Source organism: Rhodovulum kholense, assembly GCF_003053725.1.
In the GTDB taxonomy this organism is placed as follows: domain Bacteria; phylum Pseudomonadota; class Alphaproteobacteria; order Rhodobacterales; family Rhodobacteraceae; genus Rhodovulum; species Rhodovulum kholense.
Genome location: NZ_QAYC01000001.1, coordinates 57,043 through 112,985, shown reverse-complemented (window position 1 = coordinate 112,985; position 55,943 = coordinate 57,043). Strand labels below are relative to the sequence as shown.

Below are 55,943 nucleotides of genomic sequence, written 5' to 3'. Positions count from 1 at the left end.
ACGCCAAGGGGGGGGGAATCGCTCGCTTTCTGCGGAATGGACCGCGCCATCGAACCAGGGGATCCAACAGCTGGTGCGACGCGGCCGATCCCCGCGTCAGGGCCAAACCAGCGCCTCCGGACACCAAAGACAGAGCGACTTTCCGGCGCGGGGCGGCCGAAGTGCTGCCCCGGACAGACCGATGGCACAGGAGGCCGAGAGCCTTCGCAACCAAAGCGGTCCATGGGCCAATGCCGGCGGTCCGAGGACGTGCGGGCCAGCGCGCAGCCCGCCGCGGGCCGGACTGCAGGCCCGCCCCCCCCGGGCTCAGGCCTCGCGCGGCTGCGGACGCGACGGGATCTCTTTCAGAAGCCCGCCCACCGCCATGTCGGCAATGGCGGCAGCATCGACCTCGATGCCGCAAGCCACCCGCTCCAGCACCCAGTCGGCCCCGTTCAGCGCGGGCGAGCGGGCACAGCCCGGCAGCCCGATCACCGGCCGCCCGCCCTGCGCGCCCAGAAACAAGAGGTTGCCCGGATCGACCGGCATGCCGAACCGTTCGACCGTCCCGCCCGCAAGCCGCACCGCCTCGGGCCCCACGTCGCGCGGGTCCGAGGTGGCAGAGCCGGTCAGGATCAACCCGATCTCGCCCGGCAGATCGGCCAGCGCCGCCGCCATCGCCCCGGCCTCGTGCGGCACGACCCGCACCGCACCGAGAGAAATCCCCAGTGCCTTCAGCCGGGTTTCGACCGCAGCCTCGCCCTTGGCGGTCAGGCCCGGCTTTTGCCCCACCACCTCGGACAGGATCAGTCCCGCCGACCGCCGCCGCACCGGATGCACCCGCAGCGCCGAACGCCCGGCCTCGCAGGCCCGGGCAAGCGCCGCGCCGGGAACGGCATAGGGCAGGATCTTGACGGTGCCGACCAGCATGCCGGGCGCGACCCGGACCAGCGGCGCAAGGGTCGCCAGCGTGATGCCGGAGTGGACCCGATTGATCGCCTTGACCGCCGCGGCGTCGAGCCCGACGACCCCGGGGCCGACCGCGTGCAGGTTCACCCGCCCCCGCGCCGCCGCCCCGATCCGGAGCGCCGCGGCCAAGGGGTCCGGAACCAGCGCCGCCGCCAGCCGCGCCGCCGCAACGTCCTCGGTCACGTCGTCCGGATCGGGGCGCGCGACCGTGACCGAGGCGATCCCCGCCGCGGCCAGCGCCGCGCCATCCTCGGCCGTCAGCACGCGGCCTTTCTGCAGCCGCCGCCCCGCCAGCGTCAGCGAATGCGCCAGGATCGCGCCCTCGGCCTCGGAGGGCGGCACCGGACCGAAACGCATCAGCCCCGCCTCAGCCGCTGGACGATCTCGGCCAGGATCGCGACAGCGATCTCGGCTGGCGATCGGGCTCCGATATCGAGCCCCACCGGCGCGTGGATCGCCGCGATCCGGTCGGGCGTCAGCCCGGCCGCCTGCAACCGCTCGACCCGCCTGGCATGGGTGCGGGGCGAGCCGAGGCAGCCCAGATAGAACGCCTCGGACTGAAGCGCGGCCAGAATCGCCGGATCGTCGAGCTTGGGATCATGGGTCAGGGTCACGACCGCGGTGCGGGCGTCGAGGCCGAGGCCCGCCAGCGCCTCGTCCGGCCAGGCGTCGATCAGGGTCTCGCCGGGAAACCGCGCCTCGGACCCGAAGGCCGGGCGCGGGTCGATCACCACCGGGGCAAAGCCCGCCAGCCGCGCCATCCGCACCAGCGGCTGGGCGATATGGACGGCCCCGACAACGGCAAGCCGCAACGGCGGATTGTGAATCCCGATGAAGGCCGCCCCCTCGAAGCCCGAGCGGTCGGCGCGCATCCGGTCGGCCAGAACCGGCCCGAGCCCCGGATCGCCGGGCTCCGCAAGGCGCCGCGCCCAGCTGTCGGTTTCGACCACATAGGCCACCGCCCGGCGCGCGGCCCGGGCCGCGACCAGATCGGCCAGAAGCGCCTCGGGCAGCGCCGCCCCCACCGGCTCGACAAGCACACGAATGCGGCCGCCGCAGGCGAGCCCCACGGCAAAGGCATCCTCGTCGCTGACCCCGAAGTCAAGCAGGCGCGGGCGGCCGTCGCCCAGCGCCTCGAGCGCCTCGGCGATCACCGCGCCCTCGACGCAGCCGCCCGAAACCGACCCCGCCATGCCGCCCGCGCCCGAAACCGCAAGCTGGCTGCCGACCGGGCGCGGCGCGCTGCCCCAGGTCTCGACCACGGTGGCCAGCGCCGCACCCTGCCCCGTCCGGTGCCATTCCAGCGCGGTCTCGGGGATCGCGTCATGGTCTGCGATCTGCATGGATGGTGCCCTCCCTCGGCCCGGATATTGGGGGGCCAGGCCGCCGGGGGGAATAGGCAAAAGGTGGCGACCCCGCCCGCCAGAGGTCCGGCGGGCGGGGGCCGAGGCCGATCATTCGGCGGGCGCGGCCTTCGCGGCTTCGGCCGCCGCGGCGCGGGCGGCCTTGCGTCCGACGATCCGGCGCGGCAGCAGGATCGCGATCAGGATGAAGGCAGCCCCCATCACGATGCCCGCAAGATCGCCTTGCAGCGCCGGAATCGCGGCCGGGTAATCGGCCCCCGGGATGGCGCCCAGCGTCCATTTCTCGCCGTTCAGAAATCCGATCGAGTCCCAGAAGGGATAGGTGATCATGAAGCCCGCGGCGCCGACGAGCCCACCCGCCACGAAGAACAGCGCGTCGATCCGGCCGACGGCAAGCCCGCAGAGCCCGGTGCCCGGGCAATAGCCCGCGATGGCCCAGCCGAAGCCGAGGATCGCGCCACCAAGCAACACCCCCACATGGACCGCCTTCACCGACATGTGGCCCACATCGACAAGCCCGTAGATCTGCCCCGCGAAGATCAGGATCGAGGCGGTGCCGATGGCCACGAGGATCGTCTTCATCAGGTTGGTATCGGTCAGCGTCAGCATCTTCGCGATCCAGTTCGGGTTCGTGGCCCCGATCCGGTCGAGCATCGCGCCGAAGGCCGCGCCCAGAAGCCCGGCGATGACAAGGGTCATGGTCATAGCTCAGCCCTCCTTCTTCAGAAGCATCATCGCCGTCGGGAAGGCGGTCAGGAACGCCCCGAAGGCAAAGACATAGCCCGAGACCGAGGTCTGCATCATCCCCGACATCATGTGCCCCGAGGTGCAGCCGCCCGCGAGCCGCGCGCCGTAAAGCACCAGAACGCCGCCCGCGAAGGCCAGGACCCAGCGCAGCGGCCAGAAGCCGCCGGTATTGGCGCGGTACATGGCGGGTACGTTGCGCTCGCCCTTCGGCACGGTCGAGCGGATCAGCGAGGACAGGAACGCTCCCACCATCATCGCCAGCACGAAGACCACCGGATAGGTCAGCGGGTTGCCCGCCTCGTCCGCCAGCGCCCCGCCCGATTTCGCCAGATAGGCGTTGGTCGAGGTGAAGCCCTCGGCGGTTTGCGTGACGATGCCCGCGTCGGGCTGCTGGAGGTTCCACAGGATGGCGTCGAGCACCACGAACTGGGTCGAGACGCCGATCGGCTTGGCCAGAAGCACGGCCAGGAAGAACACGATCCCAAGGAGCGGACCGCCAATCTTCCAGTTGAGTGGCATGGGTTTCACCGGATTTCACTCCCCTCATTATATTCTCTGTTTGGAATATAATGACAGCGCCCGACGAGTCGGATCAAGACGGATCGCCTGTGACAAAAACGGGAACGGAAAACGCGAAAAACGCCGTGGGAGGGAGGGCCCACGGCGTTTCACTGACCGGCATCCGGGGAGGGAGGACCCCTTTGATGCCGAAATCCTGTGTTGGGAAAGACACAGGGACTCGCTGCAGGCTTGCTGGCGTCGGCTGGGAACGTTCCGACGCCGCCCGCAAACAGTGACTGTCAGATGTATCTTTCGCCGGGCCGTCACTTTGATCTGGATCAAACCGGTCCGGAATGTCGCATGGCGGCCAGCAGGCGGTCGCGTTCGCCGGTGTCGCGGGCCTCGGAGACGGCGTCGGCAAGCTCTTCCAGCGAGCGGACCGAATGGCCCGCGCGAAAGCAATCCACATGGGGCAACATCGCCTGTATTCCCCGGGCCCTGGGCGCGAATCCGTCCCAGCGCAGAAGCGGGTTGATCCAGATGAGACGGCGCGCCGAGAGATGCAGCCGCTCGATCTCTCGCGACAGGATGTCCGCCTCGTCGCGGTCGAGCCCGTCCGTGATCAGCAGCACCACCGCACCGGTCCCGAGAACCCGGCGCGACCAGTCGCGGTTGAAGGCATGCAGCGCGCTGCCGATTCGGGTGCCGCCGTCCCAGTCGGGGGCCTCGGCCCCGGCCGCGCCAAGCGCCGCGTCGACGTCGCGGGTCGCGAGATGGCGGGTTATGTTGGTCAGGCGGGTGCCGAACGTGAAGGCATGCACCCGCGCCCAGCCCGCACCCCTGGCGTTCGAGACGGCGTGCAGGAAGTGCAGCACCATGCGCGAATATTGCGACATCGACCCCGAGATGTCGCAGAGCACCACCAGATTGGGCCAGCGCGGGCGCCGATTTTTCTGCGAAAAATCGCGGACCTCCCCGCCCGCGCGCAGGGAGGCGCGCATCGTGCCGCGCCAGTCCGGCAGCCGCCCGCGCCGCGCGGCCTGGCTGCGGCGCGATACAAGGGGCGCCACCGGCAGGCGCAGCCGGGCCAGCATCCGCTTCGCCTCGGCGGTCTCGGCGGTGCTCATCTGCTCGAAATCCAGGCTCTTCAGCCGTTCGCGTGCCGACTGGGTGCCGGTCGCGTCGATCTTGATTTCCTCTTCCGGCGCCGGGCCGGACGGATCAGGCAGGTCGCGCGGCACGCCGTCCAGCAGCGCTTCGGCCGCGCGCTTTTCGGCCGGCCGCGCCCGGCGCTCTTCCGCGGCGCCCCGCAGCGCGGGCAGCATCAGGCTCATCATGTGTTCGAGAAAGCGCGGGTCGCGCCAGTACAGCCGGAACACCTGGTCGAAGACCGCGCGATGCTCGGGGCGCGACACGAAACAGGCGGCGAGCGTGTGGTGAAAATCGGCCCGGTCGGTGAAGCCAGCCGCCTCGACCGCGCGAATGGCATCGATGGCCCGGCCCGGGCCGACCGGCAGCCCTGCCCTGCGCAGGGCACGCGCGAAATGAAGGATGTTGTGCGAGAGCTTCCCCTCGTCGGGGATGCCGAGGGCGGGATAGTCGGCCATCTTCATCCACTCCGGGGCGCGGCGGGGTCAGGCGGTCGCAAGTTCGGCCCTCACCGCATCCAGAAGGCGCCGCGCCTCGGAGCCTTCGAGCCGCTGAATGTCGTCCTGGTATTTCAGAAGCGCGCCGATGGTGTCGGCGATCACCTCGGGCGAAAGGCCGATCACGTCGAGGGCGAGCAGGCATTTGGCCCAGTCGATGGTCTCGGCCACGCCCGGTTTCTTGAACAGATCCTCGTTGCGAAGCCGCTGCACGAAGGCCACGATCTCGCGGCTGAGGGTTTCGGCCGCCTCGGGCGCGCGGGCCTGCAGGATCTCGAGCTCGCGGGAGAAATCGGGGTAGTCGACCCAATGGTAGAGGCAGCGGCGCTTCAGCGCGTCATGGACCTCGCGGGTGCGGTTCGAGGTCAGGATGACGATCGGCGGCTCGGCCGCGCGGATCGTGCCGAGTTCGGGGATCGTCACCTGGAAATCGCCCAGCGCCTCCAGAAGGAAAGCCTCGAATGGCTCGTCGGTGCGGTCGATTTCATCGATCAGCAGCACGGGTGCGCCACCGGGCTGCGGCCGCATCGCCTGCAGGAGCGGCCGTTCGATCAGGAAGCGTTGATCGAAGAGTTCGGCCTCGAGCCCGGCGCGGTCGGCACCGCCCGCGGCCTCGGCCGTGCGGATCGCGATCATCTGGGCCGCGAAATTCCATTCGCAGACAGCACTTGCCGCATCGAGCCCTTCGTAGCATTGCAGCCGGATCAGCTTGCGGCCAAGCGCGGCGGCGATGGCACGGGCGATCTCGGTCTTGCCGGTGCCGGGCTCGCCCTCGAGAAACAGCGGCCGCCCCAGCCTCAGCGCCAGAAAGGCCACTGTCCCCAGCGCGCGGCCGCAGACATAGTTCTGGCCCGCCAGCATCGCCTGCACCGCGTCGATGGACCCGATCGCTTCTGCCACCCGCCCTGTCCTCCTCTGTGCCGTTCCGTTTTCGCGCCCGTCCGCCCCCTGCGCCGGGACCGGCGATTGCCCCACCCTGCCCCGCAGGCTATGCCTCGTCCATAAGCCTAAAGGAGGAGGAACGGCCTTGGAGAGCCCGCTGAAACCGAAGGATGCGCCAGAGCTTGCGCGGTTCGACTGGGAGGACCCGCTGCGGCTGGAGAACCGGCTGGACGAGGACGAACGGATGCTGCGGGACGCGGCGCGGGCCTTTGCCCGGGACCGGCTGCAGCCGCGCGTGACCGAAGCCTTCCGGAACGAGACGGTCGAACCGGGGCTGTTCCGCGAGATGGGCGAGGCCGGGCTGTTGGGGGTGACGCTGCCCGAGGCCTATGGCGGGCTCGGGGCCTCTTACGTGACCTATGGCCTTGTCGCGCGCGAGATCGAGCGGGTCGATTCGGGCTATCGCTCGATGATGTCGGTGCAGTCCTCGCTGGTGATCTATCCGATCTACGCCTACGGCTCGGAGGCGCAGCGCCAGCGCTATCTGCCGGGGCTGGCGCAGGGTACGCTGATCGGCTGTTTCGGGTTGACCGAGCCCGAGGCCGGGTCGGACCCGGGCAGCATGAAGACCCGGGCCGAGAAGACCGCCACCGGCTATCGGCTGACCGGCACCAAGACCTGGATCTCGAACGCGCCGATGGCCGATGTCTTCGTGGTCTGGGCGAAATCCGAGGCCCATGGCGGCAAGATCCGCGGATTCGTTCTGGAAAAGGGCATGGCGGGGCTTTTGGCCCCGAAGATCGAGGGCAAGCTGTCGCTGCGGGCCTCGCCCACGGGCGAGATCGTCATGGACGGGGTCGAGGTCGGCGAAGAGGCGCTTTTGCCCGGGGTCGAGGGGCTGAAGGGGCCGTTCGGCTGTCTGAACCGGGCGCGCTACGGCATCGCCTGGGGGGTGATGGGCGCGGCCGAGGCCTGCTGGCATGCAGCGCGCGCCTATGGGCTCGACCGCCGTCAGTTCGGCCGCCCGCTGGCCGCGACGCAGCTGTTCCAGAAGAAGCTTGCCGACATGCAGACCGAGATCGCGCTGGGGCTGTCGGCCTGCCTGCAGGTCGGGCGGCTGATGGACGAGGCCCGCGCCGCGCCCGAGGCGATCAGCCTGATCAAGCGCAACAATTGCGGCAAGGCGCTGGAGATCGCCCGCGCGGCCCGCGACATGCATGGCGGAAACGGGATTTCCGACAGCTATCCGGTGATCCGCCACATGGTGAACCTCGAGACGGTGAACACCTACGAGGGCACGCATGACGTGCATGCGCTGATCCTCGGCCGGGCGCAGACCGGGCTGCAGGCCTTTTTCTGAGGCCCCGAGGCCCCGTCTGACGGCCGGGATCTTGCACGCCGGGGGCTCTGCCCCCGGACCCCCGGGGTATTTCAGCCAAGAAGAAGGGACAGGCCCTTCGCCGCGCTGGGTTTCGGGCTGAAACCGGCGTATGTGGAAGCCGTGCCTTTTCGTGCAGGAGTGCCCGCAATGCCCTTGGATCTGTGGTTTGCCTTTGCCGTGGCTTCGGCTCTTCTTTTGATGAGCCCGGGGCCGACGGTCCTGCTTGTGCTGAGCTATGCCCTGAGCCAGGGCCGGCGGGTGGCCGTGGCGATGGCCCTGGGTGTCGCGCTGGGCGATCTGATCGCGATGACCGCCTCACTGGCAGGCCTGGGCGCGCTGGTGCTGGCCTCGGCCACGCTGTTCTCGGTGCTGAAATGGGTGGGGGCGGCCTATCTGGTCTGGCTCGGGGTCAAGCTTTTGCGGAGCCGTCCGGCGGCACTGGAAGAGGAGAGCGGCGGCGTGCCAGAGCAGCGCCCGGCCCGGGCGATTTTCGCCCATGCCGCGCTGGTCACGGCGTTGAACCCGAAATCGATCGCGTTCTTCATCGCGTTCGTTCCGCAATTCCTGCGGCCCGAGGCGCCGCTGGCGCCGCAATTCGCAACGCTGATCGCCACATTCGTCGGGCTCGCCGCGCTGAACGCGCTGAGCTATGCGCTGCTGGCCGACCGGCTCAGGGCGCAGATCCGGCGGCCTTCGGTGCTGCGCTGGATGACCCGGGCCGGGGGGGGCGCGCTGATCGGCATGGGGGCCCTGACCGCGACGGCGGCGCGCAACTGACCGGCCCCGGGGCGATTTTCCGCTGACCGGACGCCGTGCCGCGCAGGTCCGCGAAAAACGCGCCTTTCGGACGCCGCAACTTGGCTTTAGGCTTCCCCACGGTTGTAGAGGTGGGCATGAAGGACCGGTTCGCGAGCGAGAGCGAGACAGGCCGCTGGCACACGTTGCTGGACCGGTCCGGCACGGGGGCGTGGGTCAAGGCGCTTGGCCCCGACCATGCTGCCGTCTGGGCGGCAGGGGGTGGCACGCTTCTGGTCACCTTCGAGCAGGCCCGCGAGATCCTGACCGGAGCGACCGCCGGCCACACACTGGCCGCCCAGCTGGCCGAGCCCGCGGGCTGGTCGCGCCTGACCCTGGTGGCCCATGGCGCGACCTGGTTCCGCGACGCGGCGGTTTACGACTTCTTCGACGAGCGCGTCGATTCCGAGTTCTTCGACGCGTTCGACCGGGTGGTATTTTACGGGGCGGGGATGTGCGGCTATGCGGCCTGCGCCTATTCCGTGGTGGCACCGGGAGCGGCGGTCGTCGCGCTGGCCCCGCAGGCCACGCTGGACCCCGCGCGGCTGGACTGGGACCGGCGTTTTCTGATGGCCCGGCGGCGCGACTTTGCCTCGCGCTATGGCTATGCCCCCGACATGATCGAGGCCGCCTGCTGTGCGGCGATCCTCTACGACCCGGCGCAGACGCTCGACGCGATGCATGCCGCTTTGTTCGACGGGCCGAACGTGATGCGGCTGGCCGCGCCCTATTGCGGCGACGCGCTCGAGGCGCATCTGTCGGCCATGGCGGTCCTGCCGGAACTGATCGACGCGGCCGGCGAGGGTCAGCTGACGGCCGAGGTCTTTTTCCGGCTTTTCAGGGCGCGGCGCCAGCATGCCCCCTATCTTGCGGCCCTTCTGGACCGGCTTGACAAGTCCGGCCGCACCGATCTGGCGCGTGGCGTTCTGCGCCATGCAAGCCATGTTGCCGAGCACGAGCACCTGACCGGCGCACGCACCGATCTGGACCGGCGGCTGCGGCGCCACCGGCCGGATGTGCCGGTCTGAGCGACCGACCGGCCGCAGATCAGAGGTAGAAGCGGTCGCTGAAAATCCGGCGGATCACGTCCTGCCGGGTCAGCCCCCGGGCCGCCAGATCCTCGTCCGAGATGGCGTTAAGCTTTTCCAGCGCACGGGTGCGCGGGTGGTTCTCGACGATGCGGACCATGGCCGCGATGATCGAGGAAACGAGCGAGCCGCGCGGGCCCGCCACATGAGTATTCGCGAGTGCCATTTGGAAACTCCTGTTCGCGTACAGACGTTCCCTCCCATGCCGCCAAGATAGGACAGCATCCGTGACTTTTCCATTGACGGATGGGAAGCCCCGCCTTGCGTCAGGCGCTTGGCTCAGGTGCGGCGCGCGGCGCCCCGAGGCCGCAAGCCGACCGCGATCGGTACTGGAAAGCGCCCGGGCGATTGTGTATCGCCCTGCCCCATGACCCAGAGCCTCACGATCCGCCGCCCCGACGACTGGCACCTGCATCTGCGCGACGGTGCCATGCTGGCGGGCGTGCTGCCCGAATCCGCCCGCGACTTCGCCCGCGCCATCGTCATGCCCAATCTGGTGCCGCCGGTGGTGACCGGGGCCGAGGCCGCCGCCTATCGCGACCGGATCCTTGCGGCCCTGCCCGAGGGCGCGCGCTTTGCCCCGCTGATGACGCTGTACCTCACCGAAAGGACCGATCCCGAGGATGTGGCCCGCGCCCATGCGGCAGGGCTGGTGACGGCGGTCAAGCTCTACCCCGCCGGGGCGACCACCAATTCGGCCTCGGGCGTGACCGATTTCGACAAGGTGCGCGGGGTCCTGGACAGGATGGCCGAGATCGGCTGCCCGCTCTGCGTCCATGGCGAGGTGGTCGACCCCGAAATCGACATCTTCGACCGCGAGGCGGTGTTCATCGACCGGGTGCTCGACCCGATCCGCCGCGCGGTCCCGGGTCTGAAGGTGGTGATGGAGCATATCACGACCGCGGACGGGGTCGATTACGTGCGTTCGGCCGAGGCGGGGCTTGGTGCGACGATCACCACCCATCACCTGATCATCACCCGCAACCATATCCTGGTGGGCGGGATCAAGCCGCATTACTACTGCCTGCCGGTGGCCAAACGCGCGCGCCATCGCGACGCGCTTGTCGCGGCCGCGACTTCAGGCGATGCCCGCTTCTTTCTCGGGACCGACAGCGCGCCCCATGCCGACCCGGCCAAGGAATGCGCCTGCGGCTGCGCGGGCGTCTTTTCGGCCACCAACACGCTGTCCTGCCTCGCCGAGGTCTTCGAGCGGGCGGGCGCGCTCGACCGGCTCGAGGCTTTCACCTCGCTGAACGGCCCCGCCTTCTACGGCCTGCCGCCCAATGACGACCGCATCACCCTGATCCGGGGCGCCGCGCCCGTCGCCTATCCCGCGCGGATCGAGACCGGGGCCGGGCCGGTAACGCTGTTCGATCCGGGTTTCGATCTGCACTGGCGGGTCGCGCGGTGAGCCGCGCATTTTTCGCAGAAAAATCGCCGGGGCGGGTCGCGCCGCTCCGGCAGGACACGGAGACGCTTGCGCCATGATCCCCACCGCCTTCCCCGACAAGTCCGAAATCGCCCGCCTCTCCGCCCGCATGCTGCTGGAGATCGGGGCGGTGCATTTCAACGCCGAAACGCCCTTCACGCTTGCCTCCGGCCTGCCCTCGCCCACCTATATCGACTGCCGCAAGCTGATTTCGTTCCCGCGGATCCGCGCCACGCTGATGGACTTCCTGACCGTCACCGTCCTGCGCGACGCGGGCTTCGAGGCCTTCGACTGCATCGCGGGCGGCGAGACCGCGGGCATCCCCTTCGCGGCCCTCGTGGCCGAGCGGATGGCCCTGCCGATGACCTATGTCCGCAAGAAACCCAAGGGCTACGGCCGCAACGCCCGGATCGAGGGCGTGATGTCCGAAGGCGACCGGGTGCTTCTGATCGAGGACCTGACGACCGATGGCGGCTCGAAGATCAGCTTCGTCGACGCGATCCGCGACACCGGCGCGGTCTGCGGCCATACGGCGGTGATCTTCTATTACGGGATCTTCCCCGAGACCGAAAAGACGCTGGGCGATCACGGCATCCAGCTGCATCATCTCTGCACCTGGTGGGACGTGCTGGCCGAGGCCCGCGCCCAGGGCGCCTTCGACGCCGCGACGCTTGCCGATGTCGAGTCGTTCCTGACCGCGCCCCGCGCCTGGCAGGAGGCGCGACGCGAGGTTTAGGCGCAAACCCGCTTGTCTGACGCCGGAAATCCTTCAGCCATCCGGCGAAAGACCCCGACTGGAAACCATATCTTGACGCAACCCGACCTTGACCCGCAAGATTCGGGTCGGGAAGTTATCCACAGGCAATCCACAGGTTTACCAAGATTGCCGTGGCCGCGGACGAGGGTCTAAAACCCGGCCGCAGGGAGAGAAGCAAAGATGAATCAGGTCAGAACAATTCGCCCCGAAGGCGAAAAAGACGACGACACGACCGGCCTGCCTCACAATATCGAGGCCGAGCAGCAATTGCTTGGCGCGATCCTGACCACGAACGATATCTTCGACCGGATCGCGTCCATCGTCCAGCCGCAGCATTTCTACGATCCGGTCCATTCCCGGATCTTCGAGATCGCCGCCAACCGCATCCAGAAGAACCAGCTGGCCTCGCCGGTCACGCTGAAAGCCTTCCTCGAGGATGACGAGGGGCTGGCCGAACTGGGGGGGCCGGCCTATCTGGCGCGGCTTGCGGGGGCTGCGATCTCGTCCTTCGCGGCGCGCGACTATGCCCAGATGATCTATGATTTCTGGCTGCGCCGCGAGCTGATGAAGCTTGGCGCCGAGATTTCGGACAAGGCGGCCAAGGTCGACATCGCCTCTGAGCCCGCCGCCCAGATCGTCGAGGCCGAACAGGGGCTCTACAAGCTGGCCGAGAAGGGCCAGTCGGAAACCGGCTTCCAGTCCTTCCTGCGCGCCGTCACCGATGCCGTGAAGGTCGCCAACGCTGCCTATCAGCGGGATGGCGGGCTTGCGGGCGTCTCGACCGGGCTGACCGATCTCGACAAGAAGCTCGGCGGGCTGCACCGCTCGGACCTTCTGATCCTCGCCGGGCGGCCCTCGATGGGCAAGACCTCGCTTGCGACCAACATCGCCTTCAACATCGCCCGCGCCTACAAGCGCGGCACCCTGCCCGACGGGTCGGTCGGCGCGGTCAATGGCGGCGTCGTGGGCTTCTACAGCCTCGAGATGAGCGCCGAGCAGCTCGCCGCCCGGGTCCTGTCCGAAGCTTCGGAAGTGCCCAGCGAACAGATCCGCCGCGGCGACATGACCGAGGCCGAGTTCCGCCGCTTCGTCAATGCCGCCAAGGAGCTCGAGGCCTGCCCGCTTTACATCGACGACACCCCGGCCCTGCCGATCAGCCAGCTCGCGGCCCGCGCCCGGCGGCTGAAACGGACCCACGGGCTCGATGCGTTGTTCGTCGACTATCTCCAGCTCGTGCGCCCCGCCACCGCCAAGGACAGCCGGGTGAACGAGGTCTCGGAGATCACCCAGGGCCTGAAGGCCATCGCCAAGGAATTGGACATTCCCGTCGTCGCGCTGTCGCAGCTGTCGCGGCAGGTCGAAAGCCGCGAGGACAAGCGGCCGCAGCTGTCCGACCTGCGGGAATCGGGCTCGATCGAGCAGGATGCCGACGTCGTGATGTTCGTGTTCCGCGAGGAATATTACAAGGAACGCGAGAAACCCAGCGATCATGACCTCGAAGGCATGGCGCGCTGGCAGGAGGCGATGGAAAGCCTGCACGGCAAGGCCGAGGTCATCATCGGCAAGCAGCGTCACGGGCCCATCGGCTCGGTCGAGCTGAGCTTCGAGGGCCGCTTCACCCGCTTTGGCAACCTCGTCAAACCCTGGCAACAGGGACAGGCGGTCGAGGGCTTTTGATCGCCCCGGACGCGGGCGGGCCGAACCGGGGCCATTCGGCTCTTGACGCGGCCCGCGCGCGTGGCACAACAGCGGCCATGGCTACCGGAACACTCACGATCGATCTCGACGCGCTCGCGCGCAACTGGAAGGCGCTCGACCGCGCAAGCGGGGCGGGCGTGGAAACGGGGGCGGTCGTCAAGGCCGACGGCTACGGGCTGGGCGGCGAGCGCGTCGCCCGCGTGCTGGCCCAGGCCGGCGCCCGGCGCTTCTTCGTCGCCGCCGCCGAGGAAGGCGCCCAGATCCGCAACGCGCTGGGACCGGGGCCGCAGATCTGCGTGTTCTCGGGCCATATGCCGGGCGATACCGACATGATCGGCGATCTCGACCTGGTGCCGATGCTGAACTCGGTCGACCAGCTCACCCGCCACATGGAGGGCCTGCCGGGCCGTCCCTTCGGCATCCAGCTCGATTCGGGGATGAACCGGCTGGGTCTTGAACCGGCCGAATGGGCGGCGGTGCGCGACATCGTCCTGGCCGCGGGGCCGGTCCTGATCATGAGCCACCTCGCCTGCGCCGACGAACCCGGGCACCCCGCGAACCTGCAGCAGCTGACCGCCTTCCGCGAGATGACCGACGGCTGCGGCGTGCCGCGGTCGCTTTCGGCGACGGGCGGCGTTCTGCTGGGGCCCAACTATCATTTCGACGTCACCCGCCCGGGCATGGGCGTCTATGGCGGGCTGCCCTTCGCCGAGGCCGAGCCGGTCGTGGGCCTGTCCTTCCCGGTGATCCAGACCCGCGAGGTCCAGCCCGGCGAAAGCATCGGCTACGGCTACACCTACACGGCCGCCGAACGGCGCGTCGTCGCGACCGTCACCGCGGGCTATGCCGACGGCATGCACCGCGCGCTGTCCAATCGTGGCCAGCTCTGGTTCGAGGGCACGCCCTGCCCGATCCTGGGACGGGTGTCGATGGACCTCATCACGGCCGACATCACCCATCTGGGAACGGTCCCGCCCGCGCTTGACCTGCTTTGCCCCGAACAGGGGGTGGACGCGGTCGCCGATACCGCCGGGACCATCGGCTACGAGATCATGACCGCGCTCGGCCGCCGCTATGCCCGCCGCTATGTCGGCGGTGCGGGCACATGATCCTGCTGAACCCCGTCGGCGCGCTCGGGCGTGCCGTGCTGGGCGGGCTCGCGGCCGTCGGGCGCCTCGCGCTCTACCTCGGGGCGACGCTTTACGCGATGGTGCGCCCGCCCTTCTATTTCCGAGAATTCGGCCATGCGGTCTGGGTGATCGGCTATAACAGCCTGCCCGTCGTCGGGCTGACCGCCATCTTCACCGGCGCGGCGCTGGCGCTGCAGATCTACGAGGGCGGCTCGCGCTTCAATGCGGGCCAGGTCGTGCCCTCGATCGTCGCCATCGGCATGGCGCGCGAGCTGGGTCCGGTGATGGCGGGCCTGATGGTGGCCGCGCGGGTCTCGTCCTCGATCGCGGCCGAGATCGGCACGATGAAGGTCACCGAACAGATCGACGCGCTGGTCACGCTCTCGACCGACCCGATGCGCTATCTGACCGTGCCGCGCGTGCTGGCGGCGACGGTCACCGTGCCGGTGCTGGTCGCGGTCGGCGATTCCATCGGCATCTTCGGCGGCTATCTGGTGGGCACCCAAAGCCTCGGGCTGAACGCCGCCGCCTATTTGCGGAACACCGCCGATTACCTGGAAATCTGGGACGTGACCTCGGGTCTGGTGAAGGGCGCGGCCTTCGGCTTCCTGATCGCGCTGGTCGGCTGCTATTTCGGCATGAATTCGGGCCGCGGCGCCCAGGGCGTGGGGGCCGCCACGAAATCGGCCGTGGTCGCAGCCTCGGTGCTGGTGCTGGCCGCCAACTACATTCTCACAACCCTGTTCTTCGCCGCATGATCGAGCTTCGCGACATCCACAAGGCCTTCGGCCGGAACCATGTCCTGAGGGGCGTGACCCTGACCGTCCCGAAGGGCGAGAGCATGGTCATCATCGGCGGGTCGGGCACCGGCAAGTCGGTGCTGCTGAAATGCATCCTCGGGCTGGTGCGGCCCGATGCGGGCCAGATCCTCATCGAGGGCGAGGATGCGTCGCGCGCCGAACGCGAAGCGTTCCTGGCCCGCTTCGGGATGCTCTTTCAGGGCGGCGCGCTGTTCGATTCCCTGCCCGTCTGGCAGAATGTCGCCTTCCGGCTGATGCGCGGCGCCACCAAGCGGCCCAAGGCCGAGGCCCGCGAGATCGCCATCGAAAAGCTGCGCCGGGTCGGGCTGAAACCCGAGGTCGCCGATCTTTTCCCGGCCGAGCTGTCGGGCGGCATGCAGAAACGCGTGGGTCTGGCCCGCGCCATCGCCGCCGACCCCGAGATCATCTTCTTCGACGAACCCACCACCGGGCTCGACCCGATCATGGCGGGCGTCATCAACGAGCTGATCCGCGAGATCGTGGTCGAGATGGGCGCGACCGCCATGACCATCACCCATGACATGAGCTCGGTCCGGGCCATTGCCGACGATGTGGCGATGCTGCATGGGGGCGTGATCCAGTGGACCGGGCCGGTCGCCGACATGGACCACTCGGGCGATCCCTATCTCGACCAGTTCATCCATGGCCGCGCCGAAGGCCCCATCGAGGCGGTGCGGTGACGGTCCGGCCGTGACCCTTCGGCTGCTGCGCCTCGCCAATCTGGCCCTGCTGATCCTCTTCCCCATCGCCTGGGCCGCGCCCTTGCTGCGCGCGGGGCTTCTGCCGCTGTTCGGGATGTCGGAAATCTCGGTGCTGTCGGGGCTTGCCTCGCTTTGGCAGGCCGACATCTTCCTCGCGCTGCTGGTCACGCTGCTGGCGCTGGTCGCCCCCTTCGCCAAGACCGTGGGGCTGGCGCTGATCCAGTACGGACTGGCCTCGCCCCGGCTGCTGCCCGCGATCCATGTCATGGGCAAGCTCGCGATGGCCGATGTGTTCCTGATCGCGATCTATGTCGTGGTCGCGAAAGGGGTGGGCCTCGGCCGGGTCGAGACCGCCTGGGGGCTTTACCTCTTCACCTTCTGCGTGCTGGCCTCGCTGGCATTGTCGAGCCTGACGGCCCGGGTGCTGAACCGGGCCTGACGGCAAGGCGCCACTCCGCGCGGGTTTTCAGGCCGCTGCCGCGTCGCCCCCCTTGCCGGGCGTGTAGTTCAGCACCGGCGCCAGATGGCGTTCGGCCTCGGCGAGCGTAATCCCCTTCCGCGCGGCATAATCGGCGACCTGATCGGCCTCGACCTTGCCGACCCCGAAATAGAAGCTGTCGGGATGGGCGAAATAAAGCCCAGAGACCGACGGCCCCGGCCACATCGCCATGCTTTCGGTCAGCCGGATGCCCACCGCACGTTCCGCATCGAGCAGCCGGAACAGCGTCTTCTTCTCGGTGTGGTCGGGCTGGGCCGGATAGCCCGGCGCGGGCCGGATGCCCTTGTAGGGCTCGGCGATCAGCTCTTCGGGGGTGAAGGCCTCGTCGGGCGCATAGCCCCAGAGGCTGCGGCGCACTTCCGCATGCATCCGCTCGGCGAAGGCCTCGGCGATGCGGTCGGCCAGCGCCTTGACCATGATCGCGCCATAGTCGTCATGCTCGGCCGCCATGCGCTCTGCAATGGCGATTTCCTCGGGGCCCGCCGTCACCGCAAAGCCGCCCAGATAGTCGGGGGCCACCCCTTCGGGCGCCACGAAATCGGACAGCGCCGCATTCGGGACGCCGGGCCGCTTGGCGGTCTGCTGGCGCAGGGTGTGGAAGGTGGCGAGCGTTTCCTGGCGGTCCTCGCCCGTGTAAAGCCGCACATCGTCGCCCACCGCATTGGCGGGCCAGAAGCCCACCACGCCCTTCGGCGCGAACCAGCCGCCCTGCACGATCCGGTCGAGCATCCGCCGCGCGTCGTCGTAAAGCGCGCGCGCCGCCTCGCCCTTGGCCTCGTCCTCGAGGATGCGCGGAAAGACCCCCTTCATGTCCCAGGCATGGAAGAACGGCGTCCAGTCGATATGCGCCGCCAGATCGGCCAGATCCCAGCGGTCATAGACCCTGGTGCCGAGGAAGGAGGGCTTGACCGGGCTGTGGCCCGTCCAGTCGATGGCGATCCGGTTGGCGCGGGCGGCCACGAGCGGCAGGCGCTTCTTGGCGGCCTCGCCTCGGGCGTGTTTCCGGGCGAGATCCTCGTATTCGGCGCGGATGCCCTCGACATAGCCCGCCCTCTGGTTGTCGCTCAGGAGCGACGAGACCACGCCCACCGCGCGGCTGGCATCGGTGACATAGACCGCCTGCCCCGCCGTGTAGTTCGGCGCGATCTTGACCGCCGTATGCACCTTGCTGGTCGTGGCCCCCCCGATCAGCAGCGGGATGTCGAAGCCCTGCCGCTGCATTTCCGAGGCCATGTGCACCATCTCGTCCAGCGAGGGCGTGATCAGCCCCGACAGGCCGATGATGTCGACCGCATGCTCCTTCGCGGCGGCGATGATCTTCTCGGGCGGGACCATGACGCCCAGATCGACGATTTCGTAATTGTTGCAGGCCAGCACGACGCCGACGATGTTCTTGCCGATGTCGTGCACGTCGCCCTTGACGGTGGCCATCAGGACCTTGCCCGCAGCCTCGCGGCGGCCATCCTTCTCGGCCTCCATATGGGGAAGCAGCACGGCCACGGCCTGTTTCATCACGCGGGCCGACTTGACCACCTGCGGCAGGAACATCTTGCCCGCCCCGAAAAGATCGCCCACCACGTTCATCCCCGCCATTAGCGGGCCCTCGATGACATGCAGAGGCCGCGCGGCCGCCAGCCGGGCCTCTTCGGTATCGGCCTCGATGAATTCGGTGATGCCGTTGACCAGCGCATGTTCCAGCCGCTTCCCGACCGGCAGCTCGCGCCAGGACATGTCCTTTTCGCGGCCCTGCGACCCGCCCTGCCCGCGGTATTTTTCGGCGATCTCCAGCATCCGCTCGGTCGCGTCGGCACGGCGGTTCAGGACAACGTCCTCGCAGGCCTCGCGCAGCGCGGGCTCGATCTGGTCGTAGACCGCCAGCTGGCCCGCATTGACGATGCCCATGTCCATGCCGGCCTGGATGGCGTGATACAGGAACACCGCATGCATCGCCTCGCGCACGGGTTCGTTGCCGCGGAAGCTGAAGGACAGGTTCGACACGCCGCCCGAGACATGCACATGCGGGCACTCGGCCGTGATCCGCCGCGTGGCCTCGATGAAATCGACGCCGTAATTGTCATGCTCCTCGATGCCGGTCGCGACGGCGAAGACGTTCGGGTCGAAGATGATGTCCTCGGGCGGGAAGCCGACCTCTTCGGTCAGAAGCCTGTAGGCACGGGCGCAGATCTCGACCTTGCGGTCCTCGGTATCGGCCTGACCCTTCTCGTCGAAGGCCATCACGATCACCGCCGCGCCGTAAGCCCGGCACAGCCGCGCATGGTGCAGGAAGGCCGCCTCGCCCTCCTTCATCGAGATCGAGTTGACGACCGGCTTGCCTTGCACGCATTTCAGGCCCGCCTCGATCACCTCCCACTTGGAACTGTCGATCATCACCGGCACGCGGGCGATGTCGGGCTCGGCCGCGACGAGGTTCAGGAAGTCGATCATCGCCTGTTTCGAATCGATCAGGCCCTCGTCCATGTTGACGTCGATGATCTGGGCGCCGTTCTCGACCTGATCGCGCGCCACATCCAGAGCGGTGGCGTAGTCCTGTTCCTTGATCAGCTTGCGGAACCGGGCCGAGCCGGTGACATTCGTCCGTTCGCCCACGTTCACGAAGGGGATGTCGTCGGTCAGGGTGAAAGGTTCGAGCCCCGAGAGCCGCATCTTCGGCGCGATCTCTGGGATCTTGCGAGGGGCATGGCCCCGAACCGCCTTTGCCACCGCCGCGATATGGTCATAGGTCGACCCGCAGCAGCCGCCGACGATATTGACCAGCCCGTCCTTCGCAAAGCCCGCGACCAGCGCCGCCATCTCGTCGGGTGTCTGGTCGTAGTCGCCCATCTCGTTCGGGAGCCCGGCATTGGGATAGGCACAGATCAGCGTGTCGGCCACGGCCGAAAGCTCGGCCAGGTGCGGGCGCATCGCATCGGCCCCCAGCGCGCAGTTCAGCCCGATGGTCAGCGGCCGGGCATGGCGCACCGAATGCCAGAAGGCCGTGGGCGTCTGGCCCGACAGCGTCCGCCCCGACAGGTCGGTGATGGTGCCCGAGATCATGACGGGCAGGCGTAGGCCCTGTTCGGCAAAGACCTCCTCGCAGGCGAAGATCGCGGCCTTGGCGTTCAAGGTGTCGAAGATCGTCTCGATCAGAACCAGATCGATCCCGCCCGCGATCAGCCCGTGCAGCTGTTCGGCATAGGCGATCCGCAGGTCGTCGAAAGTCACGGCCCGGTAGCCCGGGTTGTTCACGTCGGGGCTGATCGAGGCGGTGCGGTTCGTCGGTCCCAGCGCGCCCGCGACGAAGCGATGCCGCCCGTCCTCGGCCTCGGCCCGGTCCATCGCCTTGCGGGCCAGCCGCGCACCCGCCTCGTTCAGCGCGAAGACCTTGTCTTCCAGCCCGTAATCGGCCTGGGCGATGGCGGTCGAGGAAAAGGTATTGGTCTCGACGATATCGGCACCCACCATCGCATAGCGGTAGTGGATCTCTTCGATCACGTCGGGATTCGTCAGGTTCAGAAGGTCGTTGTTGCCCTTCTGCGGCTTGTCGCCGTGCAGATGACAGGCGCAGCCGCCGCCAGAACCGGTGAAATCGTCCTCGGTCAGGCCGAGCTTCTGGATCTGGGTGCCCATCGCCCCGTCCAGCACCAGGATCCGCTCGGCGGCGGCGGTGCGAAGGGTCTCGAAGACAGGCGAATGGCGGGCGGGGCGGGGCGCGGATTGGGTCATGGACGGCAGATATGGCCTTCGGCCGCGCCTGTCCAATTCATGTTTGTCAGGATCTTTATGAGGCCGGCTCACATTCACGGCCGATATTCTGCGCCATTGACAGCCGCCCGCCCGGCCGGGTAGCGCTTGTGGCGATGGTTCCCGCAGGCCTTGCCGGCCGCGCGGGTGAAAAGGGAACGCGGTCCGCCGGAACCTCCGGCAAATCCGCGGCTGCCCCCGCAACTGTAGGCGGAGAGCCCCCCGAGACGGCCACTGGACCGAACGGTCCGGGAAGGGTCGGGGCGGCGATGACCCGCAAGCCAGGAGACCTGCCATCCAAGCGTGTGAACCCGGGCGGGGTGCCCCGGCAAGGAGATCCGCGATGGATGACATCAGGGGCCGGCGCGGCCCGGTTTTTCGTGACGAGGTTCCGGGCGGGGCCGGTCTGCCGGCGATGCTGGAGATGGTGCTGATGCGGCTTGCCGCCTGCCCCCAGACGGGGCCGCGGGCGCGCGAGCTGGGCCAGCTTGGCTTCATGCAATGGCTGGGCAGCCTGCCCGGCCGGGCCGATCTGCCCGCCGCCGCCCGCGCCGCCGAGGCGCAGGCGGCACCGGGTCCGGCCACAGCCGCGCTGGACGAGTTCCGCCGCCTGCTGGTGCAGATCCGCGCGATGCCGCCCCGGCCGCTGGATCTGGCCCTGCCCCGCCCATGCCGCCGGGGCGGCGCCCGGGCGCGGCGGCTCAGGCTTTAGCCCGGACCCTTCGCGGACAGGGTCAGAATCGGTCCAGCACCCGCAGGTGATCGTGGGTATGCGCCCGTTCGCCATGCAGGTGGAACTCGACCTCGGTCCGGACCGGGATCAGAACGGTCTGGCCGTGCCGCACGCCGCGCTGCAGGAACAGGCTGTTGGCATAGGCCTGGACCGAGCCCACCGTACCCCGCATCACCGCCACCTCGACCGCCGCGTGATGGTCAAGCGGCACCGACAGCGCCGCGATGGCCGCGTCGTGATGCTGCTGGCGGCTTTCGGGCACGAGCCGACCCAGATCGCGCTGCGCGGGGTCCATGGCATAGGTCACGACGCCCACGCATTCGGCGGTCTCGGGCGCGTCCTGGTCGAGCCCCCGGCGGATCAGGTCGCGCAGCGCCTCGGACCGGTTCGACGCGCCAGACCGGTCCATGAAGGCGTCGAGCGCCTCCAGCAGGTCGTCTTCGATGGTGATCGTGATGCGCTGCATGGGCCCCTCCCGCTTTGCGGCGACTTTGCCTCCGGAGCGCGGGGCAAACAAGGCACAGAACCGCGCTTGGCATTCCCGCCACGCCGGGCGTATGAAGATGAAAGGCATAAATCATACCGAGTCCTCATGCGCCCTCTGTCCTTCCTGGCCCTTGCCGTTTCGCTGAGTCTGCCGCTGGCTGTCGAGGCCGCCCCGCCGCTGGTGCTGGCGGTGGGCGGCGAACCCGAGACCGGTTTTGACCCGATCATGGGCTGGGGCCGCTACGGAAATCCGCTGTTTCAGGCGACGCTGCTCAGGCGCGCGGCCGACCTGTCGCTGGCGGGCGATCTGGCGACCGGCTGGTCGCTGTCGGACGACCGTCTGACCTGGACCGTCACGCTCCGCGACGATGCGCGGTTTTCGGACGGAACGCCCCTGACCGCCGAGGACGTGGCCTTCACCTTCAACGCCGCGCGCGACGGCGACGGGCTGACGGATCTCAAGGTGCTGAAGGAGGCCCGCGCCACCGGCCCGCTGACGGTCGAGCTCGAACTCCGCCACCCGCAGATCACCTTCACCGGAGATCTGGCGACACTGGGGATCGTGCCAAAGGCATCCTACGGGCCGGATTACGCCCGCCACCCGGTCGGCGCCGGGCCGTTCCGCCTGGTCGAATGGCGCGAGGGCGAACAGCTGATCGTCGCGCCGAACCCCTACTGGTACGGCCCCGACATCCCGTTTCCGCGCGTGACCTTCGTCTTCGGGGCCGAGGCGGCGGGGCTGGCGCTGGCGCGCACCGGCGCGGCGCAGATCGTCGCCGTACCCCCGGCCGAGGCCGATGCAGCGCCAGAGGGGATGCAGGTGCTGCATGTGCCAAGCGTCGACAATCGCGGGGTGATGTTCCCGATGCGGCCCGCGGGCGGCCGGACCGCCGAGGGCGCGCCCATCGGCAACGATGTCACCGCCGACCGCGCCATCCGGGTGGCGGTCGATCAGGCGGTGGACCGGACCGCGCTGCTGGCGCTGGCGGTCAACGGCCATGGCGCGCCCGCCCATGGCCCGGCCGACGGTTTGCCCTGGGATAACCCAGAGGACCGCCTGACCGAGACCGGCCCCGACGCCGCGCGCGCCACGCTGGCGGCTGCGGGCTGGACCGATGCCGATGGCGACGGGCTGCGCGAAAAGGACGGGCTCGAGGCCGAATTCCGGCTGGTCTACCCGGCCTCCGACTCGGTGCGGCAGGCGCTGGCGCTGGGGGTCGCCGAGGCGCTGAAACCGGTCGGCATCCGGGCGATCCCCGACGGCCGGAGCTGGGACGAGATCGGGCGGCTCATGCATTCCGAGCCGGTGGTCTTCGGCTGGGGCTCGCACGACCCGTCGGAGGTCTTCAACCTCTATGACAGCGGCTTTGCCGGTCGCGGCTGGTACAATCCGGGCTTTTACGAAAACCCGGCGGTCGACGCCCATCTCGCCGCCGCCGAAGCCGCCGAGACCTTCGAGGCCTCGCTGCCCGAATGGCGCGCCGCGCAATGGGACGGGACCACGGGCTTTGGCGCGAAGGGCGACGCGGCCTGGGCCTGGCTGATCAATATCGACCATTCCTACTGGGTCAGCGATTGTCTCGATCTCGGCCCGATCCAGACCGAGCCGCATGGCCATGGCTGGCCGATCACCCAGGGACTGCCCGGCTGGCGCTGGACCTGCGAATGACGGGCTGGCTCGGGCGGCTTCTGGTCGAGCGGCTGATCCGGCTGGCCTGGTTGTTGCCGCTGGCCATGGCGGGGCTCTTCACGCTGGTCTCGCTGGCGCCGGTCGACCCGATCACGGCCTATGTCGGCGCCCGGGTCGCGGATGTCGGCCCCGACCAGCGCGCGGCCATTGCCCAGGCCTGGGGGCTCGATGCGCCCGCGCCCGAACGGTTCGCGCTGTGGCTCGGCCACATCGCGCGCGGCGATCTGGGCAGCTCGATCACCTTCAACGCGCCCGTCGCCGAGGTGCTGGCGGATCGGGCCGGGGCCTCGCTGACGCTGATCGCGCTGGCCTTCGTGATATCCTTCGCGGTGGGGCTGGGCCTCGGGCTGACCGCCGCCGCGACGCGCGGGCGCTGGCCCGACCGCGCGATCCGGGGCTTTGCCGTGGTGCTGACGGCAAGCCCCGGGTTCTGGGTCGCGCTGCTCTTGATCGCGCTTTTCGCCGTCGGGCTGGGCTGGCTGCCCTCCTGTTGCGCGGCCCCGCCCGGTCTGACCGCCGACGAGGCCGATCTGGCTGCGCGGCTCAACCACCTGATCCTGCCCGCCGCGACCCTGTCGGTGGTGGGGACCGGGCCGCTGATCCTGCACAGCCGCGCCCGCGCCGCGGCCTTTCTCGAAAGCCCCGCCGCGCGCCATCTGGCCGCCCACGGCGCGCGCCCGGGCTGGCTGGTCTGGCGGCCGGGTCTGCGCCACGCGCTGGGCCCGGCGCTGGCCGTGCATCTGGCGGGCACGGGCGAGCTGATCGGCGGGTCGGTGCTGGCCGAGACGGTCTTTGCCTGGCCGGGGCTTGGGCAGGCCACGGTGCGCGCGGCGCTGGGCGCCGATGCGCCGCTTTTGCTGGGGATCGCGCTGGCCACGCTGGTGGTGGTCTTTCTGGGCAATCTCGCCGCCGATATCGCGGCGCGGCTGCTCGACCCAAGACTGAGGCAGGCATGATCGCCGCCCTCACCCTCGCCTCGCCGGTGCGCCGCGATCTGCTGATCCGGGGCGGGCTGGCGCTGGGGCTTGTCGCGGTGCTGCTGTTGGCGGCGCTTGCCCTGCCACCCGAAGGCCCGCCCGTCAGCGCGTTGTCGCGCAATCTCGGTCCCTCGCTGGCGCATCCCTTCGGTACCGACAGTCTGGGGCGCGACATGGCGTTGCGCACCGCGCTGGCGCTGGCCACCTCGATCAAGGTCGGGCTGTTCGCGGCGGTGCTGTCGACGGCGGTCGCGGTCGTCTTCGGGCTTGCCGCCGCCTCGCACCGGCTGGCCGACCGGCTTGTGGGGGTCGCGACCGAGCTGGCGCTGGGGCTGCCGCATTTCGTGCTGATCCTGCTGATCGCCTATGCCGCGGGCGGCGGCATGGCGGGCGTGATCCTGGGCGTCGGGCTGACTCACTGGCCCCGGCTGACCCGCGTCCTGCGGCTCGAGGCGCAGACGGTCGCGGCGTCCGACTATGTCGCGGTCTCGCGCGGGCTCGGGCGCGGACCCGTCTGGATCGCCCGCCATCATCTGGCGCCGCATCTTCTTCCGCAGATCGTGGCGGGCTTCGTGCTGATCTTTCCCCATGCCGTGCTGCACGAGGCGGGGCTGTCCTTCGTCGGGCTCGGCATTCCGCCGCATCTGCCCTCGATCGGGGTGATCCTGGCGGACTCGCTGCGGGCACTGATGGCCGGGCATTGGTGGGTCGCGGTCTTCCCGGGCACCGGCCTGATGCTGGTCGCGCTGACGGTGGAACGCTTCGGCGAGGCGCTGCGGCGCGCGGCCGATCCAACGGAGGGCGTCGCCTGATGCTGCGCGTCGAGGATCTGTCGGTCGCCTTCCGCCAGCATGACGGGCGCCTGACCCGCCCGCTTGCGGGCGTCAGCCTGACCGTCGCGTCCGGCGACTGCGCGGGGCTGATCGGCGGCTCGGGGGCCGGGAAAAGCCTGATCGCCGAGGCGCTGACCGGCACCCTGCCCCGCAATGCCGAGCTTTCGGGCCGGATCGGGGTCTCGGGCCGCATCGCCCTGGCCCCGCAGGCGGTGACGGCGCTCGACCCGCTGGCCCGGGCGGGCACGCAGATCGCACGGATGGCCCGGCTTGCAGGGCGGCGCGCCGATCCGGCCGCGCTGATGGCGCGGCTCGGCCTGCCCGAGGCCGCCCTGCGCGCCTATCCGCACGAGCTGTCGGGCGGCATGGCCAAGCGGGTGCTGATCGCAACGGCGCTGGCGACCGGGGCCGGAACCCTGATCGCCGACGAACCGACGCTGGGGCTCGACCCCGGGGCGGCCGACCGGATCATGGCGCTGCTGGCGGGGCTCGCCGCCGAGGGCACCGGCGTTCTGATCATCAGCCACGACCTGCCGCGGCTGGTGGCGACGACGACCCGCGTGACGGTGCTGCGCGAGGGCCGCCCGGTCGAGACCGTTCCGGCCGCCGCCTTCCCCGAGGGGCTGACCCACCCCTTCACGCGCGCGCTTTGGGACGCCCAGACCTGGACCGCAACCGAGTGGGCCGAGGCATGCTGAGCGCCGAAGACATCCGCCACGGCTTCGGCGGCCGCGACGTGCTGCGCGGCGTGTCGCTGCGCCTTGCGCCCGGCGAGGTGCTGGGGATCGGCGGTGCCTCGGGCGCGGGCAAGTCGACGCTGGGCCGCATCCTTGCGGGGCGGACACGACCCGAGGGCGGCCGCGTCCGCTGGCAAGGCTCGGGTCTTCCCGACAGGGGGCCCTGCCCGGTCCAGCACGCGCCCCAGTCGCCCGATGCCGCGACCGACCCGCGCTGGACGGTGGCGAAGATCCTGGCCAATGGTGGCCCGCCCGATGCCGGGGCGCTGGCAGCTTTGGGCATCCGGCCCGACTGGCACCGGCGCCTTCCGGGCGAGCTGTCGGGGGGCGAGCTGGCGCGGGTGTCGCTGGCGCGGATGATCCGGCCCGAGACCCGGGTGCTGATCTGCGACGAGATCACCGCCCAGCTTGACGCGCTGGCGGCGCGCGATCTGTGGCAGGCGCTGATGCCGCTGGCACGGGCGCGCGGCTTGGCGCTGATCGTGATCAGCCACGATGCCGGGCTGCGCCGCGCGCTGGCCGCGCGCGACACGGTGCTGACGGACGGGCGGCTTTGCCCGGCCTGACCGGGACAGCCCTCAGAGGCTGTCGCCGAAATCGGCCTTGAACTGCGCCACAAGCCTTTGCTGCCAGTCCGAGACCGGCGCGAGGCGGCCATAGAAGAAACGCAGGATCTCGGGTTCCTCGACGAAGGTCAGCCCGCCCACCAGCCGACGGTTCTGCCAAAGCCAGTCGATCCGGTCGATGGCGTATTTGACCTGCGACAGGGTGAAGACCCGGCGCGGCATGGCGAGCCGCACCAGCTCCATATTGGCCAGCGGCTCGGTGCCGTCGGGGGCGCGCTGTTCGGACAGGGTGCCGCGCTCCATCCCGCGCACGCCCGAGGCGATGTACAGCGCCGAGGCCAGCGCCCCCGCCGAATACTGCGCCTGCGGCACGTGATCGAGGAAACGCATCACGTCGATATGACAGCCAAGCCCACCCGCCGGCGTGATCACCGGAATGCCGCGGCGGTCGAGTTCGCCCACCATGTAGGCGATGAATTGCGGCCCCTGCGAAATCATGTCCTCGTCCATGGTCTCGTCAAGCCCGACGGTCAGCGCCTCGATCTCGCGCACCGACATGCCGCCATAGGTCAGGAAGCCCTCGTAAAGCGGCACCAGCCCCCGCATCCGGTTGTAAAGCGCCTCGTCGCGGACGCAGATCGCGCCGCCGCGCGCACAACCGAGCTTGCGGGCCGAGAAATAGATCACGTCGCAGAGATCGGCGATCTGGCGGGTGATCTCGCGGATCGACAGATCGCGGCAGGCGGCCTCGCGGGTCTTGAGGAAGTAGAGGTTGTCGGCCATCAGGCTCGCGTCATAGACCAGCGTCAGCCCGTGCCGGTCGCAGACCGCGCGCACCTCGCGAAGGTTGGCCAGCGAGACCGGCTGGCCGCCGATCAGGTTGGTGCCCGCCTCGACCCGGACAAAGGCGATGCGCTCTGCGCCATGCTCGGCCACAAGGCGTTCCAGCGCGGCCACATCCATGTCGCCCTTGAACGGCTCGTCCGAGGTGACCTCGAGGCCCCGGGCATGGATGATCTCCTCGACGCGGCCGCCATTCAGCACGATATGCGCCTTGGTGGTGGTGAAGTGATAGTTCATCGGCACGATCGAGCCCGGCGTCACCAGCACCTGCGCCAGGATGTTCTCGCAGGCGCGGCCCTGGTGGGTCGGCAGGATCCAGTCCATGCCGAAGATCTCGCGCAGCCGGGTTTCCAGCCGGGTATAGGTCGCGGACCCGGCATAGCTGTCATCGGCCACCATCATCGCGGCAACCTGCCGGTCGCTCATGGCGTTGACGCCGCTGTCGGTCAGCATGTCCATGAACACGTCCCTGTTCTGCAGAAGGAACGTGTTGTTGCCCGCCGCGGTGATCGCCGCGAGACGCGTGTCGATATCGGGCAGGGTCAGCTTCTGGACGACGCGGACCTTGTGCATTTCTAGCGGGACGGTCTCGCCGCTGAAAAAACGGACGCTGGGCATGGGGGTCTCCTCCTCGGACCGATGTCACGGCCTCGTGATTGCGCAAGAAAGTTTCTCGCGCAGTCCCGCCCTTGGCACTGCGTCAAACACGCGCGCGGCGCCGGGACGGGGAGGAGAAGACCAAGGGCGCGGATTGCGCCCGGTCAGGCAAAGAGATCGTGGCAGAGTTCCAGCGCCTCGATCAGCGTGTCGACCTCTTCGGTCGTGTTGTACATCGCGAAGGAGGCACGGCAGGTCGCGGTGATGCCCAGATGGTCCATCAGCGGCCCCGCGCAATGATGGCCCGCGCGGACCGCGACGCCCTTCTTGTCAAGCACGGTCGAGATGTCATGGGGATGCGCCGGGCCTTCCAGCGTGAACGAGAAGATCGCGCCGCGATGGTCGGCCTTGCCCTGCACCTGCAGCCAGTTGAGCCCCGTCAGCCGGTCCATGGCATAGGCGGTGATCGCCTTCTCATGGGCCGCAATGGCCTCCATGCCGACGCCCATCATGTAGTCGAGCGCCACGCCCAGCCCGATCTGCTGGACGATGCCGGGGGTGCCCGCCTCGAAGCGCATCGGCGGATCGGCATAGAGGATGCCGTCCTTGTGCACCTCGCGGATCATGTCGCCGCCGCCCATGAAGGGGCGCATCTCGGCCATCCGCTCCTTGCGGATATGGATCGCGCCCGAGGCCGAGGGGCCATAGAGCTTGTGTCCGGTGATGGCGTAGAAATCGGCGCCCAGCGCATCCACGTTGACAGGCTGATGCACCGCACCTTGCGAGCCGTCGACCAGCACCGCCACGCCCTTCTCATGCGCGCCCTTCACGATGGCGGCGACATCGACCACGGTGCCCAGCACGTTCGACATCTGGGTGACGGCGACCAGCTTCGTCCGGGGCCCGATGGCGTCAATCACCGCCTGCGGGTCGAGATTGCCGTTGCCATCGACATCGACCCATTTCAGCACAGCCCCCTGCCGTTCGCGCAGGAAATGCCAGGGCACCACATTGGCGTGATGCTCCATCACCGACAGCACGATCTCGTCGCCGGGTTCGAAGCGCGGCGCGGCCCAGGCATAGGACACGAGGTTGATGCCCTCGGTCGCGCCGGTGGTAAAGACGATCTCGTCCGGATCGGCGGCGCCGAGGAACCGCGCGATGGTGCCGCGCACCGCCTCGTATTTCTCGGTCGCGATGGTCGAAAGCGTGTGCAGCCCGCGATGGACGTTCGCGTATTCCATCGCATAGGCCTGCGTGACCGCGTCGATCACGACCTGGGGTTTCTGCGCCGACGCGCCGTTGTCGAGATAGACCAGCGGCTTGCCGTTCACCTGACGCGAGAGAATGGGAAAATCGGCGCGGATCTTGTGCACGTCATACATCGGGCATGGCTCCGGTCAGGGTGATACCGAGGATCGACAGGATCAGGCTCATCCCGAAGACGATCCCGATCATCGAGAAGACGATCATCGCAAAGGTCTTCAGGACCGAGGGAAAGCCGTGAAGAACGGCAACAAAGTGACTGAGAAGCCAGAAGAAAAGGCCGATGCCGAAAATGCCCACAAGGCCCGCGGCGGGGGGCAGGACGATCAGGAAGACAAGCTGCACCACCTGCAGGCAGGCCATGATGAATTGCAGCCAGACGGTCAGCGCCAGCGCCCCGGCAAGATCGCCGGTGCCTCCGAAGACCCGGCCGATCCCGGCGATGGCATGCACCGTGACAACCAAAAGCAGCCCCTGCACCGCCGCCGCCGCCAGCGGGTAATGCATGAAGACCGGCATCATCGGGTCGATCGGCGCCGGGCTGATCAGCTCGCCCAGTTCGGTCAGCAGGACGCTGAGGATCACGACCAGAACCAGCGCCTCCCACAGCACGGCACGCGGCGGGGCCAGCGACAGGATGCGCACCGCGCTGCCGCGCGGATCGGTGACGGTGTCGCGGGCCAGCGACAGCAAGGAGGGTCTGGGTTCGGTCATGATCGGGCTATCCTGCGTCTCGTCAGGCACGGGCCTACGCCTCGGCCTCGACCAGAGACAAGAGCCAAATCGCGAGAAAGGCAACCGCCAGAACGGTCGAGACCAGCGTCAGCGCGGGGCCTGCGCCGATGAAGCCCGCCACCAGCCCCTGCAAAAGCCAGAGCGGCGAGACGCAGAGCAGCGTCCAGAACAGCGCCAGCCGGGCGGTGAACCAGCTGCCCTTGCCCCCGACCGCGCGCGCCACCAGATGGCTGAGCGCCGCAAGCCCGTAGAAGAACAGCGGCGCCAGCGCCATCCAGCCAAACAGCGCCGCGCCCAGAAGCGCCTCCAGCGGCACCTCGGGCGTCATGTAGGCCTCGCGCGCAAGGCGCGGCCATTGCCCGATGAAGATCAGGAAACAGGCGATCATCAGATAGATCAGCGCGCGATCCTCGCGCGGCCCCATCCGCAACTGCCGCCGCAGCGCGGCGCGCGGTCCGCGCCACGTCGCGACGATTTCGGTGGTGACGGCCATCCTACCTCCGGTGCCGTTCGAGCCAGGCCGCAAGGCTCGCGACGACCTCGTCGCGCACCGCCTGGGACTCGATCTCTTCGATGGCCTCGGCCAGGAAGGACAGGACCATCATGTCCTGCGCCTCGGCCTTCGGCACCCCGCGCGAGCGCAGGTAGAACAGCGCATCCTCGTCGATCGCGCCCGAGGTCGAGCCGTGCGAACAGGCCACGTCGTCGGCATAGATCTCGAGCTCGGGCTTGGCGAGGAAGTTAGCCTCTTCGTCCAGCAGCAGCGATTGCGAGATCTGGTAGCCGTCGGTCTTCTGCGCCCCCTCCTTGACGAGGATCTTGCCCTGGAAGACGCCGGTCGCGCCCTTCCTCAGCACCTTCTTGAACACCTGACGGCTTTCGCAGTTCACCGCGTCATGGGTGATGAAGACGGTGTCGTCATGATGAAAGCTGCCATCGCCCATGCAGGCGCCCGCGACATGGGCCACGCCCTCGTCGCCGGTCAGCTCGATCACCACCTCGTTGCGGGTCATCGCGCCGTTCATGGTCAGGGTGAAGGACTTGAAGATGCTTTCCTCGCCCAGCCGCGCGAAGATATGGGTCGCGGCGCGGCGGTCGTGGTCGCGGCCCTGGCTGCGCACATGGTGGAAGGCGCCGCCATCGGCCACGTCGACCTCCATCACCTTGTTGAACCGCGCCGCCGCCGGGCCGGTTTCCAGCACGGTCAGATCGGCGCCGGGCTCGACCCGGATCAGGTGATGCAGGATCGCATCCGAGGTCTCGTCGCAATGGCGATAGACCAGGTTCACCGGCTTCTCGACCTTGCCGGTGGCGCGGATCAGCACGCCATCGGTGGCAAAGGCGGTGTTCAGCGCGGCCAGCGGACGCGGCACCGGGCTCTGCCCGCGGGACTCGAGCACGCCGTAAAGATCGGCCGCCCAGGGGATGTCCTGTGCCTCGGCCTCGGCCAGACGGGTGATTTCAAGCCCGGCCAGCGCCGGATCGTCGGACGCCTCGGGGTCGAACACCCCGTCGACGAAGACGAGACGCAGCCGGTCGATGTCTTCGAAAGTGGCGTTCTCGGCGGGCGGCAGCACCGCCGCCGGCACCGGCGCGGCCGAGATCAGCTCGTCGGGACGGGTGAAGCGCCAGTATTCGTCGCGCCGCCCGGGCAGGCCCAGGTCCTGCACCCGGGTCAGCGCCGCCTCGCGCAGGGGCCGCGTCCAGCCCGCCTGAACCGGCATCGCGAGCGAGGCCAGCCGCGCCTCGGTCGCGGTCAGTTTCGCCTGCGGCAGCCCCATCACGCGACCTCCGCCAGGATGTCGGCATAGCCGTTCCGTTCGACCTCGAGCGCGAGGTCGGGACCGCCGGTCTTGATGATCTGGCCGCGCGCCATGATGTGCACGACATCGGGCACGATATGGTCCAGCAGGCGCTGATAGTGGGTGATCACCAGAAAGCCCCGGTCGGGCGAGCGCAGCGCGTTGACGCCATCGGCCACCAGCTTCATCGCATCGACATCAAGCCCCGAATCGGTTTCGTCGAGGATGCACATCTTCGGTTCCAGCATCGCCATCTGCAGGATTTCGTTGCGCTTCTTCTCGCCGCCCGAAAAGCCCATGTTGACCGGGCGTTTCAGCATTTCGGCGTCGATCTTCAGGTCCTTGGCCTTCGCGCGCACCTCCTTGAGGAAGGTGGCGGCGTCCATTTCCTCTTCGCCGCGGGCCTTGCGCTGGGCGTTCACGGCCGTCCTGAGGAAAGTCATGTTGCCCACGCCCGGGATCTCGACCGGGTACTGGAAGGCCAGGAAAAGACCGGCGGCGGCGCGTTCCTCGGCCTCCATCGACAGAAGGTCGACACCGGCCAGCGTGGCCGAACCGTCGGTGACCTCATAACCGCCCTTGCCCGACAGCACATAGGACAGCGTCGACTTGCCCGACCCGTTCGGCCCCATGATCGCATGCACCTTGCCCGCCTCGACGGTCAGGTTGACGCCTTTCAGGATCTCCTTGCCCTCTTCTTCCAGCGAAGCGTGCAGGTTCTTGATTTCCAGCATGTCGATATCCCCTAGCTCAACGTGACGGCGGTGCCCGAGGCCGACACCATCAGCATGTTGTTGATGACTTCGTAATCCAGATCGACGCCGACCACGGCATTGCCGCCCATGGCCCGCGCCCGTTGTTCCAGTTCGGCCAGCGCGGTCTCGCGCGCTTCGCCCAGCGAGGCCTCGTAGGCCGAGGACCGGCCGCCGATGATGTCGGTGATGCCCGCGAAGATGTCTCGGAAGACATTGGCCCCCAGGATCGCCTCGCCGACGACGACGCCGTGATAGGCTATGATGCTCCGGCCCTCGACCGAGGGCGTGGTGGTGACGATCATGTCCGGTCCTCCGTGTCGCGACGCTGGGCCGCGAAGACCCGCATCCAGGCAATCATGCAAAGCCCCCAGAGCAGGAACAGCATGAGCCCGAGCAGTCCTTCGGCCAGGGCCGCCTGCCCCTTCGACAGCGGCACCAGGGTTCCCAGCCAGTCGATGGTCTCTTCGTCCTGCAGCGAGGCGTAGAAGATCAGCCCCTGAGCGATGATCAGAAGCCGCATCCGCGTGGTCAGGAACAGCCGCCCGCCATGGCCGGGGATCGACGGAAGCGGCAGCCGCCTCCGGCGCGGGCCGCGCGCCCGGTCGGCCGCCGCGCGCCCGGTCTCGGCGCCGGCGCCGCGGCCCGCGCCGGAGGCGGCCATCGTCTTCGGCCTGTTCACCCGACCGACCCTTCCAGGCTGATCGCCACCAGCTGCTGCGCCTCCATGGCGAATTCCATCGGCAGCGCCTGCAGCACGTCCTTGCAGAACCCGTTGATCACCAGGGCCACGGCTTCCTCCTCGTCCATGCCCCGCGAGCGGCAGTAGAAAAGCTGGTCCTCGTCCACCTTCGAGGTGGTGGCCTCGTGTTCCACCCGCGAGCTGCTGTTTCTCACCTCGATATAGGGGACGGTGTGCGCCCCGCACTTGTCGCCGATAAGCAAACTGTCGCACTGGGTGTAGTTTCGGCTGTTCTTCGCCTTCGGATGCATGCTGACGAGGCCGCGATAGGTGTTCTGGGCGTGGCCCGCCGAGATCCCCTTGGACACGATCCGGGACCGGGTGTTCTTGCCCAGATGCACCATCTTGGTGCCGGTATCGGCCTGCTGCCAGTTGTTGGTGATGGCGATCGAGTAGAATTCGCCCTGGCTGTCATCGCCCCTGAGGATGCAGGAGGGGTATTTCCAGGTCACGGCAGAGCCGGTCTCGACCTGGGTCCACATCACCTTGGACCGCGGGCCCCGGCAATCGGCACGCTTGGTGACGAAATTGTAGATCCCGCCCTTGCCGTCCTCGTCGCCCGGGAACCAGTTCTGCACGGTCGAATATTTCACCTCGGCATCGTCGAGGATCACGATTTCCACCACCGCCGCATGCAGCTGGGCGGTGTCGCGCTGGGGCGCGGTGCAGCCTTCCAGATAGGAGACATAGGCCTCTTTGTCGGCGATGATCAGCGTCCGTTCGAACTGGCCGGTATTCTCGGCATTGATGCGGAAATAGGTCGACAGCTCCATCGGGCAGCGCACGCCCGGCGGCACATACACGAAGGACCCGTCCGAAAAGACCGCCGAATTGAGCGTCGCATAGAAGTTGTCGGACTGCGGCACGACCGAGCCCAGATATTTCTTCACCAGATCGGGGTGGTTGCGGATCGCTTCCGAGATCGAGCAGAAGATGACGCCCGCCGCCTGCAACTCTTTCTGGAAGGTGGTGCCGACCGAGACCGAATCGAACACAGCGTCGACCGCGACCTTGCGGCCCTCGGCGGGCGCGGCCTCGGCGCCCTCGACGCCCGCGAGGATCATCTGTTCCTTCAGCGGAATGCCCAGCTTCTGGTAGGTCTCAAGCAGCTTGGGATCGACCTCGTCGAGCGATTTCGGCTTCTCCGCCATGCTCTTGGGCCGCGCGTAGTAATACTGCGCCTGAAAGTCGATCTCGGGATAGTCGACCATCGCCCAGTCGGGCTCTTCCATCTGCTGCCAGCGGCGGAAGGCCTGCAGACGCCACTCGGTCATCCATTCGGGCTCGTCGTTCTTGGCCGAGATCAGGCGGACGATCTCTTCGGTCAGCCCCATCGGGGCATAGTCCATCTCGATCTCGGTATCCCAGCCGTACTTGTACTTGCCGGCCATCGACTGGACGGCCTCGACCGTCTCCTGGTCGACCCCCTCCTTGACGTTCTTCATGTCGGCCTTGTCCAAAGCAGCCATCCTGGTCTTCCGCCTCTCTGTCTTGGCCCGCCGATCCGCGGAGCCTGTCCGATCCGTCGGCCGGCGCGTCCTCAGCCCGCGCGGGCCCTGAATTTCGCTTCCGCCGCAAGCCAGGCCTCGGCAAAGCGCCTTACATCCTCTTCGGTCGTGCCCGGCCCCATCGAGACCCGGATCGCCGATGCCGCCACGTCCTCGCCCAGCCCCATGGCGGTCAGAACCCGGCTGGGGCGCAGCTTGCCCGACGAACAGGCCGACCCTGCGGAAACCGCGAAGCCGGCCAGATCCATCTGCATCACCTGAGTCTCGCCCTTCCAGCCGGGCGTGGCGAGGCACAAGGTGTTGGGCAGACGCGGCGCCCCTTTCCCGACAAAAATAGTCTTATTTGCGCGCTCTGCAATCGCTAATTCTAGAATGCTTCTAAAATGTTCGATTTCCGCCCAGTTTCCTGCGGCAAGCTCGGCGGCGGCGGCTTCTGCGGCGGCCCCGAAGCCCGCAATGCCGATCACGTTCTCGGTGCCCGCCCGGCGGCCAAGCTCTTGACCGCCGCCGCGAATCTGCGGCTCCATGTCGCAACCGGGGCGCATCACCAATGCCCCGATCCCCTTCGGTCCGCCAATTTTATGGGCAGAGACCAAACCCATCTGGCAGCCCAGCCAGTTGAAGGCGATCGGCAGTTTGCCGAATCCCTGCGTCAGATCGCAGACGGCCAGACCCTCGGGGATCTGCTGGATGACGCCGGTTTCGGAATTGGCCAGCTGAAGCGCGGTCCCGGCCGGATCGCGCACCGTCACCCGCCCCTCGGCATCGACCGGCAGGCAGGGGTCGATCCAGGCCGCCACCGCGTCATGCTCGATCTCGGCGCCCTGCAACCAGCGCCCGGCGCAGGCCAGCGCCGCCGCCTCGCTCGCGCCCGAGGTGAAGACGATCTCGGCCCCCTCGGCCCCCAGCGCCGCGGCCACCTGGGCACGGGCCTTCTCGACCAGCCCGCGCGCGGCCCGGCCCTCGGCATGAACCGAGGACGGGTTGCCCACCACATCCATCGCCGCGATCATCGCGGCCTTCGCCTCGGGCCGCAGCGGCGCCGTGGCGTTCCAGTCGAGATATACCCGCCCGGGCATGGTCTTCCCCTTGTTCCGGCTCTTGTTCTGCCCCTTGTTCCGGGCCCTTTTCCGGCCGCACCGCCGCCGGGCGGTCGACGGCCGCAAGGCGCGCGGGCGGCACCGCGACAGATGGCGGCGTCAGTCCTCGTCCACGACGTGAAAGAGCGCGGGCACCGCCGGACAGGGCGCAAGGCCGTTGCCGATCACATCCGACAGGCGGGCCTGGTGCAGGAACACATAGACATGCGCGCTGAGCCCTTCCCAAAGCCGGTTGGTCAGCGATTGCGCCCGTGTGCCCGAAGTGCCGCCCGAGACGCCCGCACCGGTATGCATCGCGCTGACCGTCTCGTCGACCGCGCCCAGCACGTCCGAGACCCGGATATCCGCGGCCGGGCGTGCCAGCTTGTAGCCGCCGCCGGGGCCGCGCACCGATTCCACCAGCCCCGCCCGGCGCAGCTTGACGAAAAGCTGTTCGAGATAGGGCAGGGAAATGTTCTGGCGCTTGGAAATTTCCGACAGCGAGACCAGACACTCTTCCGGCTGCAAGGCCAGATCGGCGAGGGCGACCATCGCATAGCGCCCCTTGGTGCTGAGTTTCATCGACGCTCCCCCGGCAAACAGTTGACGCAGCCCCGGCGGACCATTACCTCCGGATGCACCCCGACCCGCGCCCGCCGGGTTCGTCCTGTCCTATGGAGCCTGTCCGATTTCGTCAAGAAATCGCGGGCACCGCGAATGAGAAGACACGCATGCCCGAGGTCATCTTTCCCGGACCCGAAGGTCGTCTGGAAGGCCGTTACCACCCGCAGAAAGACCGCGACGCCCCGATTGCCATCGTCCTGCATCCCCACCCGCAATTCGGGGGCACGATGAACAATCGCGTGGTCTACAGCCTGCACTACGCATTCTATAACATGGGCTTCACCGTGCTCCGGTTCAATTTCCGGGGAGTCGGCCGCAGCCAGGGCGAATACGACCAGGGCGTGGGCGAGCTGTCCGACGCCGCCTCGGCGCTCGACTACCTGCAGTCGATGAACCAGAACGCCAAGCATTGCTGGGTCGCGGGCTTCTCCTTCGGGGCCTGGATCGGCATGCAGTTGCTGATGCGGCGGCCCGAGATCACCGGTTTCGTCTCGGTCAGCCCGCCCGCCAACATGTACGATTTCTCGTTCCTGGCCCCCTGCCCGTCCTCGGGCCTGATCATCAACGGCTCCGCCGACCGGGTGGCACCGCCGGCCGATACCCGCGCGCTCGTCGACAAGCTGCACGAGCAGAAGGGCATCACCATCACCCATCAGGAGATCGAGGGGGCGGATCACTTCTTCCAGGAGCCGCACATGGACCCGATGATCGAGAACGTCACCACCTATGTCCGCCGGCGCCTGACCGAAGGCACCCGCTGATCCGCTGCGACGCCCCGTCGCGGCCCTCTGAAAAACGCTTCGTCCCCGTGGGCGGAGCGTTTTTCATTGGCCTCCTGCCGGTCGGCGCGCCCCGCGGCCCCTGCCGACCGCTGCGCCGGGTCGGGGATCGGGACCGGCTTGACGCAAGGGAATGCCGCTTGCGCGCCATTTCGTATACAACCGCATACTATCTTCCCCGCCGTGCCTCTTTGCGGTATCACGCAATCCGAAAGCGCGAATCCCGCACCGAAAAGAGGCGCCCATGACAAAGATCAAAGTCGAAAACCCGGTCGTCGAGCTCGACGGCGACGAGATGACCCGGATCATCTGGGACTTCATCAAGAAGAAGCTGATCCTGCCCTATCTCGACCTCGATCTGCTTTACTACGACCTTGGCGTCGAAGAGCGCGACCGGACCAACGACCAGATCACCGTCGACGCGGCCAACAAGATCAAGGAAATCGGCGTTGGCGTGAAATGCGCCACCATCACCCCCGACGAGGCGCGGGTCGAGGAATTCGGCCTCAAGCAGATGTGGAAATCGCCCAACGGCACGATCCGCAACATCCTCGGCGGCGTGGTCTTCCGCGCGCCGATCATCTGCAAGAACGTGCCGCGCCTGGTGCCGGGCTGGACCCGTCCCATCGTGATCGGCCGTCACGCCTTCGGCGACCAGTACCGCGCGACCGATTTCCGCTTCCCCGGCAAGGGCCAGCTGACGATGAAATTCGTCGGCGAGGACGGCCAGGTGATCGAGAAGGTCGTCTACGACGCCCCCGCCGCCGGGGTCGCCATGGGCATGTACAACCTCGACCAGTCGATCATCGACTTCGCCCGGGCCTCGATGAATTACGGCCTCTCGCTCGGCTGGCCGGTCTATCTCTCGACCAAGAACACCATCCTCAAGGCCTATGACGGCCGCTTCAAGGACCTGTTCCAGAAGGTCTTTGAGGAAGAGTTCGAAGAGCAGTTCAAGAAGGCGGGCATCACCTATGAACACCGCCTGATCGACGACATGGTCGCCTGCGCCATGAAGTGGAACGGCGGCTTCGTCTGGGCCTGCAAGAACTACGACGGCGATGTGCAATCCGATACCGTGGCCCAGGGCTTCGGCTCGCTCGGGCTGATGACCTCGGTGCTGATGACCCCCGACGGCAAGATCGTTGAGGCCGAAGCCGCACACGGTACCGTCACCCGCCACTACCGCCAGCACCAGAAGGGCGAACAGACCTCGACCAACTCGGTCGCCTCGATCTACGCCTGGACCGGCGGTCTGAAGCACCGCGCCAAGCTCGACGGCAACGAGCCCTTGATGCATTTCGCCCAGACGCTGGAACGCGTGGTGGTCGAGACCGTGGAATCGGGCTCGATGACCAAGGACCTGGCGCTGCTGGTCGGCCCCAACCAGAAATGGCTGACCACCATGGGCTTCCTGGAAAAGATCGACGAGAACCTGAACAAGGCGCTGGCCGGCTGAACCGCCCACGCCCTGAGCATCCCGAAGGGGCCGGCCGCCGCGCCGGCCCCTTTTGCCTCGCAAGGCACTGGACAAGTGGCACGCGGCGCGCCATCCCCTAGCCCATGCCGACCGACATGCCCCCCCCGACCGTTCCCCGCCATTCGATTCTGGAGGATGCCCAGGGACTGGTCGTGGGCACGCTGCTGGTCGCGTTGTCGGTGCAGATCCTGAAAAGCGCGGGCCTTGTGACCGGCCAGATCGCCGGGCTGTCGCTGGTCGCAAGCTATGTCAGCGGCTTCGGCTTCGGACCGATCTTCTTCGCGCTGAACCTGCCCTTCTACTGGCTGGCGCTGCGCCGGATGGGGCTGGCCTTCACCGTCAAGACCTTCAGCGCGGTGGCGCTGCTGTCGCTGTTCACCGAACTCCTGCCGCATGTGCTGACGCTGGGCCGGGTACAGCCGCTGGCCGGATCGATGCTGGCCGGGGTCGCGGCGGGCGCAGGGCTGCTGGCGCTGTTCCGCCATGGCGCAAGCCTCGGTGGGGTCGGCATCATGGCCCTTTGGCTGCAGGACAGCCGCGGCATCCGCGCGGGCTGGGTCCAGCTTGGTTTCGACGCCGTGGTCTTCGCCCTGGCCTTCGCGGCCATCCCGCCGCTGACGGTGCTGTGCTCGCTGGCGGGCGCCGCGGTCCTGAACGTGATCATCGCCACCAACCACCGGCGCGACCGCTATATCGCGCGCTAGGTCCGGAGCGTTCCATGCCCAAGCATTACCTCTATCTGCTGCTCGCCGTCGTCACCGAGACCATGGCCACCAGTTCGCTGCAGGCGAGCCAGCAATTCACCCGGCTCTGGCCCTCGGTGCTGGTGGTGCTGGGCTATGCGCTGTCCTTCTATTTCATGGCCCTGACGCTGAAGGTGATGCCGGTCGGCATCGTCTATGCGATCTGGTCCGGGCTTGGGATCGTACTGATCTCGGGGATCGGCTGGGCGGTCTTCGGCCAGCGCATCGACTGGCCCGGCGCCTTGGGGCTTGGGCTGATCATCGCGGGCATTCTGGTCATTCACCTCTTTTCGAAAACCGCCGCGCACTGACCGGCCCCAGACAGAGTTCGACCCGGAGCAGCCCTGCCTTGGCCGCAAGAATGCTGCATTGAGCCCGCTGATCTGCCATCACGTCATCGCCAACACCGGACCCGGCCCGTGAAAACGCGCCGTGGCAATGGAGGCTGGTCTTTGGCCCCCACACAGGGTATGTCCGCCGCAACCCCCATTTCGAGGCATTTTCGATGGACCTTCGCAATATCGCGATCATCGCACACGTGGACCATGGCAAGACGACGCTGGTGGACCAGCTCCTGAAACAATCCGGCGCCTTCCGCGAGAACCAGTCCGTGGCCGAGCGCGCCATGGACTCGAACGACCTGGAACGCGAGCGCGGGATCACCATCCTGGCCAAATGCACCTCGGTCGAATGGGACGGCCACCGGGTGAACATCGTCGACACCCCCGGCCACGCCGATTTCGGCGGCGAGGTGGAACGGATCCTCAGCATGGTCGACGGCGTCGTTCTGCTGGTCGACGCCGCCGAAGGGCCGATGCCCCAGACCAAATTCGTGACCGCGAAGGCGCTGGCGCTGGGGCTCCGGCCCATCGTCGTCCTGAACAAGGTCGACAAGCCCGAGGCCGAACCCGACCGCGCGCTGAACGAGGTCTTCGATCTGTTCGCGAGCCTCGGTGCGAATGACCAGCAGCTCGATTTCCCGCATATGTATGCCTCGGGCCGGTCGGGCTGGGCGGATATGGAGCTGGACGGGCCGCGCAAGGATCTGCATGCGCTCTTCGATCTGATCCTCGAGCATGTCCCGGCGCCCAAGCAACTGGCGCGGACCGACGCGCCCTTCAGCATGCTGGCGACCACGCTTTCGGCCGATCCCTTCATCGGGCGCATCCTGACCGGACGGGTCGAAAGCGGCCGGGTCAAGCCGGGCGATACCGTGAAGGCGCTGTCGCGCACCGGCGAGATGCTGGAAAGCTTCCGGGTGTCGAAGGTGCTGGCCTTCCGCGGCCTGTCGCAGCAGCCGATCGAGGCCGGCGAGGCGGGCGATATCGTGACGCTTGCGGGCATGTCGAAGGCGACCGTGGCGGATACGCTCTGCGCGCCGCAGGTGACCGAGGCGCTGCCCGCCCAGCCCATCGACCCGCCGACGATCAGCGTCAGCTTCGGCATCAACGACAGCCCGCTGGCGGGCCGCGAGGGCAAGAAGGTGCAGTCGCGGGTGATCCGCGAACGCCTGATGCGCGAGGCGGAAATGAACGTCGCGATCCAGGTGACCGACACGCCCGGCGGCGAGGCCTTCGAGGTCGCGGGCCGAGGCGAGCTGCAGATGGGCGTGTTGATCGAGAACATGCGCCGCGAGGGTTTCGAGCTGTCGATCTCGCGCCCGCAGGTGCTGATGCGCGAGGAGAACGGCCAGCGGCTGGAGCCCATCGAGGAAGTCACCATCGACGTCGACGATGAATTCTCGGGCGTGGTGATCGAGAAGCTGACCGGTGTGCGGCGCGGCGATCTGGTCGAGATGCGCCCGGGCGGCACCGGCAAGACCCGGATCATCGCCCATGTGCCCTCGCGCGGGCTGATCGGCTATCAGGGCGAGTTCCTGACCGACACGCGCGGCACCGGCGTGCTGAACCGCGTGTTCCACGACTGGGCCCCTCACAAGGGGCCGATCCCGGGCCGGCGCGCGGGCGTCCTGATCTCGATCGAGGACGGGGTGTCGGTGGCCTATGCGCTGTTCAACCTCGAGGACCGCGGCAAGCTGTTCATCGGCGCGCAGGAGCAGGTCTATCAGGGGATGATCATTGGCGAGCATTCGCGCGACAACGATCTGGAAGTGAACCCGCTGAAGGGCAAGAAGCTGACCAACATCCGCGCCTCGGGCACGGATGAGGCGGTGCGGCTGACGACGCCGGTCAGGATGAGCCTCGAGGAGGCCATCGCCTATATCGACGACGACGAGCTGGTCGAGGTGACGCCGGGGTCGATCCGGCTGCGCAAACGCTATCTCGACCCGCATGAGCGCAAGCGCCAGGCGCGCGCCGCGGGCTGAGCCCGCGATCCTGCGGACGCCCTTCGGGCGACGATTTCAGAGACGGCCCCTGACGGGGCCGTTTTCTTTTTGGGTATTTGCGCCAAGAAGACATGCAAAAGGCCGCGCCCGGGATCGGAGCGCGGCCTTTGTCTTCGGGGGCCCGGAGGGGCGTTATTCGCTGGTTTCGACGACCATCAGCTCGCGTTCCGAGGCGCCGCGCGCGTGGTCGAGCGCGGCCTGGTATTCGGGACTGTTGTAGCAGGCGACCGCGGCCTCGACCGAGGGGAAGCGGGCGACCACGTTGCGCGGTCTTTCGCGCCCCTCAAGCTGGACGAAGCGGCCGCCCCGGGCGATGAACTGGCCGCCATGCGCGGCGATGGCGGGACCGGCCAGTTCCGCATATTTGCCATAGGCTTCGGCATCGGTCACGGTGACATGGGCGATCCAGAGCGCGGGCATCGGATCAGGCCCCCAGAACGGCTTCGGCCGCCTTGATCGCGGCCTCGGCATTGGCGGCGTCCTTGGCGCCGCCCTGGGCCATGTCGGGACGGCCGCCGCCGCCCTTGCCGCCAAGTTCCGCGACCGCCGCCTTGACCAGATCGACCGCCGAGACCTTGTCGGTCAGATCCGGGGTGACGCCTGCCGCAACCGAGGCCTTGCCGTCGGCCTCGGCGATCAGCAGGATCGCGCCCGAGCCGAGCCGCGCCTTGTGTTCGTCGATGATCGGCGGCAGGTCCTTGCCGGAAATGCCGTGCAGGACCTGGGCGAGGAAGGGCACGCCCGCGATTTCGCGGCTTTCGGGGGCTGCGCCAGCAGGACCCGCCAGCGCCAGCTCGCGGCGAAGCTGGGCAACCTCGTGTTCCAGCGCGCGGCGTTCGTCGACCAGGCTGCGGATACGCGCGACCACGTCCGAGGCCGGGGCCTTGACCGCCTCGGCCACCTCGGCGAGGCGTTGTTGCTGCGCGATCAGATGGTCGAGCGCGGCCTGCCCGGTCAGCGCCTCGATCCGGCGCACACCGGCCGAGGAGGCGCTGTCGCCGAGCACGACGCACAGCCCGATATCGCCGGTGCGGGCGACATGGGTGCCGCCGCAGAGCTCGATCGACCAGGTCTGGCCGTCCTGCCCCTTGCCGGTCGCGGCACGGCCCATCGAGACGACCCGCACCTCGTCGCCGTATTTCTCGCCGAAAAGCGCCTGGGCGCCGATGGCGCGGGCATCGTCGGGGGTCATGATCCGGGTCTCGACCGCCGAGTTCTGGCGGATGAAGCCGTTGACCTGGCTTTCGACCGCGGCCAGTTCCTCGCCCGCCATCGCCTTGGCATGGCTGAAATCGAAGCGCAGCCGGTCGGGCGCATTCAGCGAGCCCTTCTGGGCGACATGATCGCCCAGCGTCTGGCGCAGCGCCTCGTGCAGCAGGTGCGTGGCCGAGTGATTGGCCCGGATCGCCGAGCGGCGGGCGTGATCGACGCGCAGCTCGACCGCGTCACCGACCGCCAGCGCGGCCTTGGCGGGCGTCACCTTATGGGCAAACAGCCCGCCCGGCATCTTCTGGGTATCGAGGATCTCGCCCCGGCCCTCGGGCTTGAGATAGGTGCCGGTATCGCCGACCTGGCCGCCCGACTCCCCATAGAACGGGGTCTGGTTGACGATCATCCAGCCGGTGGTGCCCGCGGCCAGCTCCTTGACCTCGGCCCCCTCGGCCACCAGCGCCATCACCTGGCCCTCGGCGGTTTCGGTATCGTAGCCCAGGAATTCGGTCGCGGCGATGCGCTCGGCGATCTCGAACCAGATGGTCGATTCCTTCGTCTCGCCAGATCCCGCCCAGCTGGCGCGGGCCTTGGCACGCTGTTCGGCCATCGCGGCATCGAAGCCCGACACATCGACCTTGCGGCCCTTTTCGCGCAGCGCGTCCTGGGTCAGATCGAGCGGGAAGCCGTAGGTGTCGTACAGCTTGAACGCCGCCTCGCCGGGCAGATCGCCGTCCTCGGGCAAACGGGCCAGTTCCTCGTCCAGCAGCCGCAGGCCGCGGTCCAGCGTCTGGATGAAGCGGGTTTCCTCCAGCTTCAGCGTCTCTTCGATCAGCGACTGGGCGCGGCGGAGTTCCGGATAGGCCGCGCCCATCTGGGTGACGAGCGCGGGCACCAGCCGGTACATGACCGGGTCCTGGCTGCCCAGAAGATGCGCGTGGCGCATCGCGCGGCGCATGATCCGGCGCAGCACATAGCCGCGGCCGTCATTCGAGGGCGACACCCCGTCGGCGATGAGGAAGGAGGTCGAGCGCAGGTGATCGGCGATCACCCGGTGATGGACGTTGCCCGGCCCGTCGGGTTCGGTCGAGGTGGCATGGGCCGAGGCCTCGATCAGATCGCGCATCAGGTCGGTGTCGTAATTGTCGTGCTTGCCCTGCAGAAGCGCGCCGATCCGTTCCAGCCCCATGCCGGTATCGATGGACTGCGCCGCCAGCTCGCGCCGGGTGCCGTCCTCGAACTGTTCGTATTGCATGAAGACGAGGTTCCAGATCTCGATGAACCGGTCGCCATCCTCGTCGGGCGATCCGGGCGGGCCGCCCCAGATGTGATCGCCATGATCGTAGAAGATCTCGGTGCAGGGGCCGCAGGGGCCGGTCGGGCCCATCATCCAGAAATTGTCATTGGTCGGGATGCGGATGATCTTGTCGTCCGAAAGCCCCGCGACCTTCTTCCAGATCGAGGCCGCCTCGTCGTCGGTATGATAGACCGTGACCAGCAGCTTGTCCTTCGGGATGCCGAAATCCTTGGTCAGGAGTTCCCAGGCAAAGGGGATGGCATCGGACTTGAAATAGTCGCCGAAGCTGAAATTCCCCAGCATCTCGAAGAAGGTGTGATGGCGCGCGGTATAGCCGACATTGTCGAGATCGTTATGCTTTCCGCCGGCGCGCACGCATTTCTGCGCGGTGGTGGCGCGGGTATAGTCGCGCTTCTCGACCCCGGTGAAGAGGTTCTTGAACTGCACCATGCCGGAATTCGCGAACATGAGCGTAGGATCGTTGCGGGGAACGAGCGGCGAGCTGTCGACCACCTGGTGGCCGTTCCGTTCGAAATAGCTCAGGAAGGTCGAGCGGATTTCGTTCAGGCTGGGCATCGGTCTGAGACCTTTCGGGGGAGTTTTCCGGTTTGTCGTCCGATGTATCGCCGCGGACGGGGCCTGTCCATGGGGCAGACACGCAAGGCCCGTCCAGAAAGCGGAACACCCGCCACGAAGGGCGGGTGTTCGAACTGTCGAGGCGGCGGGCGCGTCAGTCCTCGATCATCTCGTCGCTGTCGTCGCCGCTCATGTGAAAGTCGAGCCCGTGGGCGGCGCGGATCTTGTCCTCGATCTGCATCGCGATCTCGGTATTCTCGCGCAGGAAGTTCTTGGCGTTCTCGCGCCCCTGCCCGATCCGCTCGTCGCCATAGGAATACCAGGCGCCCGATTTCTCGACCACGCCGGCCTTGACGCCGAGATCGAGCAGCTCGCCTGTCTTCGAGATGCCTTCGCCATACATGATGTCGAATTCGACCTGCTTGAAGGGCGGCGCGACCTTGTTCTTGACGACCTTGACGCGGGTGGCGTTGCCCACAACCTCGTCGCGGTCCTTGATCGACCCGATCCGGCGGATGTCGAGCCGGACCGAGGAATAGAATTTCAGCGCGTTGCCACCCGTCGTGGTCTCGGGGCTGCCGAACATCACGCCGATCTTCATCCGGATCTGGTTGATGAAGATCACCATGCATTTCGAGCGGCTGATGGACCCCGTGAGCTTGCGCATCGCCTGGCTCATCAGCCGGGCATGCACGCCGAGATTGGAATCGCCCATGTCGCCTTCGAGTTCCGCCTTGGGCGTCAGCGCGGCGACCGAGTCGACCACGACCATGCTGACCGCGCCCGAGCGCACCAGCGTGTCGACGATCTCAAGCGCCTGTTCGCCGGTATCGGGCTGGCTGATCAGAAGCTCGTCGAGATTGACGCCCAGCTTCTTGGCGTAGATCGGGTCGAGCGCATGTTCGGCATCGACGAAGGCGCAGACGCCGCCCTTCTTCTGTTCCTCGGCAACGCAATGCAGCGTCAGCGTGGTCTTGCCCGAGCTTTCGGGCCCGTAGATCTCGATGATGCGGCCCTTGGGCAGCCCGCCGATCCCCAGCGCGATGTCGAGACCGAGCGAGCCGGTCGAGGTCGCCTCGATCTCCTGCACGGGGTTGTCGGCCCCGAGCCGCATGATCGAGCCCTTGCCGAACTGCCGTTCGATCTGTGCCAGCGCCGAGTCGAGCGCCTTCTGCTTGTCCGAAGCTTTCTTGTCTGCCATGTCCAGGAGGTTCGCCGTCGCCATGTTTGGTTCCTTATTCCACACCCGGAAGCGGGCGGCAATGACCGCTCTTGTTCGCCTCTTGTTCTCATCCATATGAGATCAAAAGGCGAACATTTCAAGTCAAATTGTTCCCATTCTCAGGATTGACCGAAACAGTTAAGGAAGTGTTCACGCCCGACGAGATCGCGCAGCCGGGCCATGAAGCCGGGCGCGCCGGGCGGTCACGAGACCTCTTCCGGCAGCCGTCCCTCTTCTTCGTCGGGGTGGCCTTCACGCGCGCGGGCCGCGGCGCGCAGCTGGCGCTGGACGGTGGCGGTCAGATCGGCCAGCGAGAAGGGTTTCGGCAGATAGACCGAATTCGGGATCCGCGCCTTGATCTCGCCAAAGCTGTCCTCTGCATAGCCCGAGACGAAGATCACCCGCGTGCCCGGACGGTCGGCCAGAGCCTTGCTGACCCAGCCAGGCCCGTCGAGCCCCGGCATCACCACGTCGCTGACGAAGACATCGACCTTGAGATCGGGATCGGCGAGCTTCTCAAGGGCCTCCTCGCCGCTTTCGGCCTCCAGCACGGTATGGCCGCGCATCCGCATCGCCCGCGCCGCGAACGAGCGCACCGGAGCCTCGTCCTCGACCAACAGCACGACTGCCTGTGCGGGCTGGTCTTCGACCGTGCCCTGCTCGCGCCGGGGCGCGGCCGGGCCGATTTCGCCGGCATAGGCGGGCAGATAGACCGAAAAGCAGCTGCCCTGCCCGACGGTGCTGTCGACGAAGACAAAGCCGCCGGTCTGCTTGACGATGCCATAGACGGTCGAAAGGCCCAGACCCGTGCCCTCGCCGGGGCGCTTGGTGGTGTAGAAGGGCTCGAAGATCTTGGTCAGGCGGTCGGGCGGAATGCCGTGCCCCTCGTCGCGGACGCGGATCATCGCATAGGGGCCGGGCGGCACCACGGCGCGGTCGCGCTGCAATTCGGTGCTCAGCTGCACCGCCTCGGTTTCCAGCCGGATCTCGCCGCCCTCGGGCATCGCGTCGCGGGCATTCACCACGAGGTTCATCACCACCTGTTCCAGCTGACGCTTGTCGGCCCGGATCGGCGGCAGCGCCTCGGCATGGCGCATCCTCAGGCGCACCTTCTCGCCCACCAGCCGGTCCAGCAGATGGGCCAGTTCGCCCATCGTGTCGCGCAGATCCATCACCTCGGGGCTGAGCGTCTGCTTGCGCGAGAACGCCAGAAGCTGGCCCACGAGGCTCGCCGCGCGGTTGGCGTTCTGGTGGATCTGCACCAGATCGCCATAATCGGGATCGCCCGCATCGTGGCGCAACATCAGCAGGTCGCAATGGCCCGAGATCGCGGTCAGCAGGTTGTTGAAGTCATGCGCCACCCCGCCCGCCAGCTGGCCGATCGCCTGCATCTTCTGGCTTTGGGTGAATTGCGCCTCCAAAGTCTTCATCTCGGTCACGTCATGCAGCACGGCGACCAGACCGCCCCCGCCCATCCGCGCCAGCGCGACCTGAACGAACAGCTCGCGGTCGTCGCGGGCGACGCGCAACACCTCGGCGGTGTTGGGGGCGCGGCCCTGGGCGGCATCGGCCAGCCAGTCGCCGACCGACCGGCCCAGACCTTCGAGCCGGTCGCAGAGGTTCAGCGCCTCGCCGGCATCGGCGCCCAGCAGCTTGTTCGCCCGGGCGTTCGACAGCCGCACCGTGCCGTCGATGTCGAGCTGCAAGAGGGCCACCGGCAGCGCGTCGAGAAACCCCTCGGGCGCCTCGGCGCCCCGGGCCCCCGAGGCCTCGGGCAGGATATAGAATTCGCGCCCGCCATCGGCCATGCGAAGCTGCAGCAGGCGGCGGCGGCTTGGCCCTTCGGGGGTTTCGACCATCACCTCTTCGGTCTCGTCCGAAGCCCCGCCCAGCAATGCCGCCACGCTGTCGGGGCTTTGCCCGATCAGCGCGCGCGCGGCGGCGTTGATGACCGCCAGACGCCCGGCCGGATCGAGCCGGACCATCGGCAGCGCGATTTCGGGACCGTCGGCTGCGCAGGATTCGAGCCGCCAGAGAAACAGCCCCGACCCGGCGCGTTCGACCCCGATCCGGAGCGGCCCCGAGGCCAGGCTGCGCTGCGCCGCGGCCGGAAGGCCCCGGGCGGCGGCCGAGATCAGGTCCGAGACCGCATGGTCGGGATCTGCAAAGATCGCCTGCAGCGCGCCCGCGACCGGCTGGCCGCGCACCGCCGCGACCCGGCGTTGCGCCTCGGGGCTTGCGATCAGCACGCAGCCTTCGGCATCGGTGACCAGGGTCGCGCCCGGCGCGCTGGCGCAGAGCCGCCGCAGCCGGTCCGAGGGGATGTCCGACACCGGCCGCCCGAAGAGGCGCAGCAGCAGGGCCAGACAGGCCAGCGTGCTGCCCGCCGTCAGCAATGGCGCAAAAAGCCCGGGCCAGGGCGATGTCAACGCCGCGGCAACCAGCAGAACGCCAAGTGCCAAGGCCACCCAAGCGCGGTCGGCATGGGCCGCCGCGGATCGCCGCACAGTCACCAGAACGGGCACAAAACGCAACAATGAGGCCTCCCGGGCAGAGCGTCTTGCCCACTCTTTCTCCACAGGTGTTAACCGAAGGTTAATGCGGCCCCATCGGGATGACCGAACGGCACAGGATCGCCGACCAACGTAACGTAACGCTTGTCAGCCATCGCCGCGCCGCAGGACCGCCGCATAGAATCCGTCGCCGCCATCAAGCGGGGTCAAGTGTCGCTCGGCGATCCGCATCCAGCCCGGCGTATTGGCAAGAAACCGCGCGATCTGCGCGTCGTTCTCGGCCGACAGGAGCGAGCAGGTGGCATAGCCAAGATGCCCGCCCGGCGCGACCAGAGCGGCCGCCCGGTCGAGAATGCCGGCCTGCAGCGCGGTCAGCCGGGTCAGGTCGTCGGGGGTCGTGCGCCATTTGGCCTCGGGGCTTCGCCGCCAGGCGCCACTGCCCGAACAGGGCACGTCGCAGAGCACCAGATCGAAGGGCGCGGCCTCGTCAAGCTCGGCGCTGGCAAGGCAGGTCACTGCGATTCCCGCCCGGGCGGCCCGGTCGGGCAGGTCGCGCATCCGCTGCGGCGCCGCGTCATGGGCATAATGCCGGGCCGTTCCGCGCGCGGCCATGGCCAGCGTCTTGCCGCCACCGCCCGCGCAAAGATCGAGCACCCGCGCGCCCGGGCCAAGCGGCATCAGATCGGCCACCGCCTGCGAAGCCGCATCCTGCAGTTCGACCACCCCCTCGGCAAAGGCGCGGGACTGCTGGACGCGCCGTGCCCCGGCCGTCACCTCCAGCGCGGTGGGCGAAAGCGCATGCGGCCGGGTCTCGATCCCTTCCCCCGCCAGCAGAGCCGCCGCCTCGTCCCGGCCGCTGCGGCGCAGATTGACCCGCAGGAAGACCGGCGCGCGGTGCCGCAGCAGGTCCATCACCGGGCGGAAAGCCGGGCCGAGGCTGTCGCGAAGCACCTCTTCCAGCGCCTCGGGACAGTCGCAGGCGACCGCCTCGGGCAGATCCGCCAGGTTGGGCAGGGGCGCGGCTTCGGCCTCGGACAGGGGCGCCGGAGCGTGACCCTCGCCGGTGAAGACCGCCCCGGGGTCGATGCCGTCGGCGCGCAGGCGGCCCAGCATCAGGCCGCGCCCCGTCGCCGCCCCGCCCAGCGCGGCGAAGGATCGGGCGCAGCGAATTGCGTCGAAGACATGGTCGCGGATCGCGGCCCGGTCCTTCGACCCGGCAAAGCGGTTCTGCCGCGCCCAGGTGGTCAGCAGCTTCTCGGCCGGAGCGCCCGCGCGCCAGGCATCGAGCAGCTCCGCCGCCGCCGCGATCCGCGCCGCAGGTGTCACGCGCGGCCCCGACCTGCCAGGGCGGGAACCGCCGTCGCATCATACCCTGTCATCGCAAGCCGTCCCTTCATCCGATCCGCCCTTTCGGGGTTTGCCCGTCTTCTGGCAGCCGTGTCACCCGGGCGCAAGCGCCGCCCGAAGCCGGGGCCTTTTCATCCGCGCGCGGACGTGGTTTGGTGACCTTGTGACAGGGGCGTCCGGATCTGCCCGGGCTGAGAAGCACCCTTAGAACCTGAACCAGATCATGCTGGCGGAGGAAGTCGCGTGCCGGGCCCGAAAGCGGGCCGATGCGGCCGTCCGATGCCAGGGGAGGACAGCCATGCCCAGCGCGAAAGAGACCCCGACCGGCGCCCGCAGCACAGAGCGCACGCCCGGCGTCCATCTTGCCGCGATGCGCGAGCGCGCGCCGCTCGTGCAATGCATCACCAATTTCGTCGCCATGAACACGGCCGCGAATGTGCTGCTGGCGGCGGGCGCCTCGCCCGCGATGCTGCATGCGGCCGAGGAAACCCTTGAATTCACGCCGCTGGCGCAGGCGCTCTCGATCAATATCGGCACACCTTCGCCGCATTGGGCCGCCGGCATGAAGGCCGCGGCCGGGGCGGCGCGGGCGGCGGGCCTGCCCTGGGTGCTCGACCCGGTGGCGGTCGGCGCGACCTCGTACCGGCAGGCGCTTTGCGGCGATCTTCTGGCGCTGGAACCGGCGGTGATCCGGGGCAATGCCTCCGAGATCCTGGCGCTGGCCGGGGCCGCCACGCGCGGCAAGGGCGCGGACAGCGCCGACCCGGTCGAGGCGGCCGAGGCGGCGGCGCGGGCCCTTGCCCAGCGCAGCTGGGCGGTGGTCGCGGTCACCGGGCCGGTCGATTACGTCACCGACGGCACCCGCGCCTGGCGTGTCCACAATGGCGATCCGATGATGCCGAAAGTCACCGCGCTGGGCTGTTCATTGACCGCGCTGGTCGCGGCCTTCGTGGCGGTCGAGGCCGCCGACCGGGCCGAGGCGACGGTCGCGGCGCTGGCCTGTTTCGGGCTGGCGGGCGAGATCGCGGCCAGGGGCGCATCCGGTCCCGGCAGCTTTGCGGTCGCGCTGATCGACGCGCTGCACGCCATGACGCCCGAGGCGCTGGACCTCGGCGCACGGGTCGAGCCCTCATGAACCGAAACACCCTCGCCGTCTATTTCGTGACCCCCGACGGCGCCTCGCCGGATCTGGTGATGGCGGCGGTCCGGGGCGGCGCCAGCATGGTGCAGCTGCGCGACAAGCGGGCCAGCGACAGCGATCTGGTCGCGCTCGCCCGGCAGCTGAAACCGGATCTGACCCGGCGCGGCGTGCCGCTGATCGTCAACGACCGGCTGGCGGTTGTGCTGGCCTCAGGGGCCGACGGGCTTCATGTGGGGCAGTCCGATGGCGACCCGCGCGCGCTGCGCAAGGCCCTGGGACCGGGGCGGCTGCTTGGCCTGTCGGTCGAGACCCTGGCCCAGCTCGACGCCATCCCCGCGGGCAGTGTCGACTATCTGGGCGTCGGGCCGGTCCATGCGACCGCCACCAAACCCGATCACGCGGCCCCGCTGGGCGTCGACGGGCTTGGGCGGATCGTGAGCAGCACCGCCCTGCCCTGCGTCGCGATCGGCGGGCTCGGCGTCGCGGACGCGGCCGGTGTCAAGGCGGCGGGCGCCGATGGCATGGCGGTGGTGTCGGCGATTTCCGCCGCGCCCGATCCGGCGGCGGCGGCACGCGCCCTGGCCGAAGCCTGGAGAAGCGCATGATCCCCAATATCCTGTCGATTGCCGGGTCCGACCCCTCGGGCGGGGCCGGGATCCAGGCCGATCTGAAGACCATCGGCGCCAATGGCGGCTATGGCATGGCCGCGATCACGGCGCTGACCGTGCAGAACACCCAGGGGGTGCGGGGGGCAGAGCTGGTGGCGCCCGCCCTGGTTGCCGACCAGATCCGCGCGATCCGCGAGGATATCCGCATCGACGCGGTCAAGATCGGCATGCTGGGCTCGGCCGCCATCGTCGAGGCGGTGGCCGGGGCGCTGGCCGGGCTCGACGCGCCGGTGGTGCTGGACCCGGTGATGGTGGCCAAGGGCGGCGACCGGCTGCTGGCCGAAGAGGCCGTGGCCGCGCTTTCTGTGCATCTGATGCCGATGGCCGCCGCGATCACGCCGAACCTGCCCGAGGCGGCCGATCTTCTGGGCCGTCCCGAGGCGCAGGACCGCGCCGGGATGGCGGCGCAGGCCGAGGCGCTTCTGGCGCTGGGGCCGCGCGCCGTTCTGTTGAAGGGTGGCCATCTGTCCGGCTCGGACAGCCCCGATCTGCTGCTCGAGCCGACCGGGCGGGTCTGGTTCGAGGGGCCGAGGATCGACAGCCCGAACACCCATGGCACCGGCTGCACCCTCTCGTCGGCACTGGCGACCTGGCTGGCCCGGACGGGCGAGATGCGCCCTGCGGCCGAGGCGGCGCGCGCCTATACCCGCGCCGCCATCGCAGGCGCCGCGGCGCTGTCGGTCGGGCACGGGCATGGGCCGACCGACCATTTCTTTGCGCTGAGGGACCTCCCGGACTGACGCAGCCCCCTGGCCGGGGACGCGCTGTCCGGACCGTGGCGCCGGTCAGTCGAAGCGGCGGCTCAGCGGCGTCGCGCCGGTCGGCCAGTCGCCCGCCGCCACGGCGGCCCCGCCCGAAAAGGCCGCATAGCTTTGGCCGGCCTGATAGCGCAGCGCGCCCAGCTCGGAGGCCAGATCCTCGGCCCGGTCGGCCGAGAGAAACCCGATGAGCCGCCCGCCCGGGTCCCGCTCGACCCAGGCGCGGGCGCGGCCGACATCCATGCTCCAGGGCGCAGGTCCGTCCAGATGCGCCATCCGCCAGGCCGCAACCTCGGCCCCCGCACCGACCACGATCAGCGCGGGCGCGGTCTCGGCGGCGGCGGCATCGACCAGCCGCGCCGGGCGCCGCAAGAGCCGCGCGCCCAGCGCCTCGACCGCCACCGTCTCGCCGCCAAGCGCCAGCAGCACCGGTTCGGGTCCGGCGAAGAGATCGCCCAGCATCGGCGGCACCTCGCCCGGGGCCAGCGCGCGGGCCAGATCGAAATCGGGATCGACCGAAACCGCCCGCGCCGGAGCCCGAAGTCTCAGCGTGGCCTCGCCCCGCACGGCATCGAGCAGAACCAGATGGCGTTCGGTCCCCGCCTCGGTCTCGACCACCACGGGCACCGACAGCCGATAGACGGGCCCGGACTGGGCCAGCACCAGATGCAGGGTCGTGCCCTCGGGCTCGGTCGCCTCGAGCCGCAGCGCGGGCAGACCGCTGCGGGTCAGCCACTGATCGAAGAACCAGCCCAGATCGCGCCCCGATGCCTCCTCGAAAGCGGCACGGAGATCGTGCCAGGCGGCGACCCGATCATGCCGCGCGGCATAGAAGCGGCTGAGGCCCTTGTGCCAGTCTGCGGGACCGAGCTCGGCCTTGAGCATGTGAAACAGAAGCGCCGCCTTGCCGTAGCCGACCGCCTGCCGCGCCCCATGGGAGGCCGCGCGGAATTCGGTCAGCGGCCGGTCCTCGTCGGCGGGCAGCGCCGCGAGGTCGCGCAGCCAGCCCAGCCGCATCTCGCGCGCGGCCTCGGGACCGGCATCCTCGGCCAGCGCATGGTCGGCCATGTAGGTCGTCAGCCCCTCGCACCAGTTGCCGCGCCGGTAATCGACGGCGACCGAATTGCCCCACCAGGAATGCAGCACCTCATGGGCCAGCGACCGCCCGCGCATGTAGCCATGGCCCAGGATCGACTGGCTGACATAGGTCAGACCGGGCATCCCCAGCCCGACCGGGATCGGCGCCGACACGACCGAGAAGCCCGCATAGGGATAGGGGCCGATCTCGGCCGAGAAGCGGTCGATATAGCCCGCGACGGCCTCGGTATAGGCGGGCGAATAGGCGGCATCGCGGGGTTCGAAATAGGTGCGCAGCCGCAAGTCGCCATGCCTCGCCTCGCCCACGGTATAGCGCCCGGCAAAGACCCCCATGTCGGCCGCCCGACCGGTGAACACGAACTGGGCGCGCCGCCCCTCGGCGCCGACCGCCTCGGCGCCGAGCCTGCCGGTCGCGGCCGGGCGCCAGCCCGCAGGCACCTCGAGGTTCAGTTCGAACCGGGCGCGGGGCGCGGAATCGACCGGCAGCCAGCCCGAACCCAGAAGATAGCTGGCCGTCTCTGCCCGCGCGGCCTCGCCGATTTCAGGCGATAGCGGGGGCAGCGTCCCGGTCAGCCGCATCGTCACCGGCCGCCCCATATGCCGCGCCGCCCGCAAGACGCCCGAGCTTGGCACCGGTGTCGCGTCGCCGCCGATCTCCAGCGTCTCGACGGTCAGCCAGTCCTGCCGGGGCAGCGTCACGTCGCCCTGCGGCGCGGGCAGCACCGCGTCGAGCGTCAGGGCCCCGGTGGCCGGGTCGAGCCTGAGCGTCACCGCCTCTTCGCCCAGCATCTCGGCATGCGGGCCGGCCCAGACGGCCGGTCCGGCCAGGGCCGGAAGGGCGGCAATCAGCAGGGGGCGAAAACGCATCGGCAGGACTCCGGGCAGGCGATGGGCAGGCGATTTTCGCGAAGGTTAGGCGCGGTTCGCCCCCAGAGCCAGCGGATTGCGCGCCTGACACTGCGAGACGGGCGTTCGCCCGCTGCGGCCCGCGCCGGGCGGGTTTCCGCAGAAAAGGTGGCGAACGGGAATTCCTCCCGCCACGGCCGCAATGGAAGGAGTTATGACCCTTTTTCTTCCGGGTTATCGCCTTCTTTCGGGAATTTTGTTCTACTGCAGGAAAGTTTCAGGGAGAGTCCCGATGAAGTTCTTCCCCATCTTCCTGCGCACCGAAGACGCGCGGATCGTGGTGTCAGGCGGCGGCGAGACCGCGCTGGCCAAGCTGCGCCTGCTGCTGAAGACCGAGGCCCGGATCGCGGTTCATGCCGCTGAGGCCGATCCGAAGATCGTCGACTGGCAGGCCGAGGGGCGTCTCAGCTGGGTCGCGCGGCCCGTCGAGGCGGCCGATCTCGACGGCGCGCGGCTGGTCTATGCCGCGACTGACGACGCGGCCGAGGATGCCCGCGTGGCCGACCTCGCGCAGGCGGCGGGCGTGCTTTGCAACATCGTCGACAACCGCGCCGACAGCGCCTTCATCACCCCCGCGCTGGTCGACCGCACCCCCGTCGTCGTGGCGATCGGCACCGAGGGCGCGGCCCCGGTTCTGGCGCGCCGCATCAAGGCGGGCCTCGAAGCCTGGCTGCCCGCCGGGCTTGGCGCGCGGGTGCGCGCGGCCGATGCCTTCCGCCCGGCGGCCGAGGCGCTGCCCCAGGGCCGGGCCCGCCGCCGCTTCTGGGAAGACGCCTTCGCGGGGCTTCTCGACGGCATGCCGGGCCCCGCCCCGCAGCTTGCCCCCCTGCTTGAAGCCCACAAGGCGGCCGAAACGGCGACGGGCGAGGTGCTGTTCGTCGGCGCAGGCCCCGGCGATCCCGACGACCTGACGCTGCGCGCCCGCCGCGCGCTCGACCGCGCCGATGTGGTCATTCACGACCGGCTGGTGCCCGCGCCGATCCTGGAACTGGCCCGCCGCGAGGCCGAGATCGTCGAGGCGGGAAAGACCGGCTTTGGCCCCTCGACGCCGCAGGCGGACATCAACGGCCTGATCGTCGACCGTGCGGCCCGGGGCCTTGTCGTGGTGCGGCTCAAGGCGGGCGATCCGTCGGTCTTCGGGCGGCTTGACGAGGAAATCGAGGCCTGCGAGGCCGCCGGTATCGCTTGGTCGGTGGTGCCCGGGCTGACCGCGGCCTCGGCCGCCGCCGCAAGCCTTGGCCAGAGCCTGACCCGGCGCGGCCGCAATTCCGAGCTGCGCGTGCTGACCGGGCATGACGTGAAGGGGCTGGCCGATCACGACTGGGCCGCGCTGGCCCGGCCGGGTACGGTCGCCGCGATCTACATGGGCAAGCGGGCCGCGCGGTTCATCCAGGGCCGGCTGATGATGCATGGCGCCGAGGCCGCGACCCCGGTCAGCGTGGTCGAGAATGCGGGCCGCCCCGAGGAACGCATCCTTTCGGCAAGGCTGGGCACCCTGCCCGCCGAGATCGCCGCCGCCGGGCTGACCGGCCCGGCCGTCATCCTGCTGGGTCTGGCGCCGCGCGCCGCCGCCCGGTCCCTTCCCGCCCTGCGCGAGGCCGCCCGATGAAACGCCGCTTTCACCCCAGCGTCGTGACCGCCAACGACCTGTTCGAGGGCCACCCGGTCTGGCGCACCGCGGACGGGCGCTGGTCGGCCACGATCCGCGAAGCCGAAGTGCTGCGCGATCCCGAGACGGCCGAGGCCCGCCTTGCCGCAGCC

At 68.7% G+C, this 55,943-nt stretch carries 52 protein-coding genes and 2 riboswitches (1 of these 54 running past the window's edge); of the genes, 26 read left to right on the top strand and 26 right to left on the bottom strand.

Features of this window, described 5'->3' with window-relative positions; translation table 11 throughout:
• Positions 1–306: 306 nt before the first annotated feature.
• The 6 genes from C8N38_RS00515 to C8N38_RS00490 form a co-directional block, all read right to left on the bottom strand.
• Positions 307–1,305 (bottom strand): molybdopterin-binding protein, encoded by a 999-nt coding sequence (locus tag C8N38_RS00515; protein ID WP_108022870.1) that lies wholly within the window; start codon positions 1,303–1,305, stop codon positions 307–309.
• The gene (locus C8N38_RS00510) at positions 1,305–2,285 is read right to left on the bottom strand and encodes an XdhC family protein (protein ID WP_108023667.1); all 981 of its coding nucleotides are present in this window, start codon (positions 2,283–2,285) and stop codon (positions 1,305–1,307) included. The genes C8N38_RS00515 and C8N38_RS00510 overlap by 1 nt, the downstream gene beginning before the upstream one ends.
• Positions 2,286–2,402: 117 nt before the next feature.
• Positions 2,403–3,017 (bottom strand): DUF6691 family protein, encoded by a 615-nt coding sequence (locus C8N38_RS00505; protein ID WP_108022868.1) that lies wholly within the window; start codon positions 3,015–3,017, stop codon positions 2,403–2,405.
• Between the two features lie 3 nt (positions 3,018–3,020).
• On the bottom strand, positions 3,021–3,578 hold the full coding sequence (locus C8N38_RS00500; protein WP_108022866.1) for a YeeE/YedE thiosulfate transporter family protein: 558 nt from the start codon (positions 3,576–3,578) through the stop codon (positions 3,021–3,023).
• Between the two features lie 320 nt (positions 3,579–3,898).
• Positions 3,899–5,167, bottom strand: coding sequence for a vWA domain-containing protein (locus tag C8N38_RS00495; protein ID WP_108023665.1), 1,269 nt, complete (start codon positions 5,165–5,167; stop codon positions 3,899–3,901).
• 27 nt (positions 5,168–5,194) lie between these two features.
• Positions 5,195–6,067 carry an AAA family ATPase gene (locus C8N38_RS00490; protein ID WP_425440005.1) on the bottom strand — a complete coding sequence of 291 codons (873 nt, stop codon included), beginning with the start codon at positions 6,065–6,067 and terminating at the stop codon, positions 5,195–5,197.
• Between the two features lie 166 nt (positions 6,068–6,233).
• Here C8N38_RS00490 and C8N38_RS00485 point away from each other — a divergent pair, with 166 nt between their 5' ends.
• The 3 genes from C8N38_RS00485 to C8N38_RS00475 all read left to right on the top strand — a co-directional run bounded on the left by C8N38_RS00485 (position 6,234) and on the right by C8N38_RS00475 (position 9,292).
• A complete protein-coding gene (locus C8N38_RS00485) occupies positions 6,234–7,448 on the top strand; it encodes an acyl-CoA dehydrogenase (RefSeq protein WP_245895464.1) in 1,215 nt (404 codons plus the stop codon).
• Between the two features lie 168 nt (positions 7,449–7,616).
• Positions 7,617–8,246 (top strand): LysE family translocator, encoded by a 630-nt coding sequence (locus tag C8N38_RS00480; protein WP_108022860.1) that lies wholly within the window; start codon positions 7,617–7,619, stop codon positions 8,244–8,246.
• Positions 8,247–8,362: 116 nt separating this feature from the next.
• Entirely contained in the window at positions 8,363–9,292 is a 930-nt protein-coding gene (locus tag C8N38_RS00475; RefSeq protein ID WP_108022858.1) for a phosphoadenosine phosphosulfate reductase, read from the top strand.
• 19 nt (positions 9,293–9,311) lie between these two features.
• On the opposite strand, the gene C8N38_RS00470 is transcribed toward C8N38_RS00475, so the two are convergent.
• On the bottom strand, positions 9,312–9,518 hold the full coding sequence (locus C8N38_RS00470) for a DUF1127 domain-containing protein (protein ID WP_108022856.1): 207 nt from the start codon (positions 9,516–9,518) through the stop codon (positions 9,312–9,314).
• 201 nt (positions 9,519–9,719) lie between these two features.
• Between C8N38_RS00470 and pyrC the strand changes: the two genes are divergently transcribed.
• The 7 genes from pyrC to C8N38_RS00435 all read left to right on the top strand — a co-directional run bounded on the left by pyrC (position 9,720) and on the right by C8N38_RS00435 (position 16,327).
• On the top strand, positions 9,720–10,763 hold the full coding sequence (gene pyrC, locus C8N38_RS00465) for a dihydroorotase (RefSeq protein ID WP_108022854.1): 1,044 nt from the start codon (positions 9,720–9,722) through the stop codon (positions 10,761–10,763).
• Positions 10,764–10,836: 73 nt separating this feature from the next.
• Positions 10,837–11,517, top strand: a complete 681-nt coding sequence (locus tag C8N38_RS00460; RefSeq protein ID WP_108022852.1) for an orotate phosphoribosyltransferase — start codon at positions 10,837–10,839, stop codon at positions 11,515–11,517.
• Positions 11,518–11,718: 201 nt separating this feature from the next.
• Positions 11,719–13,215 (top strand): replicative DNA helicase, encoded by a 1,497-nt coding sequence (locus C8N38_RS00455; protein ID WP_108022850.1) that lies wholly within the window; start codon positions 11,719–11,721, stop codon positions 13,213–13,215.
• A gap of 77 nt (positions 13,216–13,292) precedes the next feature.
• Positions 13,293–14,345 (top strand): alanine racemase, encoded by a 1,053-nt coding sequence (alr, locus tag C8N38_RS00450; RefSeq protein WP_108022848.1) that lies wholly within the window; start codon positions 13,293–13,295, stop codon positions 14,343–14,345.
• Entirely contained in the window at positions 14,342–15,124 is a 783-nt protein-coding gene (locus C8N38_RS00445) for an MlaE family ABC transporter permease (protein WP_108022846.1), read from the top strand. The genes alr and C8N38_RS00445 overlap by 4 nt, the downstream gene beginning before the upstream one ends.
• Positions 15,121–15,867 (top strand): ABC transporter ATP-binding protein, encoded by a 747-nt coding sequence (locus tag C8N38_RS00440; RefSeq protein ID WP_108022844.1) that lies wholly within the window; start codon positions 15,121–15,123, stop codon positions 15,865–15,867. The genes C8N38_RS00445 and C8N38_RS00440 overlap by 4 nt, the downstream gene beginning before the upstream one ends.
• A 22-nt stretch (positions 15,868–15,889) precedes the next feature.
• Positions 15,890–16,327, top strand: a complete 438-nt coding sequence (locus tag C8N38_RS00435) for a paraquat-inducible protein A (protein WP_215731071.1) — start codon at positions 15,890–15,892, stop codon at positions 16,325–16,327.
• 27 nt (positions 16,328–16,354) lie between these two features.
• Here C8N38_RS00435 and metH read toward each other — a convergent pair whose 3' ends face one another.
• The gene (gene metH, locus C8N38_RS00430; RefSeq protein ID WP_108022839.1) at positions 16,355–20,110 is read right to left on the bottom strand and encodes a methionine synthase; all 3,756 of its coding nucleotides are present in this window, start codon (positions 20,108–20,110) and stop codon (positions 16,355–16,357) included.
• Between the two features lie 118 nt (positions 20,111–20,228).
• Positions 20,229–20,440: riboswitch (cobalamin riboswitch) on the top strand.
• Positions 20,441–20,471: 31 nt separating this feature from the next.
• On the opposite strand from metH, the gene C8N38_RS00425 reads away from it, so the two are divergent.
• Positions 20,472–20,840 carry a hypothetical protein gene (locus C8N38_RS00425; protein ID WP_108022837.1) on the top strand — a complete coding sequence of 123 codons (369 nt, stop codon included), beginning with the start codon at positions 20,472–20,474 and terminating at the stop codon, positions 20,838–20,840.
• Between the two features lie 22 nt (positions 20,841–20,862).
• Here C8N38_RS00425 and nikR read toward each other — a convergent pair whose 3' ends face one another.
• Positions 20,863–21,327, bottom strand: coding sequence for a nickel-responsive transcriptional regulator NikR (gene nikR, locus C8N38_RS00420; RefSeq protein WP_108022836.1), 465 nt, complete (start codon positions 21,325–21,327; stop codon positions 20,863–20,865).
• A gap of 126 nt (positions 21,328–21,453) precedes the next feature.
• Between nikR and C8N38_RS00415 the strand changes: the two genes are divergently transcribed.
• The 5 genes from C8N38_RS00415 to C8N38_RS00395 are packed head-to-tail and all read left to right on the top strand — an operon-like array spanning position 21,454 to position 26,150.
• A complete protein-coding gene (locus tag C8N38_RS00415) occupies positions 21,454–23,016 on the top strand; it encodes an ABC transporter substrate-binding protein (protein WP_108022834.1) in 1,563 nt (520 codons plus the stop codon).
• Positions 23,013–23,993, top strand: a complete 981-nt coding sequence (locus C8N38_RS00410) for an ABC transporter permease (protein WP_108022832.1) — start codon at positions 23,013–23,015, stop codon at positions 23,991–23,993. Before C8N38_RS00415 ends, C8N38_RS00410 begins: the two co-directional genes overlap by 4 nt.
• Positions 23,990–24,826, top strand: coding sequence for an ABC transporter permease (locus C8N38_RS00405; protein ID WP_108022830.1), 837 nt, complete (start codon positions 23,990–23,992; stop codon positions 24,824–24,826). Before C8N38_RS00410 ends, C8N38_RS00405 begins: the two co-directional genes overlap by 4 nt.
• Positions 24,826–25,545: an ATP-binding cassette domain-containing protein gene (locus C8N38_RS00400; protein ID WP_108022828.1), complete on the top strand. Its 720-nt coding sequence runs from the start codon at positions 24,826–24,828 to the stop codon at positions 25,543–25,545. The genes C8N38_RS00405 and C8N38_RS00400 overlap by 1 nt, the downstream gene beginning before the upstream one ends.
• The gene (locus C8N38_RS00395; RefSeq protein WP_108022826.1) at positions 25,539–26,150 is read left to right on the top strand and encodes an ATP-binding cassette domain-containing protein; all 612 of its coding nucleotides are present in this window, start codon (positions 25,539–25,541) and stop codon (positions 26,148–26,150) included. The genes C8N38_RS00400 and C8N38_RS00395 overlap by 7 nt, the downstream gene beginning before the upstream one ends.
• 12 nt (positions 26,151–26,162) lie before the next feature.
• Here the strand turns inward: C8N38_RS00395 and C8N38_RS00390 are convergent, their stop codons facing one another.
• From C8N38_RS00390 to iscR, 11 genes are all read right to left on the bottom strand, one after another.
• Positions 26,163–27,611, bottom strand: coding sequence for a tryptophanase (locus C8N38_RS00390; protein ID WP_108022824.1), 1,449 nt, complete (start codon positions 27,609–27,611; stop codon positions 26,163–26,165).
• Positions 27,612–27,754: 143 nt separating this feature from the next.
• Positions 27,755–28,975: a cysteine desulfurase gene (locus tag C8N38_RS00385; RefSeq protein ID WP_108022822.1), complete on the bottom strand. Its 1,221-nt coding sequence runs from the start codon at positions 28,973–28,975 to the stop codon at positions 27,755–27,757.
• The gene (locus C8N38_RS00380; protein ID WP_108022820.1) at positions 28,968–29,570 is read right to left on the bottom strand and encodes a YIP1 family protein; all 603 of its coding nucleotides are present in this window, start codon (positions 29,568–29,570) and stop codon (positions 28,968–28,970) included. Before C8N38_RS00380 ends, C8N38_RS00385 begins: the two co-directional genes overlap by 8 nt.
• A 34-nt stretch (positions 29,571–29,604) precedes the next feature.
• Positions 29,605–30,084: a YIP1 family protein gene (locus tag C8N38_RS00375; RefSeq protein WP_108022818.1), complete on the bottom strand. Its 480-nt coding sequence runs from the start codon at positions 30,082–30,084 to the stop codon at positions 29,605–29,607.
• A gap of 1 nt (position 30,085) precedes the next feature.
• Complete coding sequence (sufD, locus tag C8N38_RS00370) at positions 30,086–31,372, bottom strand: Fe-S cluster assembly protein SufD (RefSeq protein WP_108022816.1); 1,287 nt, start codon at positions 31,370–31,372, stop codon at positions 30,086–30,088.
• Positions 31,372–32,127: a Fe-S cluster assembly ATPase SufC gene (gene sufC / locus C8N38_RS00365; RefSeq protein ID WP_108022814.1), complete on the bottom strand. Its 756-nt coding sequence runs from the start codon at positions 32,125–32,127 to the stop codon at positions 31,372–31,374. The genes sufD and sufC overlap by 1 nt, the downstream gene beginning before the upstream one ends.
• A gap of 11 nt (positions 32,128–32,138) precedes the next feature.
• The gene (locus C8N38_RS00360) at positions 32,139–32,450 is read right to left on the bottom strand and encodes a heavy metal-binding domain-containing protein (RefSeq protein WP_075785721.1); all 312 of its coding nucleotides are present in this window, start codon (positions 32,448–32,450) and stop codon (positions 32,139–32,141) included.
• On the bottom strand, positions 32,447–32,827 hold the full coding sequence (locus tag C8N38_RS00355; RefSeq protein WP_108022812.1) for a hypothetical protein: 381 nt from the start codon (positions 32,825–32,827) through the stop codon (positions 32,447–32,449). Before C8N38_RS00355 ends, C8N38_RS00360 begins: the two co-directional genes overlap by 4 nt.
• Entirely contained in the window at positions 32,824–34,356 is a 1,533-nt protein-coding gene (sufB, locus tag C8N38_RS00350; RefSeq protein ID WP_108022810.1) for a Fe-S cluster assembly protein SufB, read from the bottom strand. Before sufB ends, C8N38_RS00355 begins: the two co-directional genes overlap by 4 nt.
• 71 nt (positions 34,357–34,427) lie before the next feature.
• On the bottom strand, positions 34,428–35,474 hold the full coding sequence (locus tag C8N38_RS00345) for a cysteine desulfurase family protein (protein ID WP_108022808.1): 1,047 nt from the start codon (positions 35,472–35,474) through the stop codon (positions 34,428–34,430).
• A gap of 120 nt (positions 35,475–35,594) precedes the next feature.
• Positions 35,595–36,056 carry a Fe-S cluster assembly transcriptional regulator IscR gene (gene iscR / locus C8N38_RS00340; protein ID WP_108022807.1) on the bottom strand — a complete coding sequence of 154 codons (462 nt, stop codon included), beginning with the start codon at positions 36,054–36,056 and terminating at the stop codon, positions 35,595–35,597.
• A gap of 149 nt (positions 36,057–36,205) precedes the next feature.
• On the opposite strand from iscR, the gene C8N38_RS00335 reads away from it, so the two are divergent.
• The 5 genes from C8N38_RS00335 (at position 36,206) to typA (ending at position 41,426) form a co-directional block, all read left to right on the top strand.
• Positions 36,206–36,859 carry an alpha/beta hydrolase gene (locus tag C8N38_RS00335; protein ID WP_108022805.1) on the top strand — a complete coding sequence of 218 codons (654 nt, stop codon included), beginning with the start codon at positions 36,206–36,208 and terminating at the stop codon, positions 36,857–36,859.
• A gap of 262 nt (positions 36,860–37,121) precedes the next feature.
• The gene (locus C8N38_RS00330) at positions 37,122–38,336 is read left to right on the top strand and encodes an NADP-dependent isocitrate dehydrogenase (RefSeq protein WP_108022803.1); all 1,215 of its coding nucleotides are present in this window, start codon (positions 37,122–37,124) and stop codon (positions 38,334–38,336) included.
• A 116-nt stretch (positions 38,337–38,452) separates the two neighbouring features.
• Positions 38,453–39,061: a YitT family protein gene (locus C8N38_RS00325; protein WP_215731062.1), complete on the top strand. Its 609-nt coding sequence runs from the start codon at positions 38,453–38,455 to the stop codon at positions 39,059–39,061.
• 14 nt (positions 39,062–39,075) lie between these two features.
• Positions 39,076–39,411, top strand: coding sequence for a DMT family transporter (locus C8N38_RS00320; RefSeq protein ID WP_108022799.1), 336 nt, complete (start codon positions 39,076–39,078; stop codon positions 39,409–39,411).
• Between the two features lie 194 nt (positions 39,412–39,605).
• Positions 39,606–41,426 (top strand): translational GTPase TypA, encoded by a 1,821-nt coding sequence (typA, locus tag C8N38_RS00315; RefSeq protein WP_108022797.1) that lies wholly within the window; start codon positions 39,606–39,608, stop codon positions 41,424–41,426.
• A 153-nt stretch (positions 41,427–41,579) separates the two neighbouring features.
• Here the strand turns inward: typA and C8N38_RS00310 are convergent, their stop codons facing one another.
• The 5 genes from C8N38_RS00310 to C8N38_RS00290 all read right to left on the bottom strand — a co-directional run bounded on the left by C8N38_RS00310 (position 41,580) and on the right by C8N38_RS00290 (position 49,590).
• Entirely contained in the window at positions 41,580–41,867 is a 288-nt protein-coding gene (locus C8N38_RS00310) for a DUF1330 domain-containing protein (protein ID WP_108022795.1), read from the bottom strand.
• A gap of 4 nt (positions 41,868–41,871) precedes the next feature.
• Positions 41,872–44,529: an alanine--tRNA ligase gene (gene alaS, locus C8N38_RS00305; protein ID WP_108022794.1), complete on the bottom strand. Its 2,658-nt coding sequence runs from the start codon at positions 44,527–44,529 to the stop codon at positions 41,872–41,874.
• A 154-nt stretch (positions 44,530–44,683) separates the two neighbouring features.
• Entirely contained in the window at positions 44,684–45,754 is a 1,071-nt protein-coding gene (gene recA, locus C8N38_RS00300) for a recombinase RecA (protein WP_108022792.1), read from the bottom strand.
• Positions 45,755–45,954: 200 nt separating this feature from the next.
• Positions 45,955–48,276 carry an ATP-binding protein gene (locus C8N38_RS00295; RefSeq protein ID WP_245895478.1) on the bottom strand — a complete coding sequence of 774 codons (2,322 nt, stop codon included), beginning with the start codon at positions 48,274–48,276 and terminating at the stop codon, positions 45,955–45,957.
• A gap of 135 nt (positions 48,277–48,411) precedes the next feature.
• On the bottom strand, positions 48,412–49,590 hold the full coding sequence (locus tag C8N38_RS00290) for an RsmB/NOP family class I SAM-dependent RNA methyltransferase (RefSeq protein ID WP_108022790.1): 1,179 nt from the start codon (positions 49,588–49,590) through the stop codon (positions 48,412–48,414).
• 179 nt (positions 49,591–49,769) lie between these two features.
• Positions 49,770–49,866, top strand: a riboswitch (TPP riboswitch).
• Between the two features lie 43 nt (positions 49,867–49,909).
• Here C8N38_RS00290 and thiM point away from each other — a divergent pair.
• Genes thiM through thiD form a run of 3 tightly spaced genes read left to right on the top strand, consistent with a single transcriptional unit; the run spans position 49,910 to position 52,160 of the window.
• Entirely contained in the window at positions 49,910–50,746 is an 837-nt protein-coding gene (gene thiM, locus C8N38_RS00285; RefSeq protein ID WP_108022788.1) for a hydroxyethylthiazole kinase, read from the top strand.
• Positions 50,743–51,357 carry a thiamine phosphate synthase gene (thiE, locus tag C8N38_RS00280; RefSeq protein WP_108022786.1) on the top strand — a complete coding sequence of 205 codons (615 nt, stop codon included), beginning with the start codon at positions 50,743–50,745 and terminating at the stop codon, positions 51,355–51,357. The genes thiM and thiE overlap by 4 nt, the downstream gene beginning before the upstream one ends.
• Positions 51,354–52,160, top strand: a complete 807-nt coding sequence (gene thiD, locus C8N38_RS00275) for a bifunctional hydroxymethylpyrimidine kinase/phosphomethylpyrimidine kinase (RefSeq protein ID WP_108022784.1) — start codon at positions 51,354–51,356, stop codon at positions 52,158–52,160. The genes thiE and thiD overlap by 4 nt, the downstream gene beginning before the upstream one ends.
• Before the next feature lie 45 nt (positions 52,161–52,205).
• On the opposite strand, the gene C8N38_RS00270 is transcribed toward thiD, so the two are convergent.
• The gene (locus tag C8N38_RS00270; RefSeq protein WP_108022782.1) at positions 52,206–54,143 is read right to left on the bottom strand and encodes a M1 family metallopeptidase; all 1,938 of its coding nucleotides are present in this window, start codon (positions 54,141–54,143) and stop codon (positions 52,206–52,208) included.
• Positions 54,144–54,414: 271 nt separating this feature from the next.
• On the opposite strand from C8N38_RS00270, the gene cysG reads away from it, so the two are divergent.
• Positions 54,415–55,791 (top strand): siroheme synthase CysG, encoded by a 1,377-nt coding sequence (gene cysG, locus C8N38_RS00265; RefSeq protein ID WP_108022780.1) that lies wholly within the window; start codon positions 54,415–54,417, stop codon positions 55,789–55,791.
• A protein-coding gene (locus C8N38_RS00260) for a DUF2849 domain-containing protein (protein ID WP_108022778.1) crosses the window boundary here: on the top strand, positions 55,788–55,943 show its 5' portion. The gene runs 150 nt beyond the window's last position; only the first 156 of its 306 coding nucleotides appear in the window; it begins with the start codon at positions 55,788–55,790; its stop codon lies off the right edge, out of view. The genes cysG and C8N38_RS00260 overlap by 4 nt, the downstream gene beginning before the upstream one ends.

What these genes read in the sequence shown, in the direction of transcription:
- C8N38_RS00495 (WP_108023665.1), bottom strand. Translation starts at nt 5,167, where the DNA reads ATGGCCGACTATCCCGCCCTCGGCATCCCCGACGAGGGGAAGCTCTCG.
- C8N38_RS00400 (WP_108022828.1), top strand. Translation starts at nt 24,826, where the DNA reads ATGCTGCGCGTCGAGGATCTGTCGGTCGCCTTCCGCCAGCATGACGGG.
- C8N38_RS00445 (WP_108022846.1), top strand. Translation starts at nt 14,342, where the DNA reads ATGATCCTGCTGAACCCCGTCGGCGCGCTCGGGCGTGCCGTGCTGGGC.
- C8N38_RS00325 (WP_215731062.1), top strand. Translation starts at nt 38,453, where the DNA reads ATGCCCCCCCCGACCGTTCCCCGCCATTCGATTCTGGAGGATGCCCAG.
- recA (WP_108022792.1), bottom strand. Translation starts at nt 45,754, where the DNA reads ATGGCGACGGCGAACCTCCTGGACATGGCAGACAAGAAAGCTTCGGAC.
- sufD (WP_108022816.1), bottom strand. Translation starts at nt 31,372, where the DNA reads ATGGGGCTGCCGCAGGCGAAACTGACCGCGACCGAGGCGCGGCTGGCC.
- pyrC (WP_108022854.1), top strand. Translation starts at nt 9,720, where the DNA reads ATGACCCAGAGCCTCACGATCCGCCGCCCCGACGACTGGCACCTGCAT.
- C8N38_RS00360 (WP_075785721.1), bottom strand. Translation starts at nt 32,450, where the DNA reads ATGATCGTCACCACCACGCCCTCGGTCGAGGGCCGGAGCATCATAGCC.
- C8N38_RS00480 (WP_108022860.1), top strand. Translation starts at nt 7,617, where the DNA reads ATGCCCTTGGATCTGTGGTTTGCCTTTGCCGTGGCTTCGGCTCTTCTT.
- typA (WP_108022797.1), top strand. Translation starts at nt 39,606, where the DNA reads ATGGACCTTCGCAATATCGCGATCATCGCACACGTGGACCATGGCAAG.
- C8N38_RS00320 (WP_108022799.1), top strand. Translation starts at nt 39,076, where the DNA reads ATGCCCAAGCATTACCTCTATCTGCTGCTCGCCGTCGTCACCGAGACC.
- C8N38_RS00270 (WP_108022782.1), bottom strand. Translation starts at nt 54,143, where the DNA reads ATGCGTTTTCGCCCCCTGCTGATTGCCGCCCTTCCGGCCCTGGCCGGA.
- C8N38_RS00410 (WP_108022832.1), top strand. Translation starts at nt 23,013, where the DNA reads ATGACGGGCTGGCTCGGGCGGCTTCTGGTCGAGCGGCTGATCCGGCTG.
- C8N38_RS00460 (WP_108022852.1), top strand. Translation starts at nt 10,837, where the DNA reads ATGATCCCCACCGCCTTCCCCGACAAGTCCGAAATCGCCCGCCTCTCC.
- metH (WP_108022839.1), bottom strand. Translation starts at nt 20,110, where the DNA reads ATGACCCAATCCGCGCCCCGCCCCGCCCGCCATTCGCCTGTCTTCGAG.
- thiM (WP_108022788.1), top strand. Translation starts at nt 49,910, where the DNA reads ATGCCCAGCGCGAAAGAGACCCCGACCGGCGCCCGCAGCACAGAGCGC.
- C8N38_RS00440 (WP_108022844.1), top strand. Translation starts at nt 15,121, where the DNA reads ATGATCGAGCTTCGCGACATCCACAAGGCCTTCGGCCGGAACCATGTC.
- C8N38_RS00515 (WP_108022870.1), bottom strand. Translation starts at nt 1,305, where the DNA reads ATGCGTTTCGGTCCGGTGCCGCCCTCCGAGGCCGAGGGCGCGATCCTG.
- C8N38_RS00455 (WP_108022850.1), top strand. Translation starts at nt 11,719, where the DNA reads ATGAATCAGGTCAGAACAATTCGCCCCGAAGGCGAAAAAGACGACGAC.
- sufB (WP_108022810.1), bottom strand. Translation starts at nt 34,356, where the DNA reads ATGGCTGCTTTGGACAAGGCCGACATGAAGAACGTCAAGGAGGGGGTC.
- C8N38_RS00490 (WP_425440005.1), bottom strand. Translation starts at nt 6,067, where the DNA reads ATGCTGGCGGGCCAGAACTATGTCTGCGGCCGCGCGCTGGGGACAGTG.
- C8N38_RS00500 (WP_108022866.1), bottom strand. Translation starts at nt 3,578, where the DNA reads ATGCCACTCAACTGGAAGATTGGCGGTCCGCTCCTTGGGATCGTGTTC.
- C8N38_RS00345 (WP_108022808.1), bottom strand. Translation starts at nt 35,474, where the DNA reads ATGCCCGGGCGGGTATATCTCGACTGGAACGCCACGGCGCCGCTGCGG.
- iscR (WP_108022807.1), bottom strand. Translation starts at nt 36,056, where the DNA reads ATGAAACTCAGCACCAAGGGGCGCTATGCGATGGTCGCCCTCGCCGAT.
- alaS (WP_108022794.1), bottom strand. Translation starts at nt 44,529, where the DNA reads ATGCCCAGCCTGAACGAAATCCGCTCGACCTTCCTGAGCTATTTCGAA.
- C8N38_RS00380 (WP_108022820.1), bottom strand. Translation starts at nt 29,570, where the DNA reads ATGACCGAACCCAGACCCTCCTTGCTGTCGCTGGCCCGCGACACCGTC.
- C8N38_RS00415 (WP_108022834.1), top strand. Translation starts at nt 21,454, where the DNA reads ATGCGCCCTCTGTCCTTCCTGGCCCTTGCCGTTTCGCTGAGTCTGCCG.
- thiE (WP_108022786.1), top strand. Translation starts at nt 50,743, where the DNA reads ATGAACCGAAACACCCTCGCCGTCTATTTCGTGACCCCCGACGGCGCC.
- C8N38_RS00385 (WP_108022822.1), bottom strand. Translation starts at nt 28,975, where the DNA reads ATGTATGACGTGCACAAGATCCGCGCCGATTTTCCCATTCTCTCGCGT.
- sufC (WP_108022814.1), bottom strand. Translation starts at nt 32,127, where the DNA reads ATGCTGGAAATCAAGAACCTGCACGCTTCGCTGGAAGAAGAGGGCAAG.
- C8N38_RS00425 (WP_108022837.1), top strand. Translation starts at nt 20,472, where the DNA reads ATGGATGACATCAGGGGCCGGCGCGGCCCGGTTTTTCGTGACGAGGTT.
- C8N38_RS00475 (WP_108022858.1), top strand. Translation starts at nt 8,363, where the DNA reads ATGAAGGACCGGTTCGCGAGCGAGAGCGAGACAGGCCGCTGGCACACG.
- C8N38_RS00470 (WP_108022856.1), bottom strand. Translation starts at nt 9,518, where the DNA reads ATGGCACTCGCGAATACTCATGTGGCGGGCCCGCGCGGCTCGCTCGTT.
- alr (WP_108022848.1), top strand. Translation starts at nt 13,293, where the DNA reads ATGGCTACCGGAACACTCACGATCGATCTCGACGCGCTCGCGCGCAAC.
- nikR (WP_108022836.1), bottom strand. Translation starts at nt 21,327, where the DNA reads ATGCAGCGCATCACGATCACCATCGAAGACGACCTGCTGGAGGCGCTC.
- C8N38_RS00335 (WP_108022805.1), top strand. Translation starts at nt 36,206, where the DNA reads ATGCCCGAGGTCATCTTTCCCGGACCCGAAGGTCGTCTGGAAGGCCGT.
- thiD (WP_108022784.1), top strand. Translation starts at nt 51,354, where the DNA reads ATGATCCCCAATATCCTGTCGATTGCCGGGTCCGACCCCTCGGGCGGG.
- cysG (WP_108022780.1), top strand. Translation starts at nt 54,415, where the DNA reads ATGAAGTTCTTCCCCATCTTCCTGCGCACCGAAGACGCGCGGATCGTG.
- C8N38_RS00310 (WP_108022795.1), bottom strand. Translation starts at nt 41,867, where the DNA reads ATGCCCGCGCTCTGGATCGCCCATGTCACCGTGACCGATGCCGAAGCC.
- C8N38_RS00405 (WP_108022830.1), top strand. Translation starts at nt 23,990, where the DNA reads ATGATCGCCGCCCTCACCCTCGCCTCGCCGGTGCGCCGCGATCTGCTG.
- C8N38_RS00395 (WP_108022826.1), top strand. Translation starts at nt 25,539, where the DNA reads ATGCTGAGCGCCGAAGACATCCGCCACGGCTTCGGCGGCCGCGACGTG.
- C8N38_RS00505 (WP_108022868.1), bottom strand. Translation starts at nt 3,017, where the DNA reads ATGACCATGACCCTTGTCATCGCCGGGCTTCTGGGCGCGGCCTTCGGC.
- C8N38_RS00330 (WP_108022803.1), top strand. Translation starts at nt 37,122, where the DNA reads ATGACAAAGATCAAAGTCGAAAACCCGGTCGTCGAGCTCGACGGCGAC.
- C8N38_RS00375 (WP_108022818.1), bottom strand. Translation starts at nt 30,084, where the DNA reads ATGGCCGTCACCACCGAAATCGTCGCGACGTGGCGCGGACCGCGCGCC.
- C8N38_RS00390 (WP_108022824.1), bottom strand. Translation starts at nt 27,611, where the DNA reads ATGCCCAGCGTCCGTTTTTTCAGCGGCGAGACCGTCCCGCTAGAAATG.